This is a genomic window from Aeromonas sp. R4-3 (assembly GCF_040908275.1).
Taxonomy (GTDB): domain Bacteria; phylum Pseudomonadota; class Gammaproteobacteria; order Enterobacterales; family Aeromonadaceae; genus Aeromonas; species Aeromonas rivipollensis.
On the sequence record NZ_JBFODK010000022.1, the window covers coordinates 1 to 55783 of the forward strand.

Sequence of the window (55783 nt, forward strand, 5' to 3'; positions counted from 1 at the left end):
ATACAACACCCAAGAAGTGTTTCTGGCCTTGTAGCAAGTGCATGAACTACTAACTAATTCAGTGATAGCGACAAAGCCTACGGGCAACCTCGTTATTCACGTCAGCTTTCCGAGATTGAAGTTATTTGCCTGGCGGCCATAGCGCCGTGGAACCACCTGATCCCATGCCGAACTCAGAAGTGAAACGCGGTAGCGCCGATGGTAGTGTGGCATTCGCCATGCGAGAGTAGGACACTGCCAGGCACCCAATACAAGAAACCCCGCTCACCGAGCGGGGTTTTTTATTGCCTGAAATTCACAGCCTGCATCTATATTCGGTTGATTTATAACCGAACCTCACCTTCATCGGCCCTGATCTGCACAGGGCAGCACCATATTGACTACGCCGTCTTCCAGCTGGATGTCGATCTGGAAACCCAGCCGCTTGGCCAGGTTGATCATGCCGCGATTGCTGGGCATGGTCATGCCCGACAGCTGGCCGATGCCGCGCTCTCTGGCGTAGCGCACTATTTTCTCCATCATCAGCGTGCCAAGCCCCAGCCCTTTCATATCCGATCGCACCAGGATGGCGAATTCCGCGTCAGACTGGTCCGGATTGGAGATGGCGCGCACCACTCCCAGGATCTGCTGGTTGAAGGCGCCGTCCTGTCCGACTGCGACGAAGGCCATCTCCCGGTCATAATCTATCTGGGTCATGCGGGCCAGCTCCTCGTGCCCCAGCTCCCCCACGTCGGCGAAGAAGCGCTTGTATCTGTCCTCATCGGAGACCTTGAGCACGAACTGCTTGTGGGCCGGTTCGTCCTCCGGCCGGATCGGGCGCAGCAGGACATGGCTCTGATCCTTGAGCCAGGCACCCTCCTCCAGTTCGGTGGGATAGGGGCGAATGGCCAGTGGCAGCATCTGCCGACCCTCTTCCATCAGCACCAGCCTGGCATCCAGGATCACCATCTCTTCACCACAGGCCTGCAGCGGGTGCAGATCCAGCTCCTGGATTTCGGGGAAGGCCAGCAGCAGTTCTGAGAGCTGGCACAAGACCTGGCCGAGGGCATCGATATCGAGTCGTACCGGACTGGCCTGTTCGCGGATCTTGCCGTTCTTGAGGGCACCGATGATCTGGTAGCGAGCGAGCGCCTGGTTGAGCGGTGGCAGGGCCGCGACCATTTCGTGGGGTTCGGCGCCTGACTCCCCGAGCAGGATGACGGGGCCGAACACGGGATCCTGCTGCAAGCGGATCCGCAGCTCCAGCCCCCCGCTGCGGCGCGCCATGCGTTGCACCAGCAAGCCTTCTATTCGCGCCCCCGGGTCGTGCTGGCGGACCCGGTCCAGGATGGCATCCGCCGCCTGGGCCACTTCCGCCGAGGTGCGCAGATTCAGCATGACACCGTGCACCTCGGACTTGTGGGCTATGTCAGGTGAGCGCAGCTTCACCGCCACCGGATAGCCTATCTGCTCCGCGGTCAGCGCCGCTTCGATAGCATCGGAAACGATCCAGGTCGACAGGGTGGAGAGACCGGCCGCCTGCATGATGGGTTGTGCCAGGTGGGTATCCAGTACCCGCTGCTTGCGATCCAGCGCCTGGCGGAGCAACTGCTGGCAACGCTCGGCATCTAGCCTGTCCCCTTGCAGGGAGGCGGGGGTCTCCATCAACTGCTTCTGGTTGCGGCGATATTCCACCATGTGCATGAAGGCGGTGACTGCACTCTCCGGGGTGCGGTAAGTGGGGATCCCCGCCTCATTGAACAAGCGGCGACCCTCCTGGGCCGAGTATTCTCCCGCCCAGTTGGTCAGTATGTTGAAACGCCTTGCCCTGGGGTGCTGCTTGAGGAAATCGATCAGATTGCTGGCCAGGGTTGCACCGCGGGCGGTAAGGGAGGGGGCGTGGATCAGCAGGATGGCATCGGCCCCGTCTCCTTGCAGCAGCTCGTCCAGCGCGGTTCTGTAGGCCTCCACATCGGCATCGCTGCCTATGTCCAGGGGAGGCATGGCCATCTTGCCACCGCGCGCCAGCAGCACGTCTGCGGCCATGTTGGCCAGACCGCGCCCGTTGGAGAGGATGGCGAGTCGCTCCCCCTTGAGGGTCAAGGAGTGGCTCAGGGTTTCGACGGTGGCAAACAGCTCATGGGTATCCCGGACCCGCAGCATGCCGGCCCGGCGGATGGCGGCGTCATAGACGTTGTCGAGGCCGTTGGCCGGATCGTGGCGGCCGCTCTTGAGTACCAGAATGGGCTTGTTGCGGGAGGCGGCGCGGGCGGCGGAGAGAAAGTGGCGGGCATCGTGCAGCTTGTCCATGTAGATCAGGATGGCGCGGGTTGCCCCGTCGCGGGAGAGTTGATCCAGCAACTGGCCGAAGTCGATATCGCAGTGATCCCCAAGCGAAACGAAGGCCGAGAAGCCAATCTCCCGCTGTTTGGCCCAATCGAGAATGGTGGTGCTGACGGCCGCCGATTGGGACAAAAAGGCCACCTGCCCCGGGGTGGCGGCTATGGGGGAAAAGCTGGCGTTGATGCCCTGCCCGGGCAACAGCATGCCCATGCTGTTGGGGCCGAGCAGGCGGATGCCGTATTGCTGGCAGAGCTGCCTGAGCCGCTGGCGCTCGTCGCCGGAGAACTGGGCGGCCAGTATGATGGCTGCGCCGGTTCCCTTCTTGCCGAGCTCCTCGATGAGCGGTAGTACCCGCTCGCGCCGGGTGCAGACGATGGCAAGATCCGGAGAGAGGGGCAGGCTCTCGATATCGGGATAGGCGAGCACGCCGGCGACGGACCGGCAGTGAGGACTGACCGGCAGTATGGGGCCCTTGAACTGGCCCGCGAGCAGATGCCGGATGACTACATGCCCGGCCTTCTGGGGGTCACTGGAGGCACCGATGACGGCAATCGATTGGGGTTTGAAGAGCCGATCCAGGCCGCTTGGTTTCATGGGCACTCCTCATGGCGACCCCCGAGGCGAGGGTGACGTATGGTGCCAGTCTAATACGCTTCAGGCGTTCATTCTGTGACCCATTGCGGATCACGACCGGGCCAGGGCATTGGCACGCAGATAAAATCTCAGCTCACCCTGGATGCGCCGCACAGTGGCCAGGTGCCTGTCCTGCACATAGATCTCCTGCTCCCGATCGAGCGAGGTGCGCTGGACTCCGAGGCTCTGCAGGTACTCTGCAAACAGGATGGCACTCTGGATTTCGACAAGATGCTGGCTCACGGCATGGCTCTTTGTGGTGGATGGGTTTGCCGGCCAGTGTCCCCTCTTCTACTGGGCTTTCATACTGACACATTTGACACTGATGCTGGGGCCATTCCGGAGTCAGCGCAGTCCTGCATGACCGCGGGCCGTGTCCCAGAAGGCACGGATCAGCGGCTCTTCCAGCCGCTTCTTGAGCACGGCGATGCCGACATCGAACGGCTTGAGGGCAGGCCTGGGTTCGACGATGCGCACCTTGTCCCCCATGGGGCTGTGGTCGATCACGGCGGCAGGCACCAGGCCTACGCCGAAGCCGAGGGCCACCATGGCGACTATGCCTTCATTACCGGCGACCTCGGCATAGATGTTGGGGGCTATGCCCTTGTTGCGAAACCACTGATCACAGCGTTTGCGGGCCAGCCCCTGCTCCGAGAGGATGAGCGGCAACCGCTCCCAGTTCGGTTCCCCCTGCGAGAACCACTGGCTCGACTGCGGTGCGGCCCGGGGGGCGATAAACACCAGCGGTACCTGTTGCAGGCTGGCGAACTCCAGCTTGGCAGAGAGCGCATCCGGTCTGGCGGCGATGGCGAGATCGGCCTCGTCCGCCAGGATCTTGTCCACTGCCAGGGCGGGGTCGCCGGTCTCCAGCTTGATCTCGAGTTGGGGATAGCGGCGACGAAAGCGCTCCAGCACCTCGGGCAGCAGGAAGTAGCTGGCGGTGACCGAGCAGAAGACCCGCAGCCGGCCCTGCAACGGCTCGTCGCTGCGCCTGAGTTCCTGCTTGAGCCGCCGCCACTCCTGCAGCAGGCTGCCACCGAACTCCCGCAGCTTCTCTCCCGCCGGGGTGAGCCGCACGCTGCGGTTGTCCCGCTCGAACAGCACGCAGCCGGTCTCCTGCTCCAGTCGCTGGATGGCGCGGCTCAGGGTGGAGGGGCTGACCGCCATGGCATCGGCGCTCTTGCCGAAGTGGAGGGAGTCGGCGAGGTGGAGAAACAGTTCGAGATTGCGAAGGTCCATCTTTGAATTCCTGCAACGGCGCTTGTGCCGACTATATCCGTTCAGGCTGCAAGCCCCCGAGATGCACCGGGCGGGAAAAACGGCCTGAGATTGCCAAGAGTCACATTTCAATTTATGCAACGTACTGTTTCGAATATATCAGTTCAGGCAATAAGTGTCCCGCGCTATAGTGGTTTGGACAACGCCGTTACCCGGCATGGAATCAATCGAACGGAGCAATCACCATGGCTAACTATTTCAACACCTTGAACCTGCGTCAGCAGTTGGCCCAGCTGGGCAAGTGTCGTTTCATGCAGCGCGAGGAGTTCGCTGACGGTTGTGCGGCGCTCAAGGGCAAGAAGGTGGTGATTGTGGGCTGTGGCGCCCAGGGTCTGAACCAGGGCCTGAACATGCGCGACTCCGGGCTGGACATTTCCTACGCCCTGCGCAAGGCCGCCATCACCGAGAAGCGTGCCTCCTGGCAGAAGGCCACCGACAACGGCTTCGTCGTCGGTACCTACGAAGATCTGATCCCGACTGCGGATCTGGTACTGAACCTGACTCCGGACAAGCAGCACTCCGACGTGGTGAAGACCGTCATGCCGCTGATGAAGCAGGGCGCGGCCCTGGGTTACTCCCACGGTTTCAACGTGGTGGAAGAGGGTCAGCAGATCCGCGCCGACATCACAGTCGTCATGGTGGCGCCCAAGTGCCCGGGTACCGAGGTGCGTGAAGAGTACAAGCGCGGTTTCGGCGTACCTACCCTGATCGCCGTTCACCCGGAGAACGATCCCCAGGGTGAAGGCATGGCCATCGCCAAGGCCTGGGCCTCCGCCACCGGCGGCGACCGTGCGGGCGTGCTGGAATCCTCCTTCGTGGCGGAAGTGAAATCCGACCTGATGGGCGAGCAGACCATTCTGTGCGGCATGCTGCAGGCAGGTTCCCTGCTCTGCTACGACAAGCTGGTTGCCGAGGGTACTGACCCGGCCTACGCCGGCAAGCTGATCCAGTTCGGCTGGGAAACCATCACAGAGGCACTGAAGCAGGGTGGCATCAGCCTGATGATGGACCGCCTCTCAAACCCGGCCAAGCTGCGCGCCTTCGAGCTGTCCGAGCAACTGCGCACCCTGATGCGTCCGCTGTTCGAGAAGCACATGGATGACATCATCGCCGGCGAGTTCTCCCGCGGCATGATGGCCGACTGGGCCGAAGACGATGCCAAGCTGTTCGGCTGGCGCGAAGAGACCGGCAAGTCTGCCTTCGAGAATGCCCCGGCTTATGCGGGCAAGATCGCCGAGCAGGAGTACTTCGACAACGGCGTGGTCATGGTTGCCATGGTCAAGGCGGGTGTCGAGCTGGCGTTCGAAACCATGGTGGCCTCCGGCATCTATGAAGAGTCTGCCTACTACGAATCCCTGCACGAGCTGCCGCTGATCGCCAACACAGTCGCCCGCAAGCGTCTGTACGAGATGAACGTAGTGATCTCCGACACCGCCGAGTACGGCAACTACCTGTTCGCCAACGCCGCCGTGCCGCTGCTGCGTGAGCACTTTATGCCGACCCTTCAGGCTGGTGATCTGGGCAGTGCCCGTGCCGAGAGCAAGGCGGTGGACAATCTGGCGCTGCTGGCCGCGAACGAAGCGACCCGCAATCACCCCATCGAGCAGATCGGCCAGACCCTGCGCGGCTATATGAAAGACATGAAGCGCATCGCCGTCGGCGGTTGATGCTGGCGATGGAAGGGCGGGGGTGACGATCCCCGTCTTCTGGCTGGCTTAGACACCTGGCCAGATCTCCACAGGATGGCAACGCCGGCTCCCGGCAATAAAAAGCCCCGCTCTATGAGCGGGGCTTTTGCATTCAGAAAGATCGGGGAAGTCAGGCTTTCCAGGATTTCCAGGTGTTGATCAGACCGTTGGTGGAGCTGTCGTGGCTGGTGACGGCGTCATTGCTGCCCAGCTCCGGCAGTATCTTGTTGGCCAGCTGTTTGCCCAGCTCCACGCCCCACTGGTCGAAGCTGAAGATATTCCAGATTGCGCCCTGTACGAAGATCTTGTGCTCGTACATGGCGATCAGGGCACCCAGGGTTTTCGGGGTCAGGCTCTTGAACAGTATGCTGTTGGTCGGGCGGTTGCCTTCGAACACCTTGAACGGCACCAGATCCTTGACCTGCTCCAGCGTCTTGCCGGCGGCCAGGAACTCGGCCTCGACCTGTTCCTTGCTCTTGCCGAAGGCCAGGGCCTCGGTCTGGGCGAAGAAGTTGGCCAGCAGTTTCGGATGGTGGTCGCCGATGGGGTTGTGGCTGATGGCCGGCGCCAGGAAGTCGCAGGGGATCAGCTTGGTGCCCTGGTGGATCAGCTGGTAGAAGGCGTGCTGGCCGTTGGTGCCCGGCTCACCCCAGATGATGGGGCCGGTCTGGTAGTCAACCGGCTTGCCGTTGCGATCCACGTACTTGCCGTTGGATTCCATGTTGCCTTGCTGGAAGTAGGCAGGGAAGCGGTGCATGTACTGATCGTAGGGCAGAATGGCTTCGGACTCGGCACCATAAAAGTTGTTGTACCATAGGCCGATCAGCGCCAGCAGCACAGGCAGGTTCTGCTCATAGGAGGCAGTGGCGAAGTGCATGTCCATCTCGAAGGCGCCTTGCAGCAGGGCCTCGAAGTTGTCGAAACCGACGGACAGGGCGATGGGCATGCCGATGGCGGACCAGGAGGAGTAGCGGCCGCCAACCCAGTCCCAGAACTCGAACATGTTGTCGGTGTCGATGCCGAACTCGGCCACGGCCTTGCCGTTGGTGGAGAGCGCAGCGAAGTGCTTGGCCACGTGGGCCTTGTCACCGGCGATGTCGATGAACCAGTCGCGGGCGGTCAGGGCGTTGGTCATGGTCTCCTGAGTGGTGAAGGTCTTGGAGGCCACTAGGAACAGGGTGGTCTCCGGATCGATCTTCTTCAGGGTTTCGGCGATGTGGGTGCCATCGACGTTGGAGACGAAGTGCATCTGCAGGTGGTTTTTGTAGGGGCGCAGTGCCTCTGTGATCATCACAGGACCCAGATCGGAACCGCCGATGCCGATGTTGACCACGTGCTGGATCGCCTTGCCGGTGTAGCCCTTCCACTCGCCGGAGATAATCTTCTCGCAGAAGCCCTTCATCTTGGCCAGCACGGCGTTTACTTCCGGCATCACGTCCTTGCCGTCGCACTCTATGGGACGGTCGGAGCGGTTGCGCAGGGCCACGTGCAGGACGGATCGGCCCTCGGTCATGTTGATCTTGTCGCCGTTGAACATGGCGTCGATGGCGCTGCGCAGATCGGTCTCCTTGGCCAGATCGATGAGCAGCTTGAGAGTCTCCTCAGTGATCAGGTTCTTGGAGTAGTCGACCAGGATGTCGCCTTGATAGGTGAGGGAGAACTTGTTGAAACGCTGGGGATCCTGGGCGAACAGATCTTTCAGCCGGGTCTCTTTGTTCGCTGCAAAGTGGGCTTCCAGTGCCTGCCAGGCCTGGGTCTGGGTTGGATTGATATTTTTCATAGGATTACCGATCTTCCAAGTTGTGTTTGAACCTTGCAGGCAAGGCTCCCGCCAAACCTTATTATTCGAGCACTATACCGGGCCCATTATACCGAGCACATGGTGCGGCCCGTGTAACAGAGCTTTACCAATTGTCTGCATCGAAGGAGTTTACAACCAAAACGCTGCGATTATGAGTCAGCAGGGGCCATGAGATCTTGCGTTGGCTCATGCTTCGCCGGTCTCGTCAGGTTGAAAGGGGTTTCAATGTGGCAGGGGGGAGGCGGGGCGCACCAGGTGGCTGAGATGGGATGAAGCGGCCGCCTTTGAACGGGTGTTGGGCAGACATCCGACCGTCCTGGCGGTAGCCGGTTTTCCCCAGCCCCGGAAACGACAATGCCAGCCCGGAGGCTGGCATTGTGGCCATCATGACTAGATTCAGGCCTGGGTCTTCTGCATGTGCATGACCATCTGGGGGAAGGGGATCTCGACGCCCTCGGCATCGAAGGCCAGCTTCACCTTCTCGTGGAAGTCGAACCAGACACCCCAGTAATCGCCAGTCTTGACCCAGGGCCGCACCACTATGTTGACCGAGGAGTCGGCCAGGGCGGCGACGGCGATGACGGCTTCCGGATCTTTCAGGATGCGCGGGTCCTCGTTCACCAGTCGCTCCAGTATCTGCTTGGCCTTGCGCAGGTCAGAGCCGTAGCCGATGCCGAAGGTCATGTCGACCCGGCGGGTATCCATGCGCGAGTAGTTGACTATGGTGCCGTTGAGGATGGCGGAGTTCGGTACTACCACCATCTTGTTGTCACCGGAGGTGAGGGTGGTGGTGAACAGCTGGACGGACTGCACCACGCCGTTGGTGCCCGCTACTTCAATAAACTCGCCCGCCTTGATGGGGCGGAAGATGATCAGCAGGAAACCGGCGGCGAAGTTGGAGAGGGATCCCTGCAGCGCCAGACCTATGGCCAGACCGGCGGCACCTATGATGGCGACGAAGGAGGCGGTCTGTACCCCGACCCGGCCCAGGGCCGCTATCACCACGAACACCAGAATGGTGTACTTGAGGATGCTGCCGACGAAGTGGGTGACGGTGGCATCCAGCTTGCGGGTCTGCATCACTCTGACCACGCCACCGCTGAGAATATTGGCGGCGATGTAACCGACCAGCAGGGTGAGCAGGGCGGCGGCGATGTTGACCGCGTACTCGATGATCAGCCCCTGGTTGTTGACCAGCCAGGTCTGCGCTTCGGTAATGATCTCGGGTTCCATAGGATGTCCTGTTGGTATAAAGGTTTATGGCGCATGAATCTAACACCGGAACGCGACAACCTGGGTCGCATCTGGTGCTTATTTTGTGCCATAGCAAGCTGCCACAAAAAACAAGGGAGGCCAAGGCCTCCCTTTGTGTCCCAGTCCATCTGCGCCGGCATGGCCGCCGACGATTGCACATTCAACTCTGCAATAGCTGGCTGCGCATAAACTGCCATTGATCTTCAAAACCTGCGGTGGGCTTGAGCTTGAACTCGGAGCGGACGCCTTGGTCGATCCGCTCCTCTGGCTACTCAGCTTTGCAGCAGTTGGCTGCGCATAAACTGCCACTGATCTTCAAAACCTGCGGTGGGCTTGAGCTTGAACTCGGAGCGGACGTCTTGGTCGATCCGTTCCTCTGGCTACTCAGCTTTGCAGCAACTGGCTGCGCATAAACTGCCATTGATCTTCGAACCCGGCGGTGGGCTTGAGCTTGAACTCGGAACGGACGAACTGGCTGATCCGTCCCTCGGCATAGGCCAGCAACAGGTTGGCCAGCATGGTCTCATCGAGCTGGAAGCCCTGGCCTTCCCGCAGCCGCTTTTCCCTCAGTGCCTGCTTGAGCTGGGTCTCCAGCTTGTCAAACAGGGCGCTGATGCGATCCCGCAGCCGATCGTGCTCGCCCAGCAGGGCATCGCCGTTGAGGATGCGGGTGATGCCGGGATTGCGCTCGGCGAACACCAGCAGCAGCTGCAGTATATGGTGGCAGCGGGCCATGGTGTCCTTCTCTTCGGCCATGATCAGGTTGACCCGTGACAGCAGGGAATCCTCGATAAAGTCGATCAGCCCCTCGAACATCCGCGCCTTGCTCGGAAAGTGCCGATAGAGGGCCGCCTCGGACACACCCACCTCGGCCGCGAGGCGCGCCGTGGTGATGCGCTGGCCCGGACTGGTTTCCAGCATGTGGGCGAGTGCCTGCAGGATCTGATCGCGCCGACTCTGTTTCTGGTTACTGCTTGCCATGGATTCCCCTAAAAAAAACAATGGCTTGATTCTGTTATTAGACACAGACCCCAGGGGCCTGTGTGGTCTTGTTATTGGCGACCAGAAGAACCAAACCCGCCTTCACCCCGTTCACTCTGATTGAACTCATCGACCAGCTGGAAGCTGGCCTGCACCACGGGCAGGATCACCAGCTGGGCGATGCGCTCCCCTGGCTGCATGGTGAAGCTGTCGTTGCCGCGATTCCAGACCGAGACCATCAGCTGGCCCTGGTAGTCGGAATCGATGAGGCCGACCAGGTTGCCGAGCACTATGCCTTGCTTATGACCCAGGCCGGAGCGGGGCAAGATGGTGGCGCACAGACCCGGATCCTGAATGTGGATGGCGAGCCCGGTCGGCACTAGCGTGGTGTCGCCCGGTGCCAGAGTGATCGGTGCATCCAGCAGGGCGCGCAGATCCATGCCGGCGGAACCCGGAGTGGCGTAGGCAGGCAGCGGGAAGTCGGTGCCGATGCGGGCATCCAGGATTTTCAGTTCAATTTGTGTCGTCATGAATCGTTTTTCAATTGGATCGCCCGGGGACGATCGAGTGGTTCAGTGGGCGCCCTTGGGTCGCCCAGCATGTTGTCAATGCGATGCCGGTCGCCATGAGTCCGCCGCCAGTGGCAATGGCTCAGGGTCGATAGTGGCGTGCAATCAGGGCGATAAGATGACGAGCCAGCGTCAGCTTGTCGGCCAGGGGCAGGGCGGCCTGACCCCCTTGCCAGAAGACGGTCAGGGCGTTGTCATCGGCATTGAAGCCTTGACCCGCGCGGGACACGTCGTTGGCGGCGATCATGTCCAGCCGCTTACGTCGCAGTTTGTCGAGGGCGTATTGTTCCACATCCACGGTTTCGGCGGCAAATCCGACGGTGAAGGGCTTGTCTGACAGTGCCCCCACGGCAGCTATGATGTCGGGATTCTTGACCAGGGTCAGCGCCATCTGGTCGTTGTCACCTGTCTTCTTGATCTTCTGGCTGGCGACCTGGGCCGGGCGATAGTCCGCCACGGCGGCGCAGCCGATGAAGAGATCGCACTCATGAACCCGGTTCATCACCGCCTGGTGCATCTGCTCCGCGCTCTCCACGTCGACCCGCTCAATCCCCTGGGGCGTGGCCAGGGCGACCGGGCCGCTCACCAGGGTCACCTCGGCACCCGCCTCGCGGGCGGCGCGGGCGATGGCATAGCCCATCTTGCCGGAGCTGTGGTTGCTGATGTAGCGCACAGGATCCAGCGCCTCGCGGGTCGGCCCGGCGGTGAGCAGCAGTTTGACTCCCGCCAGCAGCGGCTCGGCAGTCAGCTGCTGGCAGCAGCGCTCCACCAGTTCGAGGGGATCCAGCATCCGGCCCGGACCCACGTCACCGCAGGCCTGGCTGCCGGAGTCCGGTCCCCACAGCAGGATGCCGCGGCTGGCCAGGGTATCGAGATTGGCCTGGGTGGCGGCGTTGCGATACATCTGCTGGTTCATGGCCGGGGCCAGCGCCACGGTTGCCGGAGTGGCCAGGCAGAGGGTGGTCAGCAGCTCGTCCGCCATGCCGGCGGCCATGCGCGCCATCAGATTGGCACTGGCGGGGGCGATCAGCACCAGATCCGCCCACTTGGCCAGCTCGATGTGGCCCATGCCCGCCTCGGCGGCCGGATCCAGCAGGCTGTCGGCGACCGGGTGGCCGGAGACGGCCTGCAGGGTCAGGGGAGTGATGAACTCCTTGGCGGAGCGGGTCATCACCACCCGCACCTCGGCCCCCTGATCTCTCAGGCGACGTACCAGCTCGGCACTCTTGTAGGCGGCGATCCCGCCACTGACACCCAACAGGATGCGTTTATCGGCCAATCTCATCTGCTGCTTCTCTTTCGGCTCACTCTGACTGGTCGGCTAAGATAGCACAGGCGATGGACGACGACAGAGGCTGACATGGGGGAGTTGTGGTCGGGCTCCCGTGATTTTTTGCTATGTTTTCTCTCAATAGCCATGGGAGAGAGACAAATGAGCATCAAGGAGTGGCCGGAAGATGAGCGCCCCCGGGAGAAGCTGTTGCGCCGTGGGGCGGGGGCGTTGTCCGATGCGGAATTGCTGGCGATCTTCCTGCGCACCGGGGTCAGCGGCCTGAGCGCGGTGGATCTTTCCCGCCAGCTGTTGCAGCAGTTCGGATCCTTGCGGGCGCTGCTTGGGGCCGAGCAGCAGGCTTTTTGCGGCGCTCACGGGCTGGGGCCGGCCAAATATGCCCAGTTGCAGGCGGTGCTGGAGATGGGCAGACGGCATCTTGCCGAGCAGTTGCAACGGGGGGAGGCCCTCACCTCTCCCCAGTTGACCCGGGAGTATCTGCAGGCTCAACTGCGGGACAGGCCGCGGGAGGTGTTTGCGCTGTTATTGCTCGATAACCAGCACAGAGTGATTCAATTTGTTGAACTTTTCTACGGCACCCTGGATTCGGCGAGCGTCTGGCCCAGGGAAATCGTGCAGATCGCGCTCAAACATAATGCAGCCGCCGTGATTCTGGCGCATAATCACCCGTCCGGCGTAGCCGAGCCCAGTCGGGCCGACCGCCAGATCACGGATCGGATCCTGGCCGCCCTGGCCTTGGTCGATATCAGAGTGCTGGATCACTTGGTGATCGGTGACGGCATCACGGTTTCTTTCGCAGAGCGTGGTTGGTTATGACTGGGCTCTGGCACTGTATTAGTTGATCTTTGATCACGGATGCTGTATAAAATGCCGCCTTCTGTTTGCCCCGCAATCGAAGGCCAGCGGGGCAGATATTTGCTCGAGCAATGAAGTAAGATTTGGAGAGACTGACATGTCTAGAGTATGCCAAGTAACCGGCAAGCGCCCGGCAGTTGGTAACAACCGTTCGCACGCTAACAACGCTACCAAGCGTCGTTTCCTGCCGAACCTGCACACTCACCGTTTTTGGGTTGAGAGTGAAAAACGCTTCGTAAGCCTGCGCGTATCCGCAAAAGGCATGCGTATCATCGACAAGCGCGGCGTTGAAGTGGTTCTGGCTGAACTGCGTGCCAGCGGCGTTAAGGTATAAGGAATTAGATCATGGCTAAAGGTATTCGCGATAAGATTCGCCTGAACTCCAGCGCCGGTACTGGTCACTTCTATACCACTACCAAGAACAAGCGCACCATGCCCGAAAAAATGGAGATCAAGAAATTTGATCCCGTTATTCGTCAGCATGTGATCTACAAGGAAGGCAAAATCAAGTAATTACTTGATGCTGCATTCCCAAAAAACCCGGCTTAGTGCCGGGTTTTTTTATGGGTGAAATTCAGTACACTGCCGCTTCAAAGGGAGGCTTGCCATGTTCAAATTGAGCCGTAAAGGCTGGAATAACGTGATCATAGTGGTGGTGCTGATAGTGATCACCCTGCTGCACCGGCTGGAGCAGGCCCAGCAGGAGAACAGCGCCCAGCGGTCGCGTCCCCTGCTGCCCGAAGCTGCCGTGGTGTTGACCTGGCAGGGGCCGAGCTGGCAGATAGAGCGGATCGGCCAGGGCTGGCGCAGCGGGCCGGATCTGGGGCTCAGCAGCGCCCAGCTGGCCGCCCGCATCGAGACATGGCAAGGCTGGTTGTTGCCCCCGGGCGGGGCCGTGCGCGGCACCCCTGTTACCCTCAAGATATGGGTCGCCGGCCAGAGTGATCCGGTTGAAGTGGGGCTCTATCAGGACGACGGCAAGTTTGCCGCCCTGCTGCCCCCCTCGACCTGGCTCACCCTGAGCCAGGAGCAGTACCGCGACCTGCTGCGTCCCACCCCCTGAACCCTGCCGTGAGCGAGAGGCCTGTCTATGCCTGAATTACCGGAAGTCGAAGTCAGCCGCCAGGGGATATCTCCCTGGCTCACCGGCATCAAGGTGACCCGTGTGGTGGTAAGGGATGGCCGTCTGCGCTGGCCCGTGCCTGGCGAGATCCAGGAGCTGGTGGATCTCGTCATCCACAGGGTCAGCCGCCGCGCCAAGTATCTGCTGCTGGAGACCGATTTTGGCACCGCCATCCTGCACCTTGGCATGTCCGGCAGCCTGCGGGTGCTGGACATAGGCACTCCGGCCGAGAAGCACGATCACGTGGACATCGAGCTCGCCAACGGCAAGCTGCTGCGGCTCAACGATCCGCGCCGTTTCGGCGCCCTGCTGTGGACCCGTGAACCCGCCGAGGCCCATGCCCTGCTCGCCAAGCTGGGGCCTGAGCCGCTCACCGAGGCCTTCAGCGCCGACTATCTGCGGGCGCGGGCCAAGGGGCGCAGCACCGCCATCAAGCAGTTCCTGATGGACAACCAGGTGGTGGTCGGGGTGGGCAACATCTACGCCAACGAGGCGCTCTATGCCGCCGGCATTCACCCCAAGCGGGCGGCGGGCAACATCAGTGGCGAGCGGTTGGGGACCCTGGTGGCCGAGATCAAGCGGGTGCTGGCCGAGGCCATTCGCCAGGGAGGCACCACCCTCAAGGACTTCACCAGTGCCGATGGCAAGCCGGGCTATTTCGTGCAGCAGTTGCAGGTCTATGGCCGGGGCGGCCAGCCCTGTTTCCACTGCCATACCCTGCTGACCGAGGTGAGGATGGGCCAGAGAACCACTGTGTTCTGCTCCCACTGCCAACGCTGAATTGCCGTTTTTTGGGCCATATCCGGCCAAGTTGTAAGAGAGTATTGCCAGTCTGTTGATGCCGCTTTCGTCCATGACTACTATCTCGCCAGTTCAGGCTGCGAGGTAATAAAAATGACAGCAGAATCAATAGACTGGGATCATCTATCCCGGCAGGGGCACTATTGCGCCCAAAAAATGGCCCGCTTCCTTTATCCCGATGACAGCGCCCGCAAGACCTTCAATCGCGGCAAGTTCGTGCTGCGTAGTCTGCTCTACCGGCCGCAGTTGAACCGGGTGTTCGAGCTGTTTCAGACAGAACCCCTGAGGGCCCTGCCTGCCCACTACCCCGAGCTGCTCGACAAGCCGATGCGACCCTATCGCTTCGCCTGCTCGACCGTGAACCAGCGGGTCAGGATGGTGGAGGATCACTACCGGCTGTTGCTGGCCCGCTACCCGGATCTGATCGACCCGCTCTATCTGGGGGAGGGGATCGAACTCGGCCGCTACCCCGAGGGTGGTTGCCGCCTGGTGTTGCGCCACGACGGCACCTTCCGGCGGGAGGCCGAACTGGCCCTCTCCATCGTCAACGAGCAGGGGGAGCGGCTCTACAGCTGCGCCTTCTCGCTGGCGGGCAGCGAGCACGATCTGGCGCTGGTGATAGGCTCGGTGCAGGGCCCCGAGCCCGGTGTCGAGCAGCCCCAGGAGCAGGTACGGGCACTGACCAAGGCGGGTCATGGTCTGAGACCCAAGTCGCTGGTGGTGATGCTGGTGATGGCGCTGGCCGGGGCCATGGGGGCAAGCCGTGTCTCGGCCGTGCGGATGAAGGCGCACATCTTCCAGGCCAGACGCTACAGCAAGAAGAAAAAAGCCTGCCTGCAGGCGGACTATGACGAGCTGTGGCAGGAGTTCGGTGCCCTGGATCAGGATGCCAACTTCGTGCGGTTGCAGCCCGTGGTGCGCAAGCCGCTGGAAGAGGTGGCCGCCAAGAAGCGGGCCATGTACCGGCGTCGCTACGCCTGGCTGGACGAGCTGACGCTCAACTGTCAGCAGGCGCTGAACCGCACGTCGGACTGACGGCCGGGGCGGGAGACCGGGGCTGCGCCAGCTGCCCCGACAAACAGGCTACCCGAGGGTAGCCTGTTTGCGTTGTCACTTGCCCTGTTTGGCGGCGATGGCCTGCGCCACCAGAGGATCGACGAACTGGTGGATGTCGCCGCCGTGCAGGGCGACTTCCTTCACCAGGGTGGAGGAGATGAAGGAGTTCTCTTCAGCCGGGGTGAGGAAGACGCTCTCCAGCTCCGGCATCAGGCGGCGGTTCATGTTGGCCAGCTGGAATTCGTACTCGAAGTCGGAGACGGCGCGCAGGCCGCGGATCAGCACGTTGGCCTGCTGCTCCCTGGCAAAATCCACCAGCAGGCCGGAGAAGCCCACCACCTTGACGTTGGGCAGATGGGCGGTCACCTGCTGAGCCAGCAGGACGCGCTCCGCCAGATCGAACAGCGGCCGTTTGCTCGGGCTGTTGGCGACCCCGACCACCACCTCGTCAAACAGCCTGGCGGCCCGGCCAATGAGGTCGGTGTGGCCGTTGGTGATGGGGTCGAAGGTGCCGGGATAGATTACCTTGTTGGTCATGCTGCTGATTCCTGCAACCGGGAAAATTGGTCGCATTATAGGGGCTGTTGGTGGTTTGTCGCGACCGGGATGGCGCGGATTTCTGGCGCTATGCCCCAGGTTTGATCGCCCAAATCAGGGCCCCTCGGCGTCTTCGCTTGAGAATAGCCCGGCATCAGGCAAGAATACCCGCACCGCGCATCAAGCCTCCCTGCATTGGTGACAGGGAGCAAAGGGATTTTTTATGAAACGTATTCTGGTAGTACGCAATGACAAGATTGGTGACTTCATGCTGGCCTGGCCGAGTTTTGCCATGCTCAAGCGCTCCATGGAGTGTCATGTGACTGCCCTGGTTCCCGCCTACACGGCGCCGCTGGCCCGCCTCTGCCCCTGGATCGACGAGATCATTCTGGATCCGGGTGCCCGGGCCGACAAGGAACAGCAACGCGCCTTGCTGGCCCGCATCAAGGCGGCCGCCTTCGATGCCTCCATCTGCCTCTTCTCCAACACCCGTAACGCCAAGCTGGTGTGGAAGGCACACATTCCCTACCGGCTGGCTCCGGCCACCAAGCTGGCCCAGGTGCTCTACAACCAGCGGCTGGTACAGCGCCGTTCCCGCTCCCAGAAGCCGGAGTACGAGTACAACCTGGATCTGGTGCGCCGCTTCCTGGCCGACCAGCAACTGAGCGTGGTGGAGCCCCAGGGGCCCTACCTCAGCTTCGATCCCGAGAGCCTGCAACAGGTGCGCGAGCAGATCGCCAGCCGCTTGAAGCTGGATGCGAGCCGCCCCTGGCTGATGGTGCACGCCGGCAGCGGCGGCTCGGCCAACAACCTCTCCATAGAGCAGTACTCTCGCCTCATCATCAAGCTCAACCAGGCCTGTCCTGAACTGCAGTGCGTGCTGACGGCGGGGCCCGGGGAGGAGAGCAAGGCGGAGCAGCTGGCGGCCGAGCTGCTGGCCCACGGCGGCAACGGCTGGATCTACCGATCCGACGAGGGGCTGCCGAAGTTCTGTCAGGTGATGGCCAATGCCGCCCTGTTCGTGGCGGGCAGCACGGGACCGCTGCACATAGCCGCGGCGCTGGACGTGCCGACCATAGGCTTCTTCCCGGCGCACCGCTCCGCCACGCCGCTGCGCTGGCGTCCGCTCAACAGCGAGGGGCGTCATCTGGCCTTCAGCCCGCCGGAAGACAGCGATCACCCGGAAGACATGAGCCAGCTCGATCCCAAGACAATGGCGGCGGCGATCGCCCGCTGGGCTCCGCCGTTCTGGCGGGCAGAGAGCTGAGAATGCAGACAGGGCCCCTCGGGGCCCTGTCTCGTCATGGGAGTGTCGCCATGCCGGCTTACTTTGGTGCCTGGTCCGGCGCCTGTGGCTGCTGGCGGATCCAGAGGTCGGCGTACTTCGCGAAGGTGGAGTGGGCCGAGAGGATGGCCAGCAGCAGCCCCTGCTTGCCGTCGAGGAAGCCGGCCTTGAGCAGGTACATCTTGAGGAAGCAGCCGACGGCGTGCACCAGCCCCTGACCGAGGGAACCCTTCTTGCCACGGGCGGTGCGCTGATCGGCCCAGGCCCTGGCGTAGCCGGCGGATTTGACCAGATAGTGCTCCAGATCCCGGTAGGTGAAGTGGAGCAGGTCGCCGTGCAGGTTGACGATCTTCATGTTGGCACGCACCTCCACCTTCTCGTGCACCAGCGCCTCGTTGTAGCCGGTGAGCGCCCTGGGGTAGAGGCGCAGCACCCGATCCGGGTACCAGCCGCTGTGGCGGATGAAGCGGCCGAACACCCAGGAGAGGCGGGGGATGGAGTAGATGGTGTCGCCGGCCGGGTCGGCCATGACGGTGGCGATGGCCGCTTTCAGTTCCGGGGTGAGCCGCTCGTCCGCATCCAGCCACAGCACCCATTCCGACTGGACATGGGACTGGGCGAGGCGGCGCTGGCGGCCGAAGCCAGGCCAGGCCGTGTTGACGAAGAAGCGGGCGCCGAATTCGGCGGCGATGGCGGGGGTCTCATCCTGACTGCCGGAGTCCAGGATGACGATTTCGTCCACCAGGCCATCGAGGGAGGCGAGGCAGGCGCGCAGGTTGTCGGCTTCGTTCTTGACGATCAGGACGGCCGCCAGGGTCGGTTTTTTCACGGGTTCTGGACTCTTGTTGGCGCCCGGCGGGCGGGTCATGCTCGGATTGGCGCCCATTCTAGCCTAAAACCCCGGCCGGGGCATGGGCCCGCTCCCCCTTGTGCTGCCCCTGAAGGCCTCTTGCGCATCAGGCAGGGATCTTCTGTTATTTCTTCGGCCTTTCTTGGGGCATAATCTCGCCCAGTAACGATTAACAGCCGGGCCAGTCCCGAGAGAAGACGCGCGATGAAGATATTGGTGATCGGCCCCTCCTGGGTCGGCGACATGGTGATGTCCCAGAGCCTCTACAAGGCACTCAAGGCCAATCACCCGGACAGCGAGCTGCATGTGATGGCGCCGGCCTGGTGCGTGGCCTTGCTGGAGCGGATGCCCGAGGTGGACAAGGCTATCCCCATGCCGCTCGGCCACGGTGACTTCAAGCTGGGGGCCCGCCGCCGGCTCGGCAAGCAGCTGGCCGCCGAGCAGTACGATCAGGCCATCATCCAGCCCAACTCCATGAAGTCGGCCCTCATCCCCTGGTTTGCCCGGATCCCGGTGCGTACCGGCTGGAAGGGGGAGCACCGCTTCGGCCTGCTCAACGACATGCGCAGCAACAAGCAGGCCTTCCCGCTGATGGTGGAAGCCTATCTGGCGCTGGCCTACCCCAAGGCACAGATGAAGAGCCGGAGCGACATTCCGTCCATTCCCCATCCGTCCCTGCACGTGGATCTCGTCAATCAGGACAAGGCCCTGGAGCGGCTCGGCCTGAATCGCGCCCGCCCGGTGCTGGTGCTCTGCCCGGGGGCCGAGTTCGGCCCGGCCAAGCGCTGGCCCGAGGGGCACTACGCCGTGGTGGCCCAGAAGCATCTGGATGAAGGCTGGCAGGTGTGGATCTTCGGCTCCGGCAAGGATGTGGAGGTGGCCAACACCATACGGGATCGGATCAATCCTCTGTCGCGACCCAACTGCCACGTGCTGGCGGGCAAGACCAGCCTGCACGAGGCGATCGATCTCATGGCGCTGGCCGGTCGGGTCATCGCCAATGATTCGGGCCTGATGCACGTCGCCGCCGCCCTCAACCGGCCGCTGATCGGCGTCTATGGCTCCACCTCGCCGCTCTACACGCCGCCCCTGGCGGACAGGGTGGAGATAGTGCACACCGACATCGAATGCCGCCCCTGTTTCAAGCGCACTTGCAAGTTCGGCCACCTCAAGTGCCTGATCGAGCTGATGCCGGAGCAGGTCATAGAGGCGGGCAAACGGCTGGAGCGCAGTGACGGGGCGGACCTGATCATAGCGCTGCAGCCTGTGGCTGAGCCCGCGACCGGCGGCGAAGGCCAATAGCATGATCTATCGGTTGCTCTACAACCTGCTGATCCACCTGGGCCTGCCGCTGGCGCTGCTGGCGCTCTACAAGCCCAAAAAAGGCAAGCCCGGCTTCGGCAAGCGCTGGGCCGAGCACCTGGGGCGGACGCCTGCCACAGGGCAGGAGGCGCCGCTCTGGATCCATGCGGTGAGCGTGGGGGAGACGCTGGCCATCAGCCCCTTCATCCGCGCCCTCAAGGCGGAGCAGCCCTCCTTGCCCATACTGCTCACCACCACCACCCGCACCGGCGCCGAGCAGGCGGCCAAGCTCGGGGATCTGGTGGTGCATCGCTATGCGCCCCTGGACTACCCCTGGGCCGTCTCGGCGTTTCTGGCCACCTTCAAGCCCCGCGCCCTCTGGGTGATGGAGACAGAGCTATGGCCGAACTGGCTGGCGGCCTGCGAGGCACGCAACTTGCCGGTGACCATCCTCAATGCCCGCCTATCCGAGCGATCCTGCCAGCGCTATGCCCGTTTCCAGGGCGCCTTCGATGCCCTCAGCCGCCCGCTGACTCACCTGCTGTGCCAGCACCAGGACGACGCGGATCGCTTCCATCGTCTCGGAATTGGCCGTGAGCGGCTGGCGGTGACCGGCTCCATCAAGTTCGACATCCAGTTTGGCGACGAGGTGCAGGCCCGGGGCCGCGCCCTGCGCCAGCAGCTTGGACAGGAGCGGCCGGTCTGGATCGCCGCCAGCACCCATCAGGGGGAAGACGAGCAGGTGCTGGCCGCCTTCGATCGGGTGCTCAAGGCACATCCGTCTGCCCTGCTGATCCTGGTGCCGCGCCATCCCGAGCGTTTTGCTAAGGTGGCCGAGTTGTGTGCCCCCTACGGCTGCGTGCTGCGCTCTCACTGCCAGGGTCAGGGCAAGCCGGTGAGCGAGACGGACAAGGTCTATCTCGGCGATACCATGGGTGAGCTGCCGCTGATGCTGGCGGCGGCCGATCTGGCCTTCGTCGGCGGCAGTCTGGTGAAGATTGGTGGCCACAACCTGCTGGAGCCGGCGGCGCTCGGCAAACCCTGCCTGACCGGCCCCGCCTACTTCAACTTCAGCGACATCACCCGCCAGCTGGTGGCTCAGGGGGGCGCCGCCGTGGTGGCGGATGCCGATGCCCTGGGCGATAAGGTGAACGCCTTGCTCGGCGATGCGGGCGCCCGCCGCCAGATGGGGGAGCAGGCCCGTGCCGTGGTGCTGCGCAACCAGGGGGCGCTGGCGCGCACCCTGTCCCACTGCCTCGCCGCACTGGAAAACGACTAGCGCGGGTGGCCCTGGTGGCCACCCCGTGCCTTATCCTGCACCCGCCTATAGACCCGCCTGATCCCAAGGCAGGGGCAAAACGCCGCAGGCAATCCGGCCTGCTTTCCTTTATGCTCTGCCCTTTGCCCTGACCCTGTGATGCCCCGATGAACCGCGCTCCCCTGCTGTTGATGATACTGGTCACCCTGCTGGCCGCCGCCGGCTGGCTCTTCTCGAAAGAGGCTATTCGCGAGCTGCCCACCGCCGCCTTTATCGGCAGCCGCTTCCTGCTGGCCGCCCTGCTGCTGTTGCCACTCGCCTGGCTGCGCGAATCGCCCCCCAGCCGTTCGCAACTGCTGCGTGCCGCCGGGTGCGGCACCCTGCTCGGGGCCAGCCTGTTGTTCTGGGTCACCGCCATCAGCCAGAGCGATGCGCTGGGCAGCGGCGCCTTCATCATGAGCGTGGCCACCCTGATGGCGCCGCTCGCCGCCTGGGCCGCCTTCAAGGCCAGACCCGGCCGCCACTACTGGCTCACCCTGCCCATCGCCGTGGCCGGCCTGCTGCTGCTCTCCAGCAGCACCCAGTGGGGCGTGTCGCTCTCCCTGTTCTGGTTTCTGGCGGCGGCCGCCACCCTGGGGGTTCAGCTCGCGGTGCACCGCCACTTCGCCCAGTCCATTCCCCCTACCTGGCTCACCTGCATCCAGCTGGCGGTGACCGGCCTGATCGGCACCCTGCTCTCCCTGCTGACCGAGCAGTGGCCCGCCGACATCAGCTCTGGTGTCTGGGGCTGGTTTGCCGCCAGCGTCCTGATCGCCACCACATTGCGCTACTGGCTGCTCACCCACGCCCTGAGCCAGATGACCACGGCCCATGCCGCCCTGCTGATGCTGCTGGAACCCGTCTGGACCCTGATCCTGAGCACCTTCTTCTATGACGAGCCGCTGGGCGCGGCCAAGCTGACTGGCGTCGGCCTGGTGCTGGGCGCTCTGGTGCTCTACCAGCTCCCCCTGCTGCTGCGCAGCCGCAGGCTGAAGTCACCGGTCTAGCCTGCACGGGCGGGGGATGAATCGAAAAGAAGGAGAGGGTCTGCATGGCAGACCCTCTTTGCGTGATGGCGCATGTCGGGCTCCCTTTGTCCGGGGCTGCCATCAGTCAGGCGGCTGATCGCCGTGGGAGACGAGCATAAAAAAGCCCCCGCGTGGCGGGGGCTGGTGCATCGATGAGGGGGTCACTCGATGTTTTGAATTTGCTCGCGCATCTGCTCGATGAGGACCTTCAGTTCGACGGCGGACTGGGTCACTTCGGCGTTGATGGACTTGGAGCCGAGCGTGTTCGACTCGCGGTTGAACTCCTGCATCATGAAGTCGAGACGACGGCCGCAGGCGCCACCCTTCTTCATGATCTTGATGGTTTCGCTGATGTGCATCTCCAGGCGATCCAGCTCTTCGGCCACGTCGATCTTCTGGGCCAGCAGCACGATTTCCTGTTCGATGCGTGCAGGATCCAGTTCCACCTTGGCCTCGGCCAGGCGGTCGGTGAGCTTCTGGCGCTGCCACTCGATGATTTGCGGCAGGTGGACGCGCACCTTCTTCACTTCCACCTGGATGCCGTCCAGACGTTGCTGGATCAGCGCCTTGAGGTTAGCCCCTTCGCTGGCGCGGGAGGCGAGGAAGTCTTCCATGGTCAGATCGAAACCGCCGAGCAGCTCGGTGGCGACCGCGTCCATGTCCTGCTCGGCGGCGGCCATGACACCCGGCCAGCGCAGCACGTCCACCGGGTTGAGCTGGCCCTGGCCCGCTTCTTTCATTACCCAGTTGGCGCTGTCGATGATGAGCTTGGCCAGCTCCTCATTGATGTGCAGCTGGCTGGCGGCGGCTTGGGCTGCCTCGAACCTCAGGTTGCACTCCACCTTGCCGCGCTGCAGCTTGGCACGGAAACGCTCACGCAGGACCGGCTCCAGGCTGCGCAGCTGCTCCGGCAGGCGGATGTAGGTTTCCAGATAGCGCTGGTTGACCGAACGAATTTCCCAAACGGCTGTGCCCCAGTCGCCCTTGAATTCCTTGCGGGCGTAGGCGGTCATGCTGTGAATCATTGATTGTTCCGGGCTTGATGAAGTGTGCGGCCAGTATACTCAGCCAGGCTTGCCCCGTCAGCCGATGCCGTGGTTTTAGCGGCTGATATTTGAGTAGCAATGGCTTATACTCCTGCGCCAATTCAGCCAGCCCAGAGGTCAGTCCCATGTCCCGTCCCAGCGATCGCAGTGCCGCGCAAGTGCGCCCGGTTACCATCACCCGCAACTTCACCAAGCATGCGGAAGGATCTGTGCTGGTGGAGTTCGGCCACACCCGCGTGCTGTGCACCGCCAGCGTCGACACCAGCGTGCCGCGCTTCCTGAAAGGCAAGGGTCAGGGCTGGGTCACCGCCGAGTACGGCATGCTGCCGCGCTCCACCCATTCGCGCATGAACCGCGAGGCGGCCGCCGGCAAGCAGAGCGGTCGCACCCTGGAGATCTCCCGACTGATCGCCCGCTCCCTGCGTGCCGCCGTGGATTTGACCGCGCTCGGCGAGCACTCCATCACTGTGGACTGTGACGTGCTGCAGGCCGACGGTGGCACCCGCACCGCCGCCATCACAGGCGCCTGCGTGGCCCTGGTGGATGCGCTGAACTGGATGGTCGAGAAAGGCATGCTCAAGCAGAGCCCGCTCAAGCAGATGATCGCGGCGGTCTCCGTCGGCATGTATCAGGGCGAAGCCATCTGCGATCTGGAGTACGTGGAAGATTCCGCCGCCGAGACCGACATGAACGTGGTGATGACCGAAGACGGTCGCATCATAGAGGTGCAGGGCACCGCCGAGGCCGAACCCTTCACCCACGAGGAGCTGCTGGCGATGCTGGCGCTGGCCAAGGGCGGCATCGACGACATCATAGCGCTGCAGAAGCAGGCGCTCTCCTGAATTTCTGATTTGAAAAACGCGGCATTGACCGCGTTTTTTTATACCCCCACACCAGTAAACGACAAGCCAAGCAAGGAGCCAGAATGAAAGCCTACCAGCGTCAATTTATCGAGTTCGCCCTGGAGAAACAGGTTCTCAAATTCGGTGAGTTCACCCTGAAATCCGGCCGCAAGAGCCCCTACTTCTTCAACGCCGGCCTGTTCAACAGCGGCCGCGATCTGGCCCGCCTCGGCCGCTTCTACGCCGCCGCCCTGATGGATGCCGGCATCGAATTCGATGTGCTGTTTGGCCCGGCCTACAAGGGGATCCCCATCGCCTCCGCCACCGCGGTGCAGCTGGTGGAGCAGCACGACGTGGATGTGCCCTGGTGCTTCAACCGCAAGGAGGCCAAGGATCACGGCGAAGGCGGCAATCTGGTGGGCAGCCCGCTCAAGGGGCGCATCATGCTGGTGGACGATGTCATCACCGCCGGGACCGCCATCCGCGAATCCATGGATCTGATCCAGGCCAACGGCGCCTCCCTGGCCGGGGTGCTGATCGCCCTGGATCGTCAGGAGAAGGGCAAGGGCGAGCTCTCCGCCATCCAGGAAGTGGAGCGTGACTACGGCGCCCACATCATCGCCATCATCCAGATGAGCGACCTGATCAAGTATCTGGAAGAGAAGCAGGCAGAGCAGCCCGCGCTGGCCGAGCAACTGGCGGCCATGAAGGCCTACCGCGCCCAGTACGGCATCTGACGACTAGGTTCCCTCATCCCCGGCTCTTCTCCCGAGAGGGGAGAATAGGGCAGATCGGCATGCTGCCGAACGCATCAACGGCGCCAACAGGCGCCGTTTTTTATTTGCACAAAAAGTCGGTGCGCTCCCTTGAGCTTGCCCTTACAGTAAAGGTTAAGGTTTGCTGGTCTATCCGAGGAGGATTGTCATGACCATGCATATTCAACTTCCCGTCAGTGGCATGAGCTGCGCCAACTGCGCCAGCCGCATCACCGCCGCCCTCAACCAGCTCGACGGCGTGACGGCCAGCGTCAACTTCGCGCTGGAGCAGGCGGCCATCGAGTTGAGCGATCCGGTGCGCTTGCCTGCGGTGCTGGACAGCATAGCGGCGCAGGGTTACGGCTATGGCAGTGAAACCGTGTCGTTTCAAATCAGCGGCATGACCTGTGCCGGTTGTTCGGCTCGGCTGAACAAGATGCTGGCTGCCTTGCCTGGCGTCATCTCGGCCGAGGTCAATTTCTCCCTCGAGCAGGCCCGCATCCTGCTGGTGCCCGGCACCCAGACCCCGGCTTCCCTGCGCACCCATATAGAAGCGCTTGGCTTCGGTGCCCAGCTGGCGCAAGGCTCCATCAGCCAGCGCCGTCAGCAACTGCTGGCCCGTGAGGAACAGGAAGCCGCCGCCACCCGCCAGGCGCTGACTCAGGTGGTGATCTCGGCCCTGCTCACCCTGCCGCTGCTGGTGGGCATGGTCGCCATGGCCGGCTTGCTGCCCTGGCATCTGCCCGCCTGGCTGGAGCTGGTGCTCGCCACTCCGGTGCAGTTCTGGATCGGGGCCCGCTTCTATCGCGGTGCCTGGCTTGCCCTCAAGAACCGCGCCGCCAACATGGATGTGCTGGTGGTGACAGGCACCAGTGCCGCCTACTTCTACAGCCTCTATCTGCTGCTGACCTTAGGCGTGGCCGCCAGCGGCAAGCTCTATTTCGAGGCGAGCGCCATCATCATTACCCTGATTTCACTCGGGAAACTGCTGGAGGCGAGGGCCCGCCGCAGTACCCAGTCCGCCATTCGCGAGCTGATGGCGTTGCGGCCGGACACCGCCACCGTCTGGCGTGGCGAAGCCTGGCAGAGTGTCGCCATCGACGAGGTGCTGCGTGGCGACAGGCTGCGGGTGCTGGTGGGGGAGCGGGTGCCGGTGGACGGCAAGATCCTGAGTGGTGAGAGCGAGCTGGATGAATCCATTCTTACCGGCGAGAGCCTGCCGGTGCCGCGCGCACTGGGGGATGCCGTGCTGGGCGGCGCCATCAACCGCTCCGGCGTGCTGGAGATAGAGGCCACCACGGTCGGGGAAGACTCCAGCCTCAGCAAGATCATCGCCCTGGTGGAGCGTGCCCAGATGGGTAAGGCGCCGCTGCAACAGCTGGTGGACAGGGTCTCCGCCATCTTCGTGCCCGTGGTCATGGCCATAGCCCTGTTCACCCTGCTGGCCTGGTATGCCGCAAGCAACGACTTCGGCCAGGCGCTGCTGGCCGCTGTTGCCGTGCTGGTGATCGCCTGCCCCTGCGCCCTGGGGCTGGCGACCCCGGCCGCCATCGTCACCGGCACCGGGGTGGCGGCTCGCCACGGCATTCTGATCAAGGACGTGGATACCCTGCAGAAGGCCCACGCCATCAAGGCGCTCATCTTCGACAAGACAGGCACCCTCACCCAGGGCAAACCCGTGCTGGCAAGCTGGAGCGGCACCGACGAGCAACTGCGCCTCGCTGCCGCCCTGCAACAGGCGAGCGAGCACCCGCTGGCGCTGGCGATGCGCGAGGCGGTCGGCAAAGAGGTCGTGCTGCCCCAGCCCGAAGCCGTGGAGGTGCGGGTCGGTGCCGGTATTCTCGGTCAAGTGGCGGGGCACAGAGTGGCCATCGGCAACGCCTCCCTGCTGGCTCAGCTCGGCATTGAGCCGCCACAACAGGATGAAGCGCCCGCCGACGGCGCGACCCGGGTCTGGGTCGTCATCGACGGCGTGGCGGTGGCGATCGCCGCCCTGGCCGATACCCTGCGCCCAGAGAGCCCCGAGGCCATCGCCATACTGCGCCAGCGCGGCATCGCCAGCTGGCTGGTGAGCGGTGATGCCCCGGCGCCGGTGGCCCATATCGCCGCCAAACTGGGGCTGGACGGCGCCTTTGACTCAGTGCTGCCCGCCGGCAAGGTGGAGAAAGTGGAGGCGCTGCGGGCGCAAACCCGCGGGTTGGTGGCCATGGTGGGGGACGGGGTGAACGACGCCCCGGCGCTGGCGGCGGCGGATGTCGGCATCGCCATGGGCTCAGGCTCGGATGTGGCCATGGAGACCGCCTCCATCACCCTCATGCGATCTGATCCGCGGCTGGTGGCCGATGCCATCGACATCTCGGCGGCCACCTGGCGCACCATACAGCAGAACCTGTTCTGGGCCTTCGTGTTCAACATCATCGGCATTCCGCTGGCGGCGCTGGGCTATCTCAGCCCCGAGCTGGCGGGGGCGGCCATGGCCCTGAGCAGCATCACGGTATTGAGCAATTCCCTGTTACTGAAACGTTGGCAGCCCAGGGCGGGCAGCCAGCGCCAATCTGAATCGAAAAGGAGCCATCCATGAACATCAGCAAGGTTGCCAAGGCCACTGGGCTGTCCGCCAAGACCATTCGCTACTACGAGAGCATCGGCCTCATCTCGGCACCGGTGCGCAGTGACAACGGCTATCGCAGCTACACAGACGGCGCCCTGCGGGAGCTGCGTTTCGTCAAGCGGGCGCGGGAGACCGGCTTCAACCTGGAGGAGTGTCAGGAGCTGCTGGCGCTCTATCGGGACGAGCACAGGACCAGCGCCCAGGTGAAGAAGCTGGCGCAGGAGAAGATCGTCGATCTGCGGGCCCGGATCGCCGGTCTGCAAGCCATGCTCAGCTCCCTGGAGGAGGTGGTGGGGTGCTGCCACGGGGACGCGAATCCCCAATGTCCCATCCTCGACGAACTCGAGAAGGGCTGAGGTAGCCCGGGTAGGCTGGAGCTGCACGGGATCCTGCCGGCGTGGCACGACGAGAGCGGGCAGGCCGGGGCGGCCCGGGATCCCGCCTGTGCTGCGCGGTGCACGGCGGATTGGGGGCTGAGTGGCTGCTTAATAGCGGGCGATTGATTGTTGAGCAGGAAAAGGGAGTGTTAAACTGTGCGGCTCTTGTACAGGGAGTACCCAGTTGACCCAGAGTGTGAATCACCAGGTGCGGCGGGCCATCATGGTCCAGCTCTATACCCACGCCTCCTTCAGCCTGCCTTGTCTGGCACTGCTGGCGATCAGCTGGAGCCTGCTGTTCCACGACTACCTGCCCGCCAGGGAGGCCCTCGGCTGGCTTGGCCTGGTCTTCCTGCTGTTGCCGGGACGCTGGTGGCACCTGCGCTGGCGTCAGCCCAGGTTGACGGAGCTCCCGCTGCCGGTGCTGGAGCGGGAGCTCTTCATCGGGGTGACCATCACCTCCATCATCTGGGCGCTCGGCGTGCTGCTCTACATGGACAGACTGCCGGACACCTACCGCGCCGCCATGATGATGCTCACCAGCCTGATCCTCACCGGCAGCGCCATCATGCTGTTCGGCAGTCGCCGCACCCTCTACGGGGCCGTGCTGCCGCTCGGATTCGCCATGCTGTTCGAGCTCAGCGACGGCAACGAGCAGGAGCGGATCGTCTCCTGCATGCTGGCGGGTTACCTGTTCGTCTTTCTGCCGACCCTGCTGCGCCGGTTGCGCCGGGATCAGGTGGCCTCTCTCTACCACAGTTTCTCCAACGCCGATCTGGTGGCGGAACTCAAGGCGGTGTCCGAGCATCTCAAGCTCACCTCCCGCCTGGACGGCCTGACCGGTATCGCCAACCGGGCTCACCTCGACGACACCCTGGCGCGAGCCTGGCGCCGCTGCCATCGGGCCAGGGCGCCCCTCTCCCTGGTGCTGGTGGATGTGGACTACTTCAAGCAGTTCAACGATCACTATGGCCATCAGCTGGGGGACCAGTGCCTGCAGCAGGTGGCGAGCCTGCTGGCCGAGGTGCTGCGGCGGGAGGACGATCTGGCCGCCCGTTACGGCGGGGAGGAGTTCGCCCTGCTGCTGCCCTGCACCACCTTGCAGGGGGCCATGCAGATCGCCGAGCAGGTGCAAACTGCCCTGCGAACTCTGGGCATTCCCCACCACAAGTCCCGGGTATCCGGCCGGGTCAGCTGCAGCTTCGGGGTGGCGACCCTGGTGCCGGATCAGCACAACTCCATCGCCGAGCTTATCCAAAAAGCGGATGCGGCCCTCTATCAGGCCAAGCATAATGGCCGTGATCGTATCGAAGTAGCCTTGATGGGTAAGGTTGCCTGAGTTTCACCTGACAGATTAAAGAGGTCGTCTATGCAATGTCATCGTATCGAAGAGCTGCTGGAGCTGCTGCAGCCCGCCTGGATCAAGGAGCAGGATCTCAGCCTGGTGCAATTCATCGCCAAACTGGCGGCAGAGGCCGGCTATGAGGGCGCCCTGTCCGAGCTGACCGACGACATGCTGATCTACCACCTCAAGATGCGCGAATCCGACAAGCAGGCGATGATCCCGGGCCTGGCCAAGGACCATGTTCCTGACTTCAAGGAAGCCCTGCTCAAGGCCCGCGGCATCAAGTAACCCGACCGCCGGGTTGCCGGAAGAGGAAGGTTTCAAGAGAATCTCTAAAAAGGCCCATAGTCAACTGGCTATGGGCCTTTTTTGTTGCCTGAAATTGCGACGGCACTCGAACTATAGATACATTTAACCCACACAATTAGCAGGCTGTTTAAGATATAATCGCCTTCATAACAATATGAGTGGAGCTATGTGCTGCAATGGCCGACCAGGACAAGATCGATATCAAGGATGTGACCGACAAGAACGTCACCGGGACCTTCAATCCCCACACGTTCAAGGCGGGCGATGACAGGTTCAATCCCGGCAACCGCATCTACGTCAGGTCCCAGACCGGCTACTGGCAGCGGGTGCGCAAGGTCATGGGCTGGTTCTTCGTCGCCCTCTTCGTCACCTTGCCCCTGCTGCGCTACGACGGCCGCCAGGCGGTACTGTTCGATCTGGAGCATCAGCAGTTCCACATCTTCGGCGCCACCATCTGGCCGCAGGATCTGACCCTGCTGGCCTGGGTCTTCATGATCGCCGCCTTCGCCCTCTTCTTCGTCACCACCTTCCTCGGCCGGGTCTGGTGCGGCTATCTCTGCCCCCAGACTGTGTGGACCTTCATGTTCATCTGGTTCGAAGAGAAGCTGGAAGGCGCCGCCAACAAGCGCCGCAAGCTGGATGCTGCCCCCTGGAGTGGCGAGAAGCTGGCCCGCAAGGGCGCCAAGCACCTGGCCTGGCTCCTGCTGTCTCTGGGCACCGGCCTCACCTTCGTCGCCTACTTCCAGGATGTGTTCCAGCTGGTGCCTGACTTCTTCACCCTGCAGGCGAGCGGCTGGGTGATCTTCTGGGTGCTCTTCTTCGCCGCCTGCACCTACGGCAACGCCGGCTGGATGCGCGCCATCATGTGCATCCACATGTGCCCCTATGCCCGCTTCCAGTCCGCCATGTTCGACAAGGACACCTACATAGTCGGCTACGACAGCAAGCGCGGCGAGACCCGTGGCGCCCGTGGCCGCAAGGCCGATCCTAAGGCGCTGGGGCTGGGGGACTGCATCGACTGCGATCTCTGCGTGCAGGTCTGCCCGACCGGTATCGACATCCGCGACGGCCTGCAGTACGAGTGCATCAACTGCGGCGCCTGCGTCGATGCCTGCGATCAGACCATGGATCGGATGGGCTATCCGAAGGGGCTGATCAGCTACACCACAGAGCACAAGCTGGCCCACAACCAGACCCATGTGGCCAGGCCCAAGCTGCTCGGCTATGGCCTGGTGATGGTCATCATGCTGGGGGTCTTCGTCTACAACGCCATGTCCATCATGCCCATGGGGCTCGACATACTGCGGGATCGCAACCAGCTGTTCCGGGAGAATAGCGAGGGGCTCATCGAGAACACCTATACCCTGAAGATCCTCAACAAGACCCTGCAATCCCAGACCTATCAACTGGATGTGGAAGGGTTGCCGGAGCACCAGTGGTTCGGCCCGCGGGAAGTGACTCTCAAACCAGGGGAAATTTTCACCCTGCCGGTGAGCCTGGCGGTGGATCCCTTCAACCTGAAGCGGCCGACCCTGGATGTCCAGTTCGTGCTCAAACGGGAAGGGGCCGCACCGGACGACAGCAAGGGCACCCTGCGCCAGCCCAGCAAGTTTATCAGCCGGCTCTGAGGGGCCGTCCCGGACGGCTGATCCGGCGTGCCACGGGCGTCCGTGGAATGTCCCGGATCGGGATCATGGGCGGCATTGATCGGCTATCTCGGATAGAATGGGGCGCAACAGCGCCCCTTTCTCATGGTGGATGACATGCGTTTCAACTATTCCGACCTCAATCCCGACCTCATCATGGATGCGATCGATCTCAGCGGCCTGCGCATCGACTCCGGCCTCATCGAGCTCAACAGCTATGAAAACCGGGTCTACCAGTTTCAGGATGAGGAGCGTCGCCGTTACGTGGTGAAGTTCTACCGCCCCGGTCGCTGGAGCCGGGCCCAGATCCTCGAGGAGCACGAGTTTGCCGCTCGCCTGCGTGAGACGGAGATCCCGGTCGCCGCCCCCATCGCCTTTGCCGGCGAGACCCTGCTGGAGTATCAGGGCTACCCCTTCGCCATCTGGCAGAGCGTCGGTGGTCGCCAGTTCGAGGTGGACAACCTGGATCAGCTGGAGTGGGTGGGGCGCTATCTCGGCCGCATCCACAGTGTCGGGGCCAGTCACTCCTTCCACCATCGCGTCCAGCTGGACGTGGAGAGCATGCTGCACGAGCCGCGTCAGTTGCTGGCGGCCGGAGAGTGGGTGCCGAGCGGCCTGGCCAAGCAGTTCTTCGGGGTGCTCGACGAGCTGATCCGGCATGTCTGCGACGCCATGACCCTGGACGTGGCCCGGATCTCCCTGCACGGGGATTGCCACCCCGGCAACATACTGTGGCGTGACGGCCCCCTGTTCGTCGATCTCGACGACTGCCGCACCGGCCCCGCCATCCAGGATCTCTGGATGATGCTGAGTGGCGAGCGCCACGAGCAGCAGATCCAGCTCGACACCCTGCTGGCCGGCTACGAGGAGTTCATGGAGTTCGACCCGCGGGAGCTGGCGCTGATCGAACCGCTGCGAGCCATGCGCATAGTCCACTACATGGCCTGGCTGGCCCGGCGCTGGGAGGATCCCGCCTTCCCCCGTCACTTCCCCTGGTTCAATACGGATCACTACTGGCGCCAGCAGATAGCGACCCTGCACGACCAGCTGGAAGCGCTCAAGGCGCCGCCCCTGACGCTGATGCCGAACTGGTAAGGCAGGCGAATCGCGATACCCTGGGCACGACCAGCTGGAAGCGCTCCGGGTCGCTGATGCTGGCCGGACAAGCCCCGGCAAGCTGGCCCTGGATGCTGCGGCCAGGGGCTCGCCCACCCGCCTTTGCCATTGACGGCGGGAAGGTGACGCAATAGGCTTGGACTGCTTCGGTTCGCCGGGCGTGCCTCACAGTGATCCCTTAACAGGAAACGTCATGAAAAAAGTACTATTTTTCCTCGCTGCCATGCTGATGATCCCCATGGTTCACGCCGCCCCGGAATTCAAGGAAGGCGTCAACTATGACGTGGTCACCCAGACCGGCAGCGCCCAACCTGAAGTGCTGGAGTTCTTCTCCTATTTCTGCCCGCACTGCGCCAAGTTCGAGCCGATCGCCGAAGATCTGAAGAAGAGCCTGCCGGAAGGCGTGCCGATGAAGAAGAACCCGGTGGCCTTCCTGGGCCGTGAGATGGGTCCGGAGATGCAACGCGCCTATGCCGTCGCCAACCTGCTGAACGTCGAAGGCAAGCTGACCCCGGTCATCTTCGACAAGATCCACACCCAGCGTCAGGTGCCGCAGAGCCGTGCCGACGTGAAGCAGATCTTCGTGGACAACGGCGTGCCGGCCGAGGAGTTTGACGGTGCCGTCGACAGCTTCGCCGTCTCCGGCATGGTCTCCCAGTTTGATCGCAACACCGAGAGCTACAACATTCGCGGTGTGCCGGCCTTCCTGGTCAATGGCAAGTACCTGGTGAAGATTGAATCCATCACCTCCCAGGAGCAGTTCAACCAGCTGGTGAAATTCCTGCTGTCCAAGAAAGACTGACCTCTCCCGAGTCGATAAAAAGCCCGCCGGTGCAAACCGGCGGGCTTTTTGTTTTTACCCTCGTCAGAGCCTGCCGTCTCGCCGGGCAAGGCGGACGGATCGAGCCAGATTCAGATCTGGCAGTCCCGCTGGGAGGGCGCTGGCCGCGGCAACCGGGTGCGGCGGCTGATGGCCTCCGCCAGCCAGACCAGCAGCAAGATGGCCAGGATCAGGGTGGCCGCCTGATCGTAACGGAACAGGCTGAGGGACACATAGAGCTGCTGCCCCAGCCCGCCGGCGCCCACCACCCCGAGTATGGTGGCGGCGCGCAGGTTCATCTCGCCGCGATAGAGGCTGTAGGCCAGCCACTGGCGTGACACCAGCGGGAACAGGCCGTACCAGAAGCTGGCGATGCGACCGGCGCCGCTCAGCTGCAGGGCGAGGCGGGGGGCCTGATCCGCATTCTCCAGCGTCTCCACGAACAGCCGCGCCAGCACGCCCGTGGTATGCAGAGTGAGCGCCAGTATGCCCGCCACCGGCCCCAGCCCGACCGCGATCACCAGCAGACTGGCGAAGATGAGCTCGGGCACGGAGCGCAGCAGGTTGAACAGCAGTCGCAGCGGCCAGCAGTGCCGGGCGAGGCTGGCCAGCGGCAGCGCCAGCAGGGCGCTCAGCAGTGTACTCAGCAGCGCCATCTGTACCGTATCAAGCAGGCCGGTGGCCACCGTCAGCAGGAAGGGCGCCGACCAGTCCGGTTGCAGAAACTCGCCGACAAACTGCCCAAGCCCGCCGAAGGAGAAGCTCAGCATGCGCCAGTCGAGCTGGTGGAACGCCATGGCGCCGGCCAGCCCCAGGCAGGCCAGCAGTTGCAGGCCGGGGGAGCGGCTGTGGCGCAGCCAGGCGCTGAGGCCATCCGCCAGGGTCACCAGCAGGATAAAGGCCAGCAGCAGGGTGACCACCTCGCCACCGGCAAACATGCGCAGGGAGAGTTCGAGCTGCTGGCCGAGCCCGCCGGCGCCGACGAAGCCCATGATGACGGAGGCGCGCAGGGCGCACTCCCAGCGATAGATGGTGTAGGAGAGCAACTCCTGGCGCACCGCAGGCAGCACGCCATACCAGAGCGCCTGCAGGCGGCCGCTGCCACTGAGCAGCAGGGCGCGGGCCGGTTGCAGGGCGCCGCTCTCCATGATCTCGTTGTAGACCTTGGCCAACATGCCGCCGTAGCTGACGGCGATGGCCAGGATGGCGGCCAGGGGCCCGAGCCCGGACAGGCGCACGAACAGCAGCGCCCAGATGAGCTCGGGCAGGCTGCGCAGCAGGATGGCGATGAGTCGGCTGAGGGCCCGCAAGGCGCCGCGCAGCGGGCTGGGAACCGGCCCCAGCTCGGCCAGCGACAGGGCACGGGAGCCGAGCAGGGCGAACGGAACGCCGAGCACCAGGGCACCGGCCAGCCCAAGTGTGGCGACAGCCAGGCTCTCCAGGGCAGCGCTCAGGGTCAGGGCGAGGAAGTCAGCATCCAGCCGGGGTGGCCAGCTGGTGGCGAGGAAGTTGCCCATCTGCCGCCAGCTCTGGCCGTCGAACAGACCGAGCCAGCCCTCGGCATGCTGCCACAGGCTGAAGCCGATCAGCGCCAGCAGCCAGGGCAGGGGATGGCGCCAGCGATCCGTCAGCCCAGGCACACATCGACCTCGTCGTCGCCGGCGTAGAGCGCGCTCAGCATGGCCGGGGTGACCGCCTGGGCGGGGCAGTCGAACTGCACCCGTCCCTCGCGCAGGCCTATGATGCGGGGGAAGCGCTCGAGGGCCAGCTCGACCGCATGCAGGTTGGCGATGAGCGTGCTGCCCCGGGCGCGGGCCTGGGCCAGCAGGGCATCCAGGCTGCTGCGGGCGAGCACGGGATCGAGGGCGGAGACAGGCTCATCGGCCAGCATCAGATCCGGCTGCTGATAGAGCACCCGGGCGATGCCGACCCGCTGCAGCTGGCCACCGGAGAGCTCGCCACAGCGCTGCTGCCACTTGTCGGCGAGGCCGAGGCGGGCCAGTTCGGCCCGTGCACCTTGCGGATCGCAGGGTCGCAGCAGCGAGAGCAGGGCGCGAGCGAGGGGCCACTGGCCGAGTCTGCCGGCCAGCACGGCGGTCACCACAGGCTGGGAGGCTGGCAGCGGAGGCTGCTGCCAGACCATGCCGATCCGGCTGCGCAGCCGCTGGCGGGCCCGGGTGGAGAGGGCCCAGGGATCTTCCCCCCAGAGGGCGAGTGCCAGATCCCCGCGCAGCTCTGTGCCGATCAGCCGCAGCAGGCTGGTCTTGCCCGCGCCGCTTGGCCCTATGATGGCGACGCACTCACCCGCCTCCAGCCGCAGGCTGAACGGGTGCAGGATGCGGCTCTGGCCGAGCCGCAGTCCTTCCCCTGTCAAGGCGACGGTGATCACTTCAGCAGACCGGCCTGGGTTGCGGCCGCTTCGATGCCCTGATAGTTCTCTGGCTTGGTCTCGATGAAGCGGCTGGCTCGCTGCAGCTTGAGGATCTCGGCCTGGGCCGGGACGGCGGGATCCAGCTTGAGGAAGGCCTGCTTGATCTTCTCCTGCAACGCCGGGTCCAGGTCGCCGCGCACCGTCCAGTTGTAGTCAAAGTAGGTCGGAGTGGTCCAGATCACCTTGACCTTGGCGGTATCGACCTTGCCCTCTTCCACCAGCTTGTCCCACACGGAGGCGTTGAGCGCACCGGCCGGCACCTTGCCGGAGGCGACCCAGGCGACGGTGGCGTCGTGGGCGCCGGAGAAGGCGACATGGGCGAAGTCACGCTCCGGATTGATGCCCTGCTCGGCCAGGAAGTGGCGCGGCATCAGGTGGCCAGAGGTGGAGGAGGGGGAGCCGAAGGCGAAGTCCTTGCCTCTGGTGTCCGCCAGGGTCTTGATGCCGCTGTCGGCGTTGGCGATGAACTTGGAGGTGAACTGGGCATCTTCCTGGCGCTGGACCAGCGGTACCACCTTGTCGGCCCGGCGATGGGCCTGCACATAGGTGAAGCCCCCGAGCCAGGCCATGTCGAGCTTGCCGGCGGCCAGCGCCTCGACCACGGCGGCGTAATCGTTGACCGGCACGAACACCACCTCGCGGCCTGTCTGCTCGGCCAGGTAGTCACCCAGCGGGGCAAACTTGCGCTGCAGCTCGGTGGGGGCCTCGTCCGGGATGGCGGATACCCGCAACGGCTCGGCGGCGGTGGCGCCCAGGCTGGCCAGCAGGGTGGTGAGGGCAAATATCCATTTAGAGGTCATGGGCAGTTCCTTGTGGTCTGTCGTTCGGGCAAGAGAAAGGCCCGACACCAGTCGGACCTTGCAAGAGGGTCATGGTAGGGGGCCTGCGGCGCTCTGCGCAAGATGGCCCCTCAAAAAGGCGTGTCACACCCCGACGTGGAAGGCCTGCTTGAGGTTGCGGATGAAGTCCGCGTCCCGGCACAGGGTCTTGCCCGGGCTGTCGGAGATCTTGGCGACCGGGCCGCCGTTGCACTCCATCAGCTTGAAGACGATGTTCATCGGGCTGACGCCGGGCAGATCGCAGGTGAGCTTGGTGCCGATGCCGAAGCTGGTGTTGATGCGGCCACGGAAGTGGCGGAATAGCTCGACGGCCTTGTCGAGGTTGAGGCCGTCGGAGAAGACCAGCGTCTTGTTTTTGGGATCTATGCCGAGCCGCTGGTAGTGGCTGATGGCCTTCTCGCCCCAGACCACGGGGTCACCGGAGTCGTGGCGCAGTCCCTGATAGCGGCTGGCCAGCTCGAAATCGAAGTCGCGCAGGAAGGCATCCATGGTGATGCAGTCGGTCAGGGCTATGCCCAGGTGGTTGGTGAACTCGTCAAGCCAGCTGATGAGGGCCGCGCGCTGGCTGTGTTCCAGCGGGAAGCCGAGCTGCTGGTGAGCCTGGAACCACTCGTGGGCCTGGGTGCCCACTGCCGGCAGTCGGTACTTCTGGGCCAGCTGGTAGTTGCTGGTGCCCCGAAATGCCGGCAGGCGCTCCTTGAGGCGGCCCACCACGGCATCCTGCACGGCATGGGAGAAGCGGCGGCGGGTGCCGAAGTCGATGAGGTTGAAATCCTGCATCTCCTCGGGGCTGAGTTCCCGCTCCAGCTTGTCGATCTTCTGGTCCAGCCGCGCCAGGGCATGGCTCACCCCGAACTGGGGATAGCGGAAGCGGTTGCGCATCTCGCTGATGATGGCGAGCACAGGGATCTCCCACAGGATCACGTCCTGCCAGGGTCCCTCGACCCGCACATTGATGCGGCCATCCTGCTCGAACACCTTGAGCAGGGAGGCATCCAGCGGCTTGCGGCGCAGGTGATCGAGGTAATCGGCGGTGAAGAAGGGGCGCTCGGCCAGGAAATCGAGTTCGGAGCCGGTCAGGCGCAGGGAGCCGGCGAGGCGCAGTTGCTCCTCGATCTCGCCCATCATGGGCAGCAGATCTTCCTCGTTGCGGCTGTGAAACTCGGCCACCACCTCGGCATCCGGGTAGCGATGGAACACCGCCTGCTGCATATGCAGCTTGTAGGCGTCTGTGTCGAGCAGGCTGGTGAGGATAGGGGGCATATCAGGCTCCTCGCAGACGGGTGAGCACGATGACGTGCCCTTGCTGCATAGGTAAGGTGCAGGCGCCGGTATCGAGTTGGCGGGTGAGGATCGGCGACATATCAGGCGTCCAGCAGGCGTTGTACATCGATCAGGGTCTGGGCCAGTTCAGCACCCGCCTCGATCATCTGGGTGTGGGCGCTGGCAACCGTCTCGGGCGCTATGCCACGGCAGGCATCGAGGTGCACTATGACTCGCAGACCGGCACGGCGCAGCTGCAGCACGCTGGTCTTGACGCAGTAGTCGGTGGCGAGGCCGCCGACCAGCACGGTATCGACGCTCCGTGCTTGCAGGAATTCGATAAGCCCTGTGCTGCGCCGCTCGGCCAGGTCATGGTAGCAGGCGCCATAGGGATGCAGATCCGGCTCGACCCCCTTCCAGACGAAGAAGTCATAGTCGATGGGGGCGGGCAGGCCATCGAGCAGCTCGAAGCCAGGGGTGCCCGGTACGCAATGGGTCGGCCAGGTGAGATCGGCGTTGGGCAGGTCCAGCGGTTGCAGCATGGCGGCGGGGGTTGTCACCACCCAGGCGGCGTTCGCGGGGTGGGCGTCCTTGCTGCCGATTCGCAGGCTGGCGAGGGCGGCTTGCGCGTTGAGAGCGGCCACTATGTCAGCCCCGCCCGCGACGGGCAGCTCGTTCGGGCAGAGGGGGGTAAAGCCCTTCTGCGCATCTATATCCAGGCTGGCGATGGTTCCCATGGGTGGCTCCTGCACATAATATTCTTGTGATATTATCTACCAAACATTATTAGAAGGCGAGCAGGTCGACCAGGATGCCGAGAATGAGTCTGGATATGGTGGTGCTGCGGTTGAACGAGGAGCGGCTCGAGCTGCTCCTCGAGACCCGGGATCGCCCCCCCTTTAGCCACTGCTGGCAGTTGCCGGCCCTGCGCATCGACGAGACCCGGGATAGGGATCTGGATGCCGCCCGTCATCGTCTGCTGGGGGAGTGGGGGCTGGGTCATTGCTACAGCGAGCAGGTCTGTACCCTCGGCAATCTGGAACGGGATCCCCGTGGCTGGTCCACCACCCTCGTCTATCTGTGTCTGGTGGAGCCGGAGGCGGAGGCCGTGCGAGGGCATTGGCACCCGCTCTCGGCCCTGCCAGGTCTCGACCTTGCCTTCGATCACGGCCAGCTGGTCGCCATGGGGCTGGAGCGGCTGCGCATCAAGAGCCGCTACAGCACACTGCCGCTGCAACTGCTGGGGGCCGAGTTCACCCTCTCCGAGGTGCAGCGGGCCTTCGAGATAGTCCTGCAGACCCCCATGAACACGGCGGCCTTTCGCAAGCGGATCCATCGTGCCGACATCCTGGTGGATACCGGCCGCAAGCGCACCGGCAAGCAGCGCCCCGCCATCCTCTACCGGCTGGAGAGCCCCTGCTGCGTGATGTTCGATCAGGTGATGCATGGAGCGGAAGCATGAATAAAGCGCCGCCCCGGGTACTGGTCAGCGCCTGCCTGCTGGGTCAGCCGGTACGCTACGACGGTCAGAGCAAGGGGATAGTCAGCGACTGGCTGAATGCGCTGGGGGCCGAGGGGAGGGCGCTGGCGTTCTGCCCCGAGGTGGCGGGCGGTCTGCCGACCCCGCGCCCGCCCGCCGAGCGGCAGGGTGAGCTTGTGGTAACCGAGAGCGGGCTGGATGTGACGGCCGAGTTCGATCGCGGCGCCGAGCTGGCGCTCGGGCTCTGCCTGGCGCAGGGCATTCGCTTTGCCCTGCTCAAGGAGGGGAGTCCCTCCTGCGGCAGTGGCCGCATCTACAACGGCCGCTTCGAAGGCGTTTCCATGGCGGGTGAGGGCAAGACCACGGCCCTGCTGCGCCGTCACGGCATTCAGGTGTTCAGCGAGGATCAGTTGCCAGAGCTGGCTCTGGCACTCTCCCTGGCGGCCACCGCAGCGGGCTCCTGAGCTCGCTGCCACCCTTCCAATACCTCGTCCTTCTCCTGCCAGCGCTGGTTCAGCCACGCCTGAAAACCGCGCTTGAACTGCTTGTCGTTGAAGTAGTCACCCACCAGCGCCTCATCCACCGGCAGCTCCTCGATGCGCACCTGAATGCGCTTCATCCGCCCCATCAGGAAGTCCTTGAACGGCGTTTCGCTGTTGTCCGGGTAGCGGATGGTGACGTTGATCAGGCTGTCGAACTGCTCCCCCATGGCGGCCAGCGTGAAGGCGAGCCCCGCCGCCTTGGGCGGCATCAGGTGGCGGTGGCGGGATCGGGTCGCCTCTCGCTTTTCCTCGGTGAAGCGGGTCCCCTCCACAAAGTTGATGACTGTGGTGGGGATGTGGCGAAACTTCTCGCAGGCGTTGCGGGTGGTCTCGATATCCTTGCCCCTCAGGTGCGGATTGCGCAGCAAAAACTCCCGTGAGTAGCGACGCATAAAGGGCATGTCCAGCCCCCAGCAGGCGAGCCCCAGCAGCGGTATGTAGATGAGCTCGTGCTTCATGAAGAACTTGGGCACCGGCAGCCTGTCGCGGAACAGGTGGCCCAGCACCACTATGTCGGTCCAGCTCATGTGGTTGCTGATGATGAGGTACCAGCCATCTTTGCGCAGCCGGGTGTCATCCTCGAGCTGCCAGTCGATGCGGGTGGTGAGGCGGATCACCAGGGCGTTGCAACCCAGCCACAGCCTCATGAAGCCATTGTTGAGCCGGCTGCAGGCGCGGCCAAAGGCCGGAATCGGCAACAGCAATTTCGCCAGGGAGACCAGCAGGATCAGGCTGGCGCACAGGGCGGTGAACAATATGGTCAGGCCGGCGCTGATGAACAGCACCAGGGGGCCGGGGAGCAGGCTTAGCATGGGCGTCGTTTACTGCGTCTTGTCCGCCAGCAGCTGGTTCAGGGTCTGGTCTTTCTCGCGCCAGATCCCGTTCAGCCACTGTTGAAACTCTTGTTGGAACTCGGGGTCATTGAAGTAATCCCCCACCAGATTGCGTTCGATCGGCAGAAAGCGGACCCGAACCTTGATCTCCTTGACCCGACCGCACATGAAGTCCCAGTAGCTTGGGATGCCGCCTGGATAGGCGATGGTCACATCCACCAGCTTGTGTAGTTGATCCCCCATGGCCGCCAGGGTGAAGGCGATGCCGCCAGCCCTCGGGTGCAGGAGGTGGCGATAGGGGGCACCCTGTTTGTCGTGCTTGTGGGTGGTGAAGCGGGTGCCCTCTACGAAGTTCATCACACTCACCGGAATGTGGCGGAACTTGGCACAGGCCTGGCGCGTCGTTTCTATGTCTTTTCCCTTCAGATGCGGCTTTTTTTCCAGCAAGCTGCGTGAATATCGCCGCATGAAGGGGAAGTCCAGCGCCCACCAGGCCAGACCGAGAAAAGGTACCCAAATCAGTTCTTTCTTGAGGAAAAACTTCAGGAAGGGAATTTTTTGATTAAAAATCCGCTGCAGTACCAGTATGTCGACCCAGGATTGATGGTTGGCAACCACCATATACCACTCATTCCGGTGCCCTTTGTCCACTCCGACCACCTCGAAAGGGGTTCTGATGATGGTTTTCTGGATCAGATTGTTGAAACCTATCCAGCAGCTGGCACAGCCGTCCAGCAGGGCGTTGCAGAGGGTACGCCAGCCCTTGAGCGGCAGCAGCAGCTTGATGAGGCCGAGCAGCAGTATGGGGACAAACCAGAAGAGGGTGTTGAGGAAATAGAGCAGGGTCGAGAGGCAGCCGCGCAGCCGCTCTATCAGCTTGTTGTGCATGAATCGGATCCGTTTTCGTGTCTGTGGGTGGCAACCAAGTGGTCAGATCTGTGGCCATAATATCAGCCGATCCGGCGCTAGACCATGGATGCACCGCACAGACGCCGGGATCTCCTGGCCCTCACTGGCCGCTGCGTAGTCGCGACAGCAGCCTGTCCATGGCGCGATAACCGAGCGCCTCGATAAGATGTTCCTTCTCGATGACGGGGCGCCCCGCCAGATCCGCTATGGTACGCGACACCCGCAAAATGCGGTGCCAGGCCCGGATGCTGAGCCCCAGCTTCTGGATAGCGTTCTCCAAAAACTCAGCATCTTGTGGCGATAGTCGGCAAATATCCTCTATCTCGCGGCTATCAAGCAGGTTGTTGAGCTTGCCGTTGCGACTGAGCATTCGTTCGCGCGCCCTTAGCACCCGGTCGCGGATCTGCCGACTTGACTCTCCCCGCTCCGCCTTGCCAGTCAGGCTCCCCTTGGGCAGCAGCGGCACCTCCACCGTCAGATCGAAACGGTCGAGGAAGGGGCCTGAGAGCTTACCGAGGTAGCGCAGTATCTGATCCGGGCTGGAGCGGGTCTGGCCGTCCCCATAGTGGCCGCAGGGGCTGGGGTTCATGGCGCCCACCAGCTGGAAGTGGGCGGGAAAATCCACCTGGCGGGCGGCCCGGCTGATGGTGATGTGACCCGTCTCCAGCGGCTCGCGCAGGGAGTCGAGCACCTTGCGCTCGAACTCAGGCAACTCGTCGAGAAACAGTACGCCGTTATGGGCCAACGAAATTTCACCGGGGCGAGGGTGACTGCCACCTCCCACCAGGGCCACCGCCGAGGCGCTGTGGTGGGGCGTGCGATAGGGCCTGTGATGCCAGTGGCCGGCGCGGGGGGTGAGGCCGCCGATGGAGTGGATGGCGGCGGTCTGCTGCGCCTCCTGCTCGCTGAGCGGCGGCAGTATGCCGGGCAACCGGCTCGCCAGCATGCTCTTGCCGGTGCCGGGCGGGCCTATGAACAGCAGGTTGTGGCTGCCGGCGGCGGCGATCTCCAGCGCCCGCTTGGCCTGGGACTGGCCGATCACATCCTGCAGATCCGGCACGTCGGGCAGGGTGTGCGTGGTCTGGGGCTCCGGCAGCGGCAGTTCGTACTGACCCGCCAGCCAGGCGGTGACGGCCAGCAGCTGGTGGGCGGTGCGCACCTCGGCATCCTGGATGAGGGAGGCCTCGGGGCCGTTCTCTCGCGGTACCAGCAGGGTACGACCCGCATCGCGGCAGGCGAGCACGGCGGGCAGCACCCCGAGCACGGGGCGGATCTCGCCGGTCAGGGCCAACTCCCCCAAAAATTCATGATCGAGCAGGTATGTTGCCGGTATCTGCTTGGAAGCGGCGAGAATGCCGATGGCGATGGCCAGATCGAAACGGCCTCCCTCCTTGGGCAGATCGGCGGGGGCCAGATTGACTGTGATGTGCTTGGAGGGGAACTCGAAGTTGCCGTTGAGCAGGGCGCTGCGCACCCGATCCCGCGACTCCTTCACCGAGGTTTCCGGCAGGCCCACCATGTTGAAGGCGGGCAGCCCGTTGGATAAATGGACTTCCACCGTGACTTGCGGCGCCGCTATTCCCAGGCTGGCACGGCTATAAACCACAGCTAATGACATAAATCCCGTCCTTGGTTTGATGTATGTGCTGGTTAACCGTTTTTTATTAGTTTTTTGTTCCAGAGAGCAGCTTGCTGATCAGTCAAAATCAGAGTCTTGTCAGGTAAAAAATGCTTGCCCAATAAAAATCACCATGCTAGTTCTAATAGCCATTCGCGGTGCAAATCGCCCCCATTTCACAGGATTTCCGGTTGTAACTATGAACATGGCCTCCCGTTTCGTCAGCATTATTGTGGTCCTAGTGGTGATTATTATCTCACCGCTCGGGGCTCGTTTAGCTGCACGGAACAAGGGATAGACCCACCACCGGACAGAACGAAACAAGCGACCCCCGAGCCTCACGGCCCGGGGGTTTTTTTTCGACCAAAGGACAGGATTTCCACATGAACGGCGCGCAGTTTTTGGTACAGGCTCTCAAGAAACAGGGTGTGACCCAGGTGTTTGGTTACCCGGGCGGGGCCATCATGCCGGTCTATGACGCCCTGTATGACGGTGGCCTGGCCCATCAGCTCTGCCGTCACGAGCAGGGGGCCGCCTTGGCCGCCGTGGGTTATGCCCGCGCCTCCAGTCAGGTGGGGGTCTGCATCGCCACCTCGGGCCCGGGGGCCACCAACCTGGTGACCGGCCTGGCGGAGGCGCTGCTCGATTCCGTGCCCCTGGTGGCCATCAGCGGCCAGGTCGCCTGCGCCGCCGTCGGCACCGATGCGTTTCAGGAGGTCGACGTGCTCGGCATGTCCCTTTCCTGCACCAAGCACTCCTTCATGGTCACAGACCCTGCAGACCTGGGGCGGGTGCTGGCGGAAGCCTTCGCCATCGCCACCGAGGGGCGTCCGGGTCCTGTGCTCATCGATTTTCCCAAGGATGTGCAGCTGGCCGCCGTGCCGACCCAGAGCCCGCTGTTTGCGGTGGAGGAGCCAGAGCCCCTCAATCCGGCCGAGCTGACCCTGGCCCGCACCCTGCTGGCCGCCGCCGAGCGCCCCGTGCTCTACGTCGGGGGCGGGGTGGGCATGGCCAATGCGGAGCAGCCACTGCGTGACTTTGCCGCCGCCACCGGCATGCCTGCGGTCACCACCCTCAAGGGGATAGGCGTGCTCGACCCCGACAGCCCCGTCTACCTCGGCATGCTCGGCATGCACGGCACCAAGGCCGCCAACTATGCGGTGCAGCAGTGCGATCTGCTGGTGGTGGTGGGCGCCCGTTTCGATGATCGGGTGACCGGCAAGCTGGAGGAGTTCGCCCCCGAGGCCAGGGTGATCCACCTGGACGTGGATGCCGCCGAGTTCGGCAAACGCCGCGCCGCCGACGTGGGCATCACCACGGATCTCAAGCGGGTATTGCCTGCCCTGGCCATGGCGCTGGCGATCGATCCCTGGCGTGAGCACTGCGCCGCCATGGCTCGCGAGTATGCCTTCCGCTACGACCATCCCGGCCAGCCCATCTATGCCCCGGCCCTGCTCAAGCAGCTCTCGGCACTGCTGCCCGAGACCAGCGTGGTGGCCTGCGACGTGGGTCAGCACCAGATGTGGGTGGCCCAGCACATGCGCTTCACCAGCCCGCGCAATCACCTCTCCAGCGCAGGTCTTGGCACCATGGGCTTTGGCCTGCCCGCCGCCATCGGCGCCAAGATGTCGCGCCCGGATGACGAGGTGGTACTGGTGAGCGGTGACGGCTCCTTCATGATGAATGTGCAGGAGCTCGGCACCATACGCCGGGCCCAGCTCAAGGTGAAGATGGTGCTGATCGACAATCAACGTCTCGGCATGGTGCGCCAGTGGCAGGAACTGTTCTTCGACGGCCGTTACAGCGAGACCATACTCTCCGACAACCCGGATTTCATCGCCCTGGCCGCTGCCTTCGGCATCCCGGGCGAGACCATCACATGCAAGGAGCAGATAGCCGGTGCCCTCGATCGCCTGCTGGCAAGCGAGAGTGCCTACCTGCTGCATGTGGCCATTTCAGAGGAAGAAAACGTCTGGCCCCTGGTTCCGCCGGGAGTCGCCAACCACAAGATGATGGAGCAACGCCCATGAAGCAGCACAGCTTTCACCAACCCGGATTTGCGCAGCACACCCTGCATATTCACGCCCAGCCCAGACCCGAAGTGATGGAGCGGGTGCTGCGGGTGGTGCGTCACCGTGGCTTCGCTCTCTGCTCTCTGAACATGGAGCAGGATTGCCAACAGCTGCGGATCACGGTTACTGTCGAGTCGGAGCGTCCCATCCAGCAGTTGTGGAGCCAGCTGGTCAAGCTGGTGGATGTCTCCCGGGTCGATGCACTGGAACAGCAACCCCGGATCAGCGCTTAAGGAGCCAAGCCAATGTCACAGCCTTCCCAATCTGCCACTCAGCCTCAATACATCTGGTTCAATGGCAAGCTGGTGCCCTGGCAAGATGCCCAGGTCCACGTCATGAGCCATGCCCTGCACTACGGCTCCTCCGTGTTCGAGGGGGTGCGCGCCTACGATACCCCCAGGGGGACCTGCATCTTCCGCCTGCAGGAGCACACCCGCCGCCTGTTCGACTCCGCCAAAATCTACTGGATGGACGTGCCCTACAGCGAATTCGAAGTGAATGAAGCCTGCCGCACCGTGGTGCGCGAGAACGGCCTCAAGAGCGGCTATCTGCGCCCGCTGGCCTTTGTCGGCAACGTGGGGCTGGGGCTGCATCCGCCGCTGGATGCCAAGGCGGATCTCATGGTCGCCGCCTTGCCCTGGGGCGCCTACCTCGGCGAAGAGGGCCTGAAAAACGGGGTGGATGTCTGTGTCACCTCCTGGAGCCGGCTCGCCCCCAACACCATACCCACAGGCGCCAAGGCCGGCGGCAACTATCTCTCATCCCAGCTGATCAGCCGCGAGGCCAAGCGCAACGGCTTCGCCGAAGGGCTGGCGCTGGACGTGAACGGCTACCTGAGCGAGGGGGCGGGGGAGAACCTCTTCCTGGTGAAGAACGGCGTGATCTTCACCCCGCCCGCCACCGCCGCCATCCTGCCCGGCATCACCCGCGACACCATAATGACGCTGGCACGGGATCTCGGTTACGAGGTGCGAGAGCAGGCGCTGCCTCGGGAAGCGCTCTACGTGGCGGACGAGATATTTATGACAGGCACCGCCGCCGAGGTGACCCCGGTGCGTTCCGTCGATCGGATGAAGGTGGGCGCCGGCAGCCGTGGCCCTGTGACCGAGCAGTTGCAGAATGCCTTCTTCGGCCTGTTCAACGGTCAGACCGAGGACAAGTGGGGTTGGCTGACCCCGGTCAACGACTGATCGAAAGCTGAGCGGGCGACCCGGTCGCCCGCTCATGTTTGGATTGGAGTCGGCTATGGCAAGGGCCCTATCCCTTGCCACAACCGATTTGAAGCGACAGCTTCGCACCATAAGTTTGCCCAGTCGGGCTCATGTATTCAGGGAGTAGAGACAATGCCGAAGTTGAGATCCGCCACCACCACCCACGGACGTAACATGGCCGGGGCCCGCGCCCTCTGGCGTGCCACCGGCATGACAGATCAGGATTTCGGCAAGCCCATCATAGCCGTGGTCAACTCCTTCACCCAGTTCGTGCCCGGTCACGTGCACCTCAAGGATCTCGGCCAGCTGGTGGCCCGGGAGATCGAGGCCGCCGGCGGCGTCGCCAAGGAATTCAACACCATAGCAGTCGATGACGGCATCGCCATGGGTCATGGCGGCATGCTCTATTCGCTGCCATCCCGCGAATTGATCGCCGACTCCGTGGAGTACATGGTCAACGCCCACTGTGCCGACGCCATGGTCTGCATCTCCAACTGCGACAAGATCACCCCGGGGATGCTGATGGCCGCCCTGCGCATCAACATACCGGTGATCTTCGTCTCCGGCGGCCCCATGGAGGCGGGCAAGACCAAGCTGTCGGATCAGATCATCAAGCTGGATCTGGTGGACGCCATGATCCAGGGTGCCGATCCCAAGGTCTCCGACGCCCAGAGCGATCAGATAGAGCGCAGCGCCTGCCCTACCTGCGGCTCCTGCTCCGGCATGTTCACCGCCAATTCCATGAACTGCCTGACCGAGGCCCTTGGCCTCTCCCAGCCGGGCAACGGCTCCATGCTGGCGACCCATGCGGACCGCGAGCAGCTGTTCAAGCTGGCCGGTCAGCGCATAGTCGCTTTGGCCAATCGCTACTACCAGCAGGATGACGAGAGCGCCCTGCCGCGCAACATCGCCACCAAGGCGGCGTTCGAGAATGCCATGGCCCTGGACATTGCCATGGGTGGCTCCACCAATACTGTGCTGCACCTGTTGGCGGCGGCCCAGGAGGCCGGGGTGGACTTCACCATGGCCGACATCGACCGCATGTCCCGCAAGGTGCCCCAGCTGTGCAAGGTGGCGCCGTCCACCCAGAAGTACCACATGGAAGACGTGCACCGCGCCGGTGGCGTGGTCGCCATCCTGGGCCAGCTGGAAAGAGCCGGGCTGGTGCACGGCGACACCCGCAACGTGCTCGGTACCTCCCTGAGCGAATTGCTGGAGGCCTATGACGTCAGCCGCTGTGACGACAAGGCGGTGCACGACTTCTACCGCGCCGGCCCGGCCGGGATCCGCACCACCAAGGCATTCAGCCAGGATTGCCGCTGGCCCGAACTGGATCTGGACCGTGCAGAAGGCTGCATCCGCTCCCTGGAGAATGCCTACAGCCTGGAAGGGGGCCTGGCCGTGCTCTCCGGCAACCTGGCCCTCAACGGTGCCATCGTCAAGACCGCCGGGGTGGATGACGAGAACCTCTGCTTCCGCGGCCCGGCCCGGGTGTTCGAGAGCCAGGACACGGCGGTCGCCGGTATCCTGGATGGCACAGTGAAAGCCGGTGAAGTGGTGGTGATCCGCTACGAAGGGCCCAAGGGCGGCCCCGGCATGCAGGAGATGCTCTACCCCACCACCTATCTCAAGTCCATGGGGCTCGGCAAGGCCTGCGCCCTCATCACAGACGGCCGCTTCTCCGGCGGCACCTCTGGCCTCTCCATCGGCCACGTCTCCCCCGAGGCGGCGTCCGGCGGCACCATAGGGCTGGTGGAGGATGGGGACATCATCAACATCAACATCCCGGCCCGCAGCATGGTGCTGGAGGTGGCTGACAGAGTGCTGGCCGCCCGCCGCGCCGCCATCGAGGCCCGTGGCTGGAAGCCGCTGAACCGCCAGCGCCAGGTCTCCTACGCCCTGCGTGCCTATGCCATGCTCGCCACCAGCGCAGATAAAGGTGCGGTGCGCGATTTAAGCAAGCTGGAGGAATAGGACATGGTTTCAGCGGCAGATTATCTACGCAAGGTGTTGCTCTCCCCCGTCTATGAGGCGGCGCGGGTAACCCCCTTGCAGAGCCTGAAAAAACTCTCCGAGCGACTCGGCAACCACGTGGCGCTCAAGCGTGAAGACTTGCAACCCGTGCACTCCTTCAAGCTGCGCGGTGCCTATCACAAGATCGCCACCCTGAGCGCCGAGCAGAAATCCCACGGTGTGGTGGCGGCCTCGGCCGGCAACCATGCCCAGGGGGTGGCGCTGTCGGCGGCCAAGCTCGGCATCAAGGCCATCATAGTGATGCCCAAGACCACGCCGGACATCAAGATAGATGCGGTGCGTCGCCTGGGTGGCAACGTGCTGCTGTTTGGCAACAGCTTCGACGAGGCCTATGCCGAGAGCCGCCGTCTGTCAGAAACCGAGGGCTACACCTTGATACCGCCGTTCGACGACGTCGAGGTGATCGCGGGCCAGGGCACCATAGGCAAGGAGCTGCTGGAGCAGGACACCCACCTCACTCACGTCTTCGTGCCCGTGGGGGGGGGCGGCCTGGCCGCCGGGGTGGCTGTCTACATCAAGCAGCTGCTGCCGGACGTCAAGGTGATAGGGGTGGAGGCCGAGGGCTCCGCCTGCCTCAAGGCCGCCATGGAGGCCGGCGAGCCGGTCAACCTGGAGCGAGTCTCCCTGTTTGCGGACGGGGTGGCGGTCAAGCGCATCGGCACCGAGACCTTCCGCCTGTGCAACCAGTATCTGGACGAGGTGGTGACCGTCTCCAACGACCAGATCTGCGCGGCGCTGAAAGACATCTTCGACGACTGCCGCGCCATCGCCGAGCCGTCAGGCGCCCTGTCGCTGGCGGGGCTCAAGGCCTACAGCGAGCGGGAGCAGGTCAAGGGCGGGCGGATGGCGGCCATCCTTTCCGGTGCCAACGTCAACTTCCACAGCCTGCGCTATGTGTCGGAGCGCTGCGAGATCGGCGAGAAGCGCGAGGGCATGCTGGCGGTGACCATACCCGAGCGCAAGGGGGCCTTCCTCGACTTCTGCCGTCAGCTTGGGCCCCGCATGGTGACCGAGTTCAACTACCGCTACGCGGATGCGGCCCAGGCCTCCCTGTTCGTCTCGGTGCGCCTCAGCGGGGGCGATGAGGAGCTCGGCCAGATCATCGATCAGCTCGGTGGCAACGGTTACCCCGTGGTCAACATGACGGAGAGCGAGCTGGCCAAGAACCACGTGCGCTACATGATTGGCGGCCGCCCGGCCCGGCCCCTCGGTGAGCGTCTCTACAGCTTCAAGTTCCCGGAGCAGCCGGGTGCCCTGATGCGCTTCCTCGAGACTCTGGGCTGTCGCTGGAACATCAGCCTGTTCCACTACCGCAACCACGGCGCCGATTATGGCCGGGTGCTCTGTGCCTTCGAGCTGCCGGACGAGGACGTGGCTGCCTTCCACGACTACCTGCGCGAGATTGGCTACGGCTGGAAGGAGGTGAGCGAGGATCCCGCCTACCGCCTGTTCCTGGCGAGCCAGGGCAGTCAGTGACGGTGGCTTGACCATCCCGCCCCGAGATGAAAACGAAGAGCCTGGCTCTTCGTTTTTTTATGGGCGCCCCGGGGTGCGCATCTGCTGATAATGTCGCCAATATCACACTCCTGAGTCCCTGGTCGTTTGAGGCTGGTTGCAGATGGGATAATCTGAGTGCGGGGCTTGGGTTCAGGGCCCCGTCAGGGAAGAGAGGCGCATCCGCGTCATAACAATTCATTGCAGGGGCTCATCCATGAACAGATCTATGCTCGCCGTCCTGATCGGCGCTCTGATGGCAACGGGGACGGTGCAGGCTGCCGCCCAGGACAACACCTGGTATGTCGGCGGCAAGGCCGGCTGGTCCAATTTTTACGGGGTGGATTACGACGAGCAGGTCAAGGAGCTGTTCGATGCCTTTGATCCCGGCCAGGACCACAGCGACCTCGGCCTGGGGCTCTTCGCTGGCTATCAGGTAAACCGGAATGTGGCCGTCGAGCTCGGTTATGACTGGCTCGGCAAGTATCAGGTCGATCAACGCTTCAGCGGCAACGGGGTGGAAGCAGGACTGGATGGGGAGGCCAAGGCCCAGATGATCCAGGCCACCATGAAGATCGGCTTCCCGGCGACCGAGGCCCTGGATATCTATGGCCGGCTGGGGGGGGCCTACGCCTGGACCGACAGCTCCATCAGTGCCTGGGCCAACGATGGCACCAGCAACCTCTCGGTATCGGGTGGGGGCAAGTATCACGGCGCCGCCTTTGTGGGGGCATTGGGCATCGAATATGCCATCGACAGGGATTGGGCCGCCCGCCTCGAATACCAGTACACCACCCCCCTCGGCAAGACCTCGCTGGATGAATCCGGCATAGAGCTGGATAACGGCCTGCTGTCGGTGGGCATGCTCTATCGCTTCGGTCAGGTCGGTGACGAGCCGGTGGCGCCGACGCCGGCTCCCGTACCTGAGCCAGCACCGGCTCCCGTGCTGGTAGAGAAGCAGTTCAGCCTGGACTCGGACGTCTTGTTTGAATTCAACAAGGCGACCCTGAAGCCGGCCGCGAGCCAGGCGCTCGACAGCCTGTTTGCCCAGATCCTGGCGGCCAACCCGAAAGACGGGGTGGCCACGGTGATCGGTCATACCGACCGGCTGGGATCCGATGCCTACAACCAGGCCCTCTCGGAGCAGCGTGCCCGCACAGTGGCCGACTACCTGATTGCCAAGGGGCTGTTTGCCGACAAGGTGCGGGCCGAGGGGCAGGGCGAGTCGTCACCGGTGACGGGGGGTAGCTGCCCGTACGGCGCCAAGGCGCAGATGATCGCCTGTCTGGCCCCGGATCGCCGGGTCGAGGTGAGGCTGACCGGGGTCTCCCAGGTCGCCGAATAAGCCGGAGCTGTCATGGGGTAAAAACAACGAGGGGGCCCAGGCCCCCTCATTGCGTTCTGGCTCTCCCCCTCATCCCCAACCTTTCTCCCGCGAGGGGGGAAGGGAGCAAAGACGCCATGGCGGGTGCGCACTATCGCAAGATCCGTTGATTAGCGAAGCGTAATCGGACCAGCGCAGCGACCCTTAATTCAACTCCGTGGGGTCTATGTCCAGGCTCCAGCGCACCTTCTTGGTCTCCGGCCAGCCGTCCAGCTCCTTCACCGCCCAATCCAGCAGTTGCGCCAGGGGGGCCCGGTTCGGTCCCTGCACCAGCAGCTGCATGCGGAACTTGCCCGCCTTGCGCTCCATGAAGCCGCTGATGGGCCCGAGCACCTGCACCTGGGGATAGCGGGCGCTGCGCAGAGTATCGGCCAGACGGGTGAGGAACAGTTGCACCTCGTCCCGGCCGTTGGCCTCGGCCCGAAACAGCCCCTGGTAACTGAACGGCGGCAGCCCCAGCAGGCGGCGTTCTTTCAGCGCGGTATCGGCAAAGTGGCCGTAGCCGTTCTGGGTCAGGTCCTGCAGCAGGGCGTGCTCCGGGTGATGGCTCTGCAGCACCACCAGCCCGGGTTTGCTGGCGCGACCGGCCCGGCCCGCCACCTGGGTGTAGAGCTGGGCCAACTTCTCGGCGGCGCGAAAATCGGCGGAAAACAGGGCGCCATCCACATCCAGCAGACCCACCAGGGTTACGTCCGGGAAGTGGTGCCCCTTGGCCAGCATCTGGGTGCCGATCAGGATCTTGTACTTGCCCGCCTTGATGTCGCCGAGGTGGGTCTCCAGCTCCCCCTTGCGGCGGGTGTTGTCCCGATCGATACGCACCACAGGATATTGGGGGAACACAGTGGTGAGCAGCTGCTCCAGCTGTTCTGTGCCCACTCCCGAGCCGATCAACTCATTGCTGCCGCACTCCGGACAGCTATGAGGCAGCGGGCGCACGCTGTCGCAGTGGTGGCAGTGCAGCCGACGCCCGGCCTGATGCCAGGTGTACCAGGCATCGCAGCGCTCGCAGGCGGCGCTCCAGCCACATTGGTGGCAGATAAGCGAGGGGGCATAGCCGCGCCGGTTGAGGAACAGCATCACCTGGTTGCCCGCCACCAGGTGCTCTGCCATCAGCTGCTCCAGCTGGGGAGAGAGCCCGGCCTGCAGCCGTACGCTCTTGATGTCCAGGATCACCTGGCGGGCGGTCTGGGCGTTGCCGGCGCGCCGCGTCAGGCTGAGGTGGTGGTACTTGCCGGTGCGGGCGTTGTGCAGCGTCTCGAGCGACGGGGTGGCGGAGCCGAGCAGGATTGGGATACCGGCGCGATGGGCCCGCATCACCGCCAGATCCCGCGCGTGGTAGCGAAAACCGTCCTGCTGCTTGAAGGAGCCGTCGTGCTCCTCGTCGATGATGATGATGCCGAGGTTCTTGAACGGGGTGAAGACCGCGGAGCGGGTGCCGATCAGGATGGCGGCGCCGCCGTCGCGGCAGGCGAGCCAGGCATCGAGCCGCTCCCTGTCGTTCATGGCGGAGTTCATCGCCACCACGGGCACCTTGAAGCGGCGGCGGAAGCGGTTGATGGTCTGGGGGGTGAGGCCTATCTCCGGCACCATCACCAGCGCCTGCTTGCCCGCCCGGAGCAGGGGCTCGAGTATGCTCAGGTAAACCTCTGTCTTGCCGGATCCCGTGATGCCGTCCAGCAGGAAGGCGCCGAACTTGTCGCTCTGGCTGGTGACGGCAGCCACCGCCAATGCCTGCTCGCCGTTGAGGCGCAGCCCCTCACCGGCGTCAAAATGGGTTGCCCAGTCGCCGTCATGGCTCGGCTCCAGGCTGCGCTTCTCCAGCAAGCCCTTCTTCTCCAGCGCTGTGAGAGCAGCGCTCTGGATCTCCTCCTGCTTGAGCGCAGACGGCGTCTGGGGGCCCTTGCGCAGCAGGGCGAGGGCCTGCTGCTGCTTGGCCGCCCGCTTGAGTTCGTTGAGATCGATTGCCATCCCGGCTTCGGTGGCAAACCAGAACTCCAGCTCCCGGTAGGCGGCGGGCTCCCCCTTGCGCACCAGCACAGGCAGGGCGTGGGGCAGCACCTCACCCAGGGGATGCTGGTAGTAGCCGGCGCTCCAGGCCATCAGCGCCAGTATGTCGGGCCCCAGCACAGGGGCCGTGTCGAGCACCCGCTTCAAGGGCTTTAACTTGGTGCGGGGCACCTGACTCTCGGTCGGGTGATCCACCACCAGACCGACCAGGGTCTGGGGGCCGAAAGGGATCTCGACCCGGCAACCGGGCTCAGGCAGGGGCAAAGGGGAGAGATAGTCGAAGTGACGGCGCAAGGGCACCGGGACAGCGACACGAACCAGATCAAGCGTTTGCGATGAATCCACCAGGGGTTGCCTATTTTTTCTGCGAAGCCACTTGCCTGAACTCAGGCATTTCCTATATTATTCGCAGCCTTTGAAACTGTGTTCAACAATCGTGTGGTGTCCGACAAGAGATCGGATGGCGACACGGCCTGATAATCGAGGTTGTCCATGAAAGCTGGTATCCATCCCGAGTACGTAGCCATCACCTGCAAGTGCTCTTGCGGTAACGTCATCAATACCTTCTCTACCCTGGGTAAAGATCTGAACCTGGACGTGTGCTCCGCATGCCACCCGTTCTATACCGGCAAGCAGAAAGAAGTTTCTAGCGGCGGCCGCGTAGACAAGTTCAACAAGCGTTTCGGTGGTCTGACTGCCAAGAAGTAATCTTACTTCTGAAGAATTCTGAAAAAGGCGCCCATCGGGCGCCTTTTTTATTGGCCGGCGTTCTGTATTGCCTCGCTTTGCCCTATGGTGGTGCGAGTCCATGGGGGATGGCAAGGAGTGTTGGAATGCGAAACTGTCTGGTGATGGGTGCGGCGGGTTACATAGGTTCCTATCTGGTACCCCACCTGCAAGGGTTGGGTTACAGGGTCATCGCCGGGGCGCGCCGCCCCTGCCGCCTGCCGGAGGGGGTGGAGTTTCGTCTCGCCGACAGCCTCAAGCCCATCACCCTGTTGCCGGCCCTTGCCGGGGTGGATACCGTCTTCTATCTGGTGCACGCCATGGGGGCAGGCGCCGGTTTTCACCGGCTGGAGCAGCAGGGGGTGAAGAACTTCGCCGCCGCCGCCCGCGCCGCCGGGGTGCGCCGCATCGTCTATCTGGGGGCCATACAACCGATCCCCTGCAACAGTCGCCACCTCAACTCCCGTCGCCACTGCGGCGAGCTGTTTCGGGAGGCGGGGGTGCCCACGGTGGAGCTGCGGGCCGGCATCATCATAGGGCCCGGCTCCGCCGCATTCGAGGTGATGCGGGATCTGGTGTTCAACCTGCCCATGATGGTGACGCCCAAGTGGGTGCGCTCCCGCACGCCCCCCATAGCCCTCTCCAACCTGCTGCACTATCTGGGCGGCCTGGTGGAGGCGCAAGGGGTGGATGGCCGCATCTTCAACGCGGCCGGCCCCGAGCTGCTCAGCTATCAGCAGCAGTTGCAGAAGTTTGCCGCCCACATCGGCAAGCGCTGCCCCATCATCCCTATCCCCTTCTTGAGCCCGCGGCTCTCCGCCTGGTGGCTGCAGTTTGCCACCTCTGTACCCCAACCCATCGCCAAGGCGCTGGTGGGCGGTCTCAAGCACGACATTCCGGCCGATGATGGCCCACTGCGGGCCCTGCTGCCCCAGCACCTGCTCAGCTTCGACGAGGCGCTGACGGAGAGCCTGGCGCTGGAGCAGAAGCTCGGCGCCGAGCAACAGGGGGAGGAGACGCCGCTTGGCCTGCGCTGGCGCCATCCCGAGTACGGTTTCTACGATCGCACCGCCAGCGGGGAGGCCGAGTGCCTCGCCTCCCCCGAGGTGGTGTGGCAGGTGCTGCAGCAGTTGGGGGGCGAGCAGCGCTACTTCTACATGAACGAGCTGTGGGTGGTGCGCGAATGGATGGATCACCTGATCGGTGGCCCGGCGCTCACCCGGGGTCGCACCAATCCGGATCGCTTCGTGAAGGGGGACATGCTGGACTCCTGGCAGATCCTCGGGGTGGACGAGGGGCGCAGGCTGGATCTCTTGTTCAACATGAAGGCCCCCGGCGTCGGGCGGCTGGAGTTCAACATCCAGCCCCAGGAGTCCGGCCTGACCCGGCTGCGGGTGACCGCCCACTGGCACCCCCAGGGCGCCTGGGGGCTGGCCTACTGGCTCGCCATGCTGCCCTTCCACCTCTTCATCTTCCAGGGGATGACGGAGGCCATCGCCCGCCAGGCGGAGGCGAGGGCCGGTATTCCCGTGATGGACTGAAATCGAATCTATAACTAAATAGGTATTTGATGGCGGCAGGAGATGCTGCTGAGTCAGCTGTCAGTGCGACTTGGCGATATTTTCTGCTGTGAAAGGGGGCGGGTTTTCTTTATGATCCCCAGCCCTCGCCACTGGCGAGCCAATGCACCACTCATTCACTTCCGTATCGGGGTCCCCCATGTCCGATCTGCGTCACGATCTTCGTCAACAAGCGCTCGATTACCACGCCCAGCCCATTCCCGGCAAGATAGCCATAGCCCTCACCAAGCCCGCCGAGACCGCGCGGGATCTGGCCCTGGCCTACAGCCCTGGCGTCGCCGAGCCGGTGCGCGAAATCGCCGCCAACCCGGCCGATGCCTACCGCTACACCGGCAAGGGCAACCTGGTGGCCGTCATCTCCAACGGCACCGCCATCCTGGGGCTGGGCAATCTGGGGCCGCTGGCCTCCAAGCCGGTGATGGAGGGCAAGGCACTGCTGTTCAAGCGCTTCGCCGGCATCGACGCCATCGACATCGAGGTGAAGCACGAGACCAGCCAGCAGTTCATCGACACTGTCGCTGCCATCGCCGACACCTTCGGTG

51 protein-coding genes, 1 rRNA gene and 2 pseudogenes (1 of these 54 cut by a window edge) are annotated in these 55783 nt (G+C 63.7%); 32 read left to right on the forward strand and 22 right to left on the reverse strand.

Annotation, left to right across the window (positions count from 1 at the left end):
- The first annotated feature begins 128 nt into the window (after positions 1 to 128).
- Positions 129 to 243 (forward strand): 5S ribosomal RNA (gene rrf, locus AB5Y91_RS05295).
- Positions 244 to 342: 99 nt separating this feature from the next.
- Here the strand turns inward: rrf and AB5Y91_RS05300 are convergent.
- The 3 genes from AB5Y91_RS05300 to ilvY all read right to left on the reverse strand — a co-directional run bounded on the left by AB5Y91_RS05300 (position 343) and on the right by ilvY (position 4194).
- Entirely contained in the window at positions 343 to 2916 is a 2574-nt protein-coding gene (locus AB5Y91_RS05300) for a GNAT family N-acetyltransferase (RefSeq protein ID WP_368169240.1), read from the reverse strand.
- A gap of 90 nt (positions 2917 to 3006) precedes the next feature.
- Positions 3007 to 3198 (reverse strand): hypothetical protein, encoded by a 192-nt coding sequence (locus AB5Y91_RS05305; protein WP_106887833.1) that lies wholly within the window; start codon positions 3196 to 3198, stop codon positions 3007 to 3009.
- Between the two features lie 102 nt (positions 3199 to 3300).
- Complete coding sequence (gene ilvY / locus AB5Y91_RS05310) at positions 3301 to 4194, reverse strand: HTH-type transcriptional activator IlvY (RefSeq protein ID WP_163149163.1); 894 nt, start codon at positions 4192 to 4194, stop codon at positions 3301 to 3303.
- Positions 4195 to 4418: 224 nt separating this feature from the next.
- Here ilvY and ilvC point away from each other — a divergent pair, with 224 nt between their 5' ends.
- Positions 4419 to 5900, forward strand: a complete 1482-nt coding sequence (gene ilvC / locus AB5Y91_RS05315) for a ketol-acid reductoisomerase (RefSeq protein WP_111913732.1) — start codon at positions 4419 to 4421, stop codon at positions 5898 to 5900.
- 151 nt (positions 5901 to 6051) lie between these two features.
- Here the strand turns inward: ilvC and pgi are convergent, their stop codons facing one another.
- The 7 genes and pseudogenes from pgi to coaBC form a co-directional block, all read right to left on the reverse strand.
- Entirely contained in the window at positions 6052 to 7701 is a 1650-nt protein-coding gene (gene pgi / locus AB5Y91_RS05320) for a glucose-6-phosphate isomerase (protein WP_368169241.1), read from the reverse strand.
- Positions 7702 to 8118: 417 nt separating this feature from the next.
- On the reverse strand, positions 8119 to 8955 hold the full coding sequence (locus tag AB5Y91_RS05325; RefSeq protein WP_106885449.1) for a mechanosensitive ion channel domain-containing protein: 837 nt from the start codon (positions 8953 to 8955) through the stop codon (positions 8119 to 8121).
- Between the two features lie 181 nt (positions 8956 to 9136).
- Positions 9137 to 9241: pseudogene (locus tag AB5Y91_RS05330) on the reverse strand (nucleoid occlusion factor SlmA); the annotation flags it as partial.
- Positions 9242 to 9248: 7 nt separating this feature from the next.
- Positions 9249 to 9353, reverse strand: a pseudogene (locus AB5Y91_RS05335) (nucleoid occlusion factor SlmA); the annotation flags it as partial.
- 7 nt (positions 9354 to 9360) lie between these two features.
- On the reverse strand, positions 9361 to 9957 hold the full coding sequence (gene slmA, locus AB5Y91_RS05340; RefSeq protein ID WP_005323760.1) for a nucleoid occlusion factor SlmA: 597 nt from the start codon (positions 9955 to 9957) through the stop codon (positions 9361 to 9363).
- 71 nt (positions 9958 to 10028) lie between these two features.
- On the reverse strand, positions 10029 to 10487 hold the full coding sequence (gene dut / locus AB5Y91_RS05345) for a dUTP diphosphatase (protein WP_368169242.1): 459 nt from the start codon (positions 10485 to 10487) through the stop codon (positions 10029 to 10031).
- A gap of 121 nt (positions 10488 to 10608) precedes the next feature.
- Positions 10609 to 11811: a bifunctional phosphopantothenoylcysteine decarboxylase/phosphopantothenate--cysteine ligase CoaBC gene (gene coaBC, locus AB5Y91_RS05350; RefSeq protein WP_368169243.1), complete on the reverse strand. Its 1203-nt coding sequence runs from the start codon at positions 11809 to 11811 to the stop codon at positions 10609 to 10611.
- Positions 11812 to 11958: 147 nt separating this feature from the next.
- On the opposite strand from coaBC, the gene radC reads away from it, so the two are divergent.
- The 6 genes from radC to AB5Y91_RS05380 all read left to right on the forward strand — a co-directional run bounded on the left by radC (position 11959) and on the right by AB5Y91_RS05380 (position 15631).
- Positions 11959 to 12633, forward strand: a complete 675-nt coding sequence (gene radC / locus AB5Y91_RS05355) for a DNA repair protein RadC (RefSeq protein ID WP_106887834.1) — start codon at positions 11959 to 11961, stop codon at positions 12631 to 12633.
- A gap of 136 nt (positions 12634 to 12769) precedes the next feature.
- Positions 12770 to 13006 (forward strand): 50S ribosomal protein L28, encoded by a 237-nt coding sequence (gene rpmB, locus AB5Y91_RS05360; protein ID WP_005307492.1) that lies wholly within the window; start codon positions 12770 to 12772, stop codon positions 13004 to 13006.
- An 11-nt stretch (positions 13007 to 13017) separates the two neighbouring features.
- A complete protein-coding gene (gene rpmG, locus AB5Y91_RS05365; RefSeq protein ID WP_005323752.1) occupies positions 13018 to 13185 on the forward strand; it encodes a 50S ribosomal protein L33 in 168 nt (55 codons plus the stop codon).
- A gap of 94 nt (positions 13186 to 13279) precedes the next feature.
- Positions 13280 to 13735, forward strand: coding sequence for a hypothetical protein (locus AB5Y91_RS05370; RefSeq protein WP_139744769.1), 456 nt, complete (start codon positions 13280 to 13282; stop codon positions 13733 to 13735).
- Between the two features lie 27 nt (positions 13736 to 13762).
- Positions 13763 to 14575, forward strand: coding sequence for a bifunctional DNA-formamidopyrimidine glycosylase/DNA-(apurinic or apyrimidinic site) lyase (gene mutM / locus AB5Y91_RS05375; protein WP_025328772.1), 813 nt, complete (start codon positions 13763 to 13765; stop codon positions 14573 to 14575).
- Between the two features lie 177 nt (positions 14576 to 14752).
- Positions 14753 to 15631 carry a VirK/YbjX family protein gene (locus AB5Y91_RS05380; RefSeq protein WP_368169301.1) on the forward strand — a complete coding sequence of 293 codons (879 nt, stop codon included), beginning with the start codon at positions 14753 to 14755 and terminating at the stop codon, positions 15629 to 15631.
- A 75-nt stretch (positions 15632 to 15706) separates the two neighbouring features.
- On the opposite strand, the gene coaD is transcribed toward AB5Y91_RS05380, so the two are convergent.
- Complete coding sequence (gene coaD / locus AB5Y91_RS05385; protein WP_139744767.1) at positions 15707 to 16189, reverse strand: pantetheine-phosphate adenylyltransferase; 483 nt, start codon at positions 16187 to 16189, stop codon at positions 15707 to 15709.
- A 223-nt stretch (positions 16190 to 16412) separates the two neighbouring features.
- On the opposite strand from coaD, the gene AB5Y91_RS05390 reads away from it, so the two are divergent.
- Complete coding sequence (locus AB5Y91_RS05390; RefSeq protein WP_106885455.1) at positions 16413 to 17456, forward strand: glycosyltransferase family 9 protein; 1044 nt, start codon at positions 16413 to 16415, stop codon at positions 17454 to 17456.
- Positions 17457 to 17514: 58 nt separating this feature from the next.
- On the opposite strand, the gene AB5Y91_RS05395 is transcribed toward AB5Y91_RS05390, so the two are convergent.
- The gene (locus tag AB5Y91_RS05395; protein WP_368169244.1) at positions 17515 to 18303 is read right to left on the reverse strand and encodes a glycosyltransferase family 2 protein; all 789 of its coding nucleotides are present in this window, start codon (positions 18301 to 18303) and stop codon (positions 17515 to 17517) included.
- Between the two features lie 225 nt (positions 18304 to 18528).
- Between AB5Y91_RS05395 and waaF the strand changes: the two genes are divergently transcribed.
- The 3 genes from waaF (at position 18529) to AB5Y91_RS05410 (ending at position 21930) form a co-directional block, all read left to right on the forward strand.
- Positions 18529 to 19626 (forward strand): lipopolysaccharide heptosyltransferase II, encoded by a 1098-nt coding sequence (gene waaF, locus AB5Y91_RS05400; RefSeq protein WP_163137458.1) that lies wholly within the window; start codon positions 18529 to 18531, stop codon positions 19624 to 19626.
- A gap of 1 nt (position 19627) precedes the next feature.
- Positions 19628 to 20905 (forward strand): lipid IV(A) 3-deoxy-D-manno-octulosonic acid transferase, encoded by a 1278-nt coding sequence (gene waaA, locus AB5Y91_RS05405; RefSeq protein WP_368169245.1) that lies wholly within the window; start codon positions 19628 to 19630, stop codon positions 20903 to 20905.
- A 146-nt stretch (positions 20906 to 21051) separates the two neighbouring features.
- Complete coding sequence (locus AB5Y91_RS05410; RefSeq protein WP_368169246.1) at positions 21052 to 21930, forward strand: DMT family transporter; 879 nt, start codon at positions 21052 to 21054, stop codon at positions 21928 to 21930.
- Between the two features lie 182 nt (positions 21931 to 22112).
- On the opposite strand, the gene AB5Y91_RS05415 is transcribed toward AB5Y91_RS05410, so the two are convergent.
- The gene (locus AB5Y91_RS05415; RefSeq protein ID WP_163157541.1) at positions 22113 to 22976 is read right to left on the reverse strand and encodes a YicC/YloC family endoribonuclease; all 864 of its coding nucleotides are present in this window, start codon (positions 22974 to 22976) and stop codon (positions 22113 to 22115) included.
- 146 nt (positions 22977 to 23122) lie between these two features.
- Here AB5Y91_RS05415 and rph point away from each other — a divergent pair, with 146 nt between their 5' ends.
- From rph to AB5Y91_RS05460, 9 genes are all read left to right on the forward strand, one after another.
- On the forward strand, positions 23123 to 23839 hold the full coding sequence (gene rph / locus AB5Y91_RS05420) for a ribonuclease PH (protein ID WP_025328763.1): 717 nt from the start codon (positions 23123 to 23125) through the stop codon (positions 23837 to 23839).
- Between the two features lie 83 nt (positions 23840 to 23922).
- Entirely contained in the window at positions 23923 to 24576 is a 654-nt protein-coding gene (gene pyrE / locus AB5Y91_RS05425) for an orotate phosphoribosyltransferase (protein WP_111910822.1), read from the forward strand.
- A 187-nt stretch (positions 24577 to 24763) separates the two neighbouring features.
- On the forward strand, positions 24764 to 27175 hold the full coding sequence (locus tag AB5Y91_RS05430; protein WP_368169247.1) for a heavy metal translocating P-type ATPase: 2412 nt from the start codon (positions 24764 to 24766) through the stop codon (positions 27173 to 27175).
- On the forward strand, positions 27172 to 27561 hold the full coding sequence (gene cueR, locus AB5Y91_RS05435; RefSeq protein WP_005323722.1) for a Cu(I)-responsive transcriptional regulator: 390 nt from the start codon (positions 27172 to 27174) through the stop codon (positions 27559 to 27561). Before AB5Y91_RS05430 ends, cueR begins: the two co-directional genes overlap by 4 nt.
- A gap of 205 nt (positions 27562 to 27766) precedes the next feature.
- A complete protein-coding gene (locus AB5Y91_RS05440; RefSeq protein ID WP_368169248.1) occupies positions 27767 to 28921 on the forward strand; it encodes a diguanylate cyclase in 1155 nt (384 codons plus the stop codon).
- A 30-nt stretch (positions 28922 to 28951) separates the two neighbouring features.
- Positions 28952 to 29215, forward strand: coding sequence for a YihD family protein (locus AB5Y91_RS05445; protein WP_025328759.1), 264 nt, complete (start codon positions 28952 to 28954; stop codon positions 29213 to 29215).
- Positions 29216 to 29412: 197 nt separating this feature from the next.
- Entirely contained in the window at positions 29413 to 30864 is a 1452-nt protein-coding gene (gene ccoG, locus AB5Y91_RS05450) for a cytochrome c oxidase accessory protein CcoG (protein WP_163157545.1), read from the forward strand.
- Positions 30865 to 30987: 123 nt separating this feature from the next.
- Positions 30988 to 31977 carry a serine/threonine protein kinase gene (locus tag AB5Y91_RS05455; RefSeq protein WP_111910825.1) on the forward strand — a complete coding sequence of 330 codons (990 nt, stop codon included), beginning with the start codon at positions 30988 to 30990 and terminating at the stop codon, positions 31975 to 31977.
- Positions 31978 to 32191: 214 nt separating this feature from the next.
- Entirely contained in the window at positions 32192 to 32800 is a 609-nt protein-coding gene (locus AB5Y91_RS05460) for a thiol:disulfide interchange protein DsbA/DsbL (protein WP_368169249.1), read from the forward strand.
- Between the two features lie 110 nt (positions 32801 to 32910).
- On the opposite strand, the gene phnE is transcribed toward AB5Y91_RS05460, so the two are convergent.
- The 5 genes from phnE to AB5Y91_RS05485 all read right to left on the reverse strand — a co-directional run bounded on the left by phnE (position 32911) and on the right by AB5Y91_RS05485 (position 38088).
- Positions 32911 to 34458, reverse strand: coding sequence for a phosphonate ABC transporter, permease protein PhnE (gene phnE / locus AB5Y91_RS05465; protein WP_262112487.1), 1548 nt, complete (start codon positions 34456 to 34458; stop codon positions 32911 to 32913).
- Positions 34446 to 35207 (reverse strand): ATP-binding cassette domain-containing protein, encoded by a 762-nt coding sequence (locus AB5Y91_RS05470; RefSeq protein ID WP_326490049.1) that lies wholly within the window; start codon positions 35205 to 35207, stop codon positions 34446 to 34448. The genes phnE and AB5Y91_RS05470 overlap by 13 nt, the downstream gene beginning before the upstream one ends.
- Positions 35204 to 36049 (reverse strand): putative selenate ABC transporter substrate-binding protein, encoded by an 846-nt coding sequence (locus AB5Y91_RS05475; protein WP_168236053.1) that lies wholly within the window; start codon positions 36047 to 36049, stop codon positions 35204 to 35206. Before AB5Y91_RS05475 ends, AB5Y91_RS05470 begins: the two co-directional genes overlap by 4 nt.
- Positions 36050 to 36172: 123 nt before the next feature.
- The gene (pncB, locus tag AB5Y91_RS05480; RefSeq protein ID WP_368169250.1) at positions 36173 to 37351 is read right to left on the reverse strand and encodes a nicotinate phosphoribosyltransferase; all 1179 of its coding nucleotides are present in this window, start codon (positions 37349 to 37351) and stop codon (positions 36173 to 36175) included.
- 101 nt (positions 37352 to 37452) lie between these two features.
- Complete coding sequence (locus AB5Y91_RS05485) at positions 37453 to 38088, reverse strand: nicotinamidase (protein WP_106885463.1); 636 nt, start codon at positions 38086 to 38088, stop codon at positions 37453 to 37455.
- 74 nt (positions 38089 to 38162) lie between these two features.
- On the opposite strand from AB5Y91_RS05485, the gene AB5Y91_RS05490 reads away from it, so the two are divergent.
- On the forward strand, positions 38163 to 38813 hold the full coding sequence (locus AB5Y91_RS05490; RefSeq protein WP_111910828.1) for a DNA mismatch repair protein MutT: 651 nt from the start codon (positions 38163 to 38165) through the stop codon (positions 38811 to 38813).
- The gene (locus AB5Y91_RS05495) at positions 38810 to 39295 is read left to right on the forward strand and encodes a DUF523 domain-containing protein (RefSeq protein ID WP_111910829.1); all 486 of its coding nucleotides are present in this window, start codon (positions 38810 to 38812) and stop codon (positions 39293 to 39295) included. Before AB5Y91_RS05490 ends, AB5Y91_RS05495 begins: the two co-directional genes overlap by 4 nt.
- On the opposite strand, the gene AB5Y91_RS05500 is transcribed toward AB5Y91_RS05495, so the two are convergent.
- The 3 genes from AB5Y91_RS05500 to AB5Y91_RS05510 all read right to left on the reverse strand — a co-directional run bounded on the left by AB5Y91_RS05500 (position 39238) and on the right by AB5Y91_RS05510 (position 42733).
- The gene (locus AB5Y91_RS05500) at positions 39238 to 40185 is read right to left on the reverse strand and encodes an acyltransferase (RefSeq protein WP_262112495.1); all 948 of its coding nucleotides are present in this window, start codon (positions 40183 to 40185) and stop codon (positions 39238 to 39240) included. The genes AB5Y91_RS05495 and AB5Y91_RS05500 overlap by 58 nt on opposite strands.
- A gap of 9 nt (positions 40186 to 40194) precedes the next feature.
- Positions 40195 to 41094, reverse strand: coding sequence for an acyltransferase (locus AB5Y91_RS05505; RefSeq protein ID WP_368169251.1), 900 nt, complete (start codon positions 41092 to 41094; stop codon positions 40195 to 40197).
- Positions 41095 to 41215: 121 nt separating this feature from the next.
- Positions 41216 to 42733, reverse strand: a complete 1518-nt coding sequence (locus AB5Y91_RS05510) for a YifB family Mg chelatase-like AAA ATPase (RefSeq protein ID WP_368169252.1) — start codon at positions 42731 to 42733, stop codon at positions 41216 to 41218.
- 383 nt (positions 42734 to 43116) lie between these two features.
- Between AB5Y91_RS05510 and ilvG the strand changes: the two genes are divergently transcribed.
- From ilvG to ompA, 6 genes are all read left to right on the forward strand, one after another.
- Positions 43117 to 44763, forward strand: coding sequence for an acetolactate synthase 2 catalytic subunit (gene ilvG / locus AB5Y91_RS05515; RefSeq protein ID WP_368169253.1), 1647 nt, complete (start codon positions 43117 to 43119; stop codon positions 44761 to 44763).
- Positions 44760 to 45038 carry an acetolactate synthase 2 small subunit gene (gene ilvM / locus AB5Y91_RS05520; protein WP_106885470.1) on the forward strand — a complete coding sequence of 93 codons (279 nt, stop codon included), beginning with the start codon at positions 44760 to 44762 and terminating at the stop codon, positions 45036 to 45038. Before ilvG ends, ilvM begins: the two co-directional genes overlap by 4 nt.
- Positions 45039 to 45050: 12 nt before the next feature.
- Entirely contained in the window at positions 45051 to 45995 is a 945-nt protein-coding gene (locus AB5Y91_RS05525; RefSeq protein ID WP_368169254.1) for a branched-chain amino acid transaminase, read from the forward strand.
- Between the two features lie 153 nt (positions 45996 to 46148).
- Positions 46149 to 47990, forward strand: a complete 1842-nt coding sequence (ilvD, locus tag AB5Y91_RS05530) for a dihydroxy-acid dehydratase (RefSeq protein WP_368169255.1) — start codon at positions 46149 to 46151, stop codon at positions 47988 to 47990.
- Between the two features lie 3 nt (positions 47991 to 47993).
- Positions 47994 to 49526: a threonine ammonia-lyase, biosynthetic gene (ilvA, locus tag AB5Y91_RS05535; RefSeq protein WP_111910836.1), complete on the forward strand. Its 1533-nt coding sequence runs from the start codon at positions 47994 to 47996 to the stop codon at positions 49524 to 49526.
- A 235-nt stretch (positions 49527 to 49761) separates the two neighbouring features.
- Complete coding sequence (ompA, locus tag AB5Y91_RS05540) at positions 49762 to 50889, forward strand: porin OmpA (RefSeq protein WP_368169256.1); 1128 nt, start codon at positions 49762 to 49764, stop codon at positions 50887 to 50889.
- A gap of 183 nt (positions 50890 to 51072) precedes the next feature.
- On the opposite strand, the gene priA is transcribed toward ompA, so the two are convergent.
- Positions 51073 to 53280, reverse strand: a complete 2208-nt coding sequence (gene priA / locus AB5Y91_RS05545; protein WP_368169257.1) for a primosomal protein N' — start codon at positions 53278 to 53280, stop codon at positions 51073 to 51075.
- Between the two features lie 147 nt (positions 53281 to 53427).
- Between priA and rpmE the strand changes: the two genes are divergently transcribed.
- The 3 genes from rpmE to AB5Y91_RS05560 all read left to right on the forward strand — a co-directional run.
- Positions 53428 to 53643 (forward strand): 50S ribosomal protein L31, encoded by a 216-nt coding sequence (rpmE, locus tag AB5Y91_RS05550; protein WP_025328741.1) that lies wholly within the window; start codon positions 53428 to 53430, stop codon positions 53641 to 53643.
- 125 nt (positions 53644 to 53768) lie between these two features.
- Entirely contained in the window at positions 53769 to 55202 is a 1434-nt protein-coding gene (locus AB5Y91_RS05555; RefSeq protein ID WP_368169258.1) for a DUF2867 domain-containing protein, read from the forward strand.
- Between the two features lie 178 nt (positions 55203 to 55380).
- Positions 55381 to 55783 carry the 5' portion of a malic enzyme-like NAD(P)-binding protein gene (locus AB5Y91_RS05560; protein WP_368169259.1) on the forward strand. It continues 854 nt past the right edge of the window, so only the first 403 of its 1257 coding nucleotides appear in the window; its start codon is at positions 55381 to 55383; the stop codon falls past the right edge of the window.

Coding starts and splice junctions, on each gene's coding strand:
- AB5Y91_RS05300 (WP_368169240.1), bottom strand. CDS start 2,916: ATGAAACCAAGCGGCCTGGATCGGCTCTTCAAACCCCAATCGATTGCC.
- ilvY (WP_163149163.1), bottom strand. CDS start 4,194: ATGGACCTTCGCAATCTCGAACTGTTTCTCCACCTCGCCGACTCCCTC.
- ilvC (WP_111913732.1), top strand. CDS start 4,419: ATGGCTAACTATTTCAACACCTTGAACCTGCGTCAGCAGTTGGCCCAG.
- pgi (WP_368169241.1), bottom strand. CDS start 7,701: ATGAAAAATATCAATCCAACCCAGACCCAGGCCTGGCAGGCACTGGAA.
- AB5Y91_RS05325 (WP_106885449.1), bottom strand. CDS start 8,955: ATGGAACCCGAGATCATTACCGAAGCGCAGACCTGGCTGGTCAACAAC.
- slmA (WP_005323760.1), bottom strand. CDS start 9,957: ATGGCAAGCAGTAACCAGAAACAGAGTCGGCGCGATCAGATCCTGCAG.
- dut (WP_368169242.1), bottom strand. CDS start 10,487: ATGACGACACAAATTGAACTGAAAATCCTGGATGCCCGCATCGGCACC.
- coaBC (WP_368169243.1), bottom strand. CDS start 11,811: ATGAGATTGGCCGATAAACGCATCCTGTTGGGTGTCAGTGGCGGGATC.
- radC (WP_106887834.1), top strand. CDS start 11,959: ATGAGCATCAAGGAGTGGCCGGAAGATGAGCGCCCCCGGGAGAAGCTG.
- rpmB (WP_005307492.1), top strand. CDS start 12,770: ATGTCTAGAGTATGCCAAGTAACCGGCAAGCGCCCGGCAGTTGGTAAC.
- rpmG (WP_005323752.1), top strand. CDS start 13,018: ATGGCTAAAGGTATTCGCGATAAGATTCGCCTGAACTCCAGCGCCGGT.
- AB5Y91_RS05370 (WP_139744769.1), top strand. CDS start 13,280: ATGTTCAAATTGAGCCGTAAAGGCTGGAATAACGTGATCATAGTGGTG.
- mutM (WP_025328772.1), top strand. CDS start 13,763: ATGCCTGAATTACCGGAAGTCGAAGTCAGCCGCCAGGGGATATCTCCC.
- AB5Y91_RS05380 (WP_368169301.1), top strand. CDS start 14,753: ATGGCCCGCTTCCTTTATCCCGATGACAGCGCCCGCAAGACCTTCAAT.
- coaD (WP_139744767.1), bottom strand. CDS start 16,189: ATGACCAACAAGGTAATCTATCCCGGCACCTTCGACCCCATCACCAAC.
- AB5Y91_RS05390 (WP_106885455.1), top strand. CDS start 16,413: ATGAAACGTATTCTGGTAGTACGCAATGACAAGATTGGTGACTTCATG.
- waaF (WP_163137458.1), top strand. CDS start 18,529: ATGAAGATATTGGTGATCGGCCCCTCCTGGGTCGGCGACATGGTGATG.
- waaA (WP_368169245.1), top strand. CDS start 19,628: ATGATCTATCGGTTGCTCTACAACCTGCTGATCCACCTGGGCCTGCCG.
- AB5Y91_RS05410 (WP_368169246.1), top strand. CDS start 21,052: ATGAACCGCGCTCCCCTGCTGTTGATGATACTGGTCACCCTGCTGGCC.
- AB5Y91_RS05415 (WP_163157541.1), bottom strand. CDS start 22,976: ATGATTCACAGCATGACCGCCTACGCCCGCAAGGAATTCAAGGGCGAC.
- rph (WP_025328763.1), top strand. CDS start 23,123: ATGTCCCGTCCCAGCGATCGCAGTGCCGCGCAAGTGCGCCCGGTTACC.
- pyrE (WP_111910822.1), top strand. CDS start 23,923: ATGAAAGCCTACCAGCGTCAATTTATCGAGTTCGCCCTGGAGAAACAG.
- AB5Y91_RS05430 (WP_368169247.1), top strand. CDS start 24,764: ATGACCATGCATATTCAACTTCCCGTCAGTGGCATGAGCTGCGCCAAC.
- cueR (WP_005323722.1), top strand. CDS start 27,172: ATGAACATCAGCAAGGTTGCCAAGGCCACTGGGCTGTCCGCCAAGACC.
- AB5Y91_RS05445 (WP_025328759.1), top strand. CDS start 28,952: ATGCAATGTCATCGTATCGAAGAGCTGCTGGAGCTGCTGCAGCCCGCC.
- ccoG (WP_163157545.1), top strand. CDS start 29,413: ATGGCCGACCAGGACAAGATCGATATCAAGGATGTGACCGACAAGAAC.
- AB5Y91_RS05455 (WP_111910825.1), top strand. CDS start 30,988: ATGGTGGATGACATGCGTTTCAACTATTCCGACCTCAATCCCGACCTC.
- AB5Y91_RS05460 (WP_368169249.1), top strand. CDS start 32,192: ATGAAAAAAGTACTATTTTTCCTCGCTGCCATGCTGATGATCCCCATG.
- AB5Y91_RS05475 (WP_168236053.1), bottom strand. CDS start 36,049: ATGACCTCTAAATGGATATTTGCCCTCACCACCCTGCTGGCCAGCCTG.
- pncB (WP_368169250.1), bottom strand. CDS start 37,351: ATGCCCCCTATCCTCACCAGCCTGCTCGACACAGACGCCTACAAGCTG.
- AB5Y91_RS05485 (WP_106885463.1), bottom strand. CDS start 38,088: ATGGGAACCATCGCCAGCCTGGATATAGATGCGCAGAAGGGCTTTACC.
- AB5Y91_RS05490 (WP_111910828.1), top strand. CDS start 38,163: ATGCCGAGAATGAGTCTGGATATGGTGGTGCTGCGGTTGAACGAGGAG.
- AB5Y91_RS05495 (WP_111910829.1), top strand. CDS start 38,810: ATGAATAAAGCGCCGCCCCGGGTACTGGTCAGCGCCTGCCTGCTGGGT.
- AB5Y91_RS05500 (WP_262112495.1), bottom strand. CDS start 40,185: ATGCTAAGCCTGCTCCCCGGCCCCCTGGTGCTGTTCATCAGCGCCGGC.
- AB5Y91_RS05505 (WP_368169251.1), bottom strand. CDS start 41,094: ATGCACAACAAGCTGATAGAGCGGCTGCGCGGCTGCCTCTCGACCCTG.
- AB5Y91_RS05510 (WP_368169252.1), bottom strand. CDS start 42,733: ATGTCATTAGCTGTGGTTTATAGCCGTGCCAGCCTGGGAATAGCGGCG.
- ilvG (WP_368169253.1), top strand. CDS start 43,117: ATGAACGGCGCGCAGTTTTTGGTACAGGCTCTCAAGAAACAGGGTGTG.
- ilvM (WP_106885470.1), top strand. CDS start 44,760: ATGAAGCAGCACAGCTTTCACCAACCCGGATTTGCGCAGCACACCCTG.
- AB5Y91_RS05525 (WP_368169254.1), top strand. CDS start 45,051: ATGTCACAGCCTTCCCAATCTGCCACTCAGCCTCAATACATCTGGTTC.
- ilvD (WP_368169255.1), top strand. CDS start 46,149: ATGCCGAAGTTGAGATCCGCCACCACCACCCACGGACGTAACATGGCC.
- ilvA (WP_111910836.1), top strand. CDS start 47,994: ATGGTTTCAGCGGCAGATTATCTACGCAAGGTGTTGCTCTCCCCCGTC.
- ompA (WP_368169256.1), top strand. CDS start 49,762: ATGAACAGATCTATGCTCGCCGTCCTGATCGGCGCTCTGATGGCAACG.
- rpmE (WP_025328741.1), top strand. CDS start 53,428: ATGAAAGCTGGTATCCATCCCGAGTACGTAGCCATCACCTGCAAGTGC.
- AB5Y91_RS05555 (WP_368169258.1), top strand. CDS start 53,769: ATGCGAAACTGTCTGGTGATGGGTGCGGCGGGTTACATAGGTTCCTAT.